General features: G+C 70.3%; 51 protein-coding genes (2 of these 51 running past the window's edge). 28 read left to right on the forward strand and 23 right to left on the reverse strand.

What is annotated here, in order from left to right; all coding sequences use genetic code 11:
* The 6 genes from ACFY10_RS20080 to ACFY10_RS20105 form a co-directional block, all read left to right on the forward strand.
* A protein-coding gene (locus ACFY10_RS20080; protein ID WP_390666489.1) for a helix-turn-helix domain-containing protein crosses the window boundary here: on the forward strand, positions 1 to 295 show its 3' end. Its footprint begins 587 nt before the window's first position; 295 of the gene's 882 nt are visible here — the last part of the coding sequence; its start codon lies beyond the left edge, outside the window; the stop codon is at positions 293 to 295.
* Between the two features lie 3 nt (positions 296 to 298).
* Positions 299 to 478 carry a DUF397 domain-containing protein gene (locus tag ACFY10_RS20085; RefSeq protein ID WP_390666490.1) on the forward strand — a complete coding sequence of 60 codons (180 nt, stop codon included), beginning with the start codon at positions 299 to 301 and terminating at the stop codon, positions 476 to 478.
* A 145-nt stretch (positions 479 to 623) separates the two neighbouring features.
* On the forward strand, positions 624 to 3,548 hold the full coding sequence (locus ACFY10_RS20090) for a M36 family metallopeptidase (RefSeq protein WP_390666491.1): 2,925 nt from the start codon (positions 624 to 626) through the stop codon (positions 3,546 to 3,548).
* Between the two features lie 291 nt (positions 3,549 to 3,839).
* Positions 3,840 to 4,031 (forward strand): putative ATP-grasp-modified RiPP, encoded by a 192-nt coding sequence (gene tgmA / locus ACFY10_RS20095; RefSeq protein ID WP_390666492.1) that lies wholly within the window; start codon positions 3,840 to 3,842, stop codon positions 4,029 to 4,031.
* Between the two features lie 15 nt (positions 4,032 to 4,046).
* Positions 4,047 to 5,027: an ATP-grasp ribosomal peptide maturase gene (gene tgmB / locus ACFY10_RS20100; protein WP_390666493.1), complete on the forward strand. Its 981-nt coding sequence runs from the start codon at positions 4,047 to 4,049 to the stop codon at positions 5,025 to 5,027.
* A 91-nt stretch (positions 5,028 to 5,118) separates the two neighbouring features.
* Positions 5,119 to 8,028, forward strand: coding sequence for a BTAD domain-containing putative transcriptional regulator (locus ACFY10_RS20105; protein ID WP_390666494.1), 2,910 nt, complete (start codon positions 5,119 to 5,121; stop codon positions 8,026 to 8,028).
* Here ACFY10_RS20105 and ACFY10_RS20110 read toward each other — a convergent pair.
* Positions 8,001 to 8,366 carry a hypothetical protein gene (locus ACFY10_RS20110; protein WP_390666495.1) on the reverse strand — a complete coding sequence of 122 codons (366 nt, stop codon included), beginning with the start codon at positions 8,364 to 8,366 and terminating at the stop codon, positions 8,001 to 8,003. The genes ACFY10_RS20105 and ACFY10_RS20110 overlap by 28 nt on opposite strands.
* Positions 8,367 to 8,485: 119 nt before the next feature.
* Here ACFY10_RS20110 and ACFY10_RS20115 point away from each other — a divergent pair, with 119 nt between their 5' ends.
* A complete protein-coding gene (locus ACFY10_RS20115) occupies positions 8,486 to 9,541 on the forward strand; it encodes an aminoglycoside phosphotransferase family protein (RefSeq protein ID WP_390666496.1) in 1,056 nt (351 codons plus the stop codon).
* On the opposite strand, the gene ACFY10_RS20120 is transcribed toward ACFY10_RS20115, so the two are convergent.
* Positions 9,519 to 11,045: a flavin-containing monooxygenase gene (locus tag ACFY10_RS20120; protein WP_390666497.1), complete on the reverse strand. Its 1,527-nt coding sequence runs from the start codon at positions 11,043 to 11,045 to the stop codon at positions 9,519 to 9,521. The genes ACFY10_RS20115 and ACFY10_RS20120 overlap by 23 nt on opposite strands.
* Before the next feature lie 73 nt (positions 11,046 to 11,118).
* Here ACFY10_RS20120 and ACFY10_RS20125 point away from each other — a divergent pair, with 73 nt between their 5' ends.
* The 3 genes from ACFY10_RS20125 to ACFY10_RS20135 all read left to right on the forward strand — a co-directional run bounded on the left by ACFY10_RS20125 (position 11,119) and on the right by ACFY10_RS20135 (position 13,504).
* Complete coding sequence (locus ACFY10_RS20125; RefSeq protein ID WP_390666498.1) at positions 11,119 to 11,955, forward strand: slipin family protein; 837 nt, start codon at positions 11,119 to 11,121, stop codon at positions 11,953 to 11,955.
* A 77-nt stretch (positions 11,956 to 12,032) separates the two neighbouring features.
* Positions 12,033 to 12,542, forward strand: coding sequence for a glutathione peroxidase (locus tag ACFY10_RS20130; RefSeq protein ID WP_390666499.1), 510 nt, complete (start codon positions 12,033 to 12,035; stop codon positions 12,540 to 12,542).
* Positions 12,543 to 12,610: 68 nt separating this feature from the next.
* A complete protein-coding gene (locus ACFY10_RS20135; protein WP_390666500.1) occupies positions 12,611 to 13,504 on the forward strand; it encodes a MerR family transcriptional regulator in 894 nt (297 codons plus the stop codon).
* A gap of 57 nt (positions 13,505 to 13,561) precedes the next feature.
* Here ACFY10_RS20135 and ACFY10_RS20140 read toward each other — a convergent pair whose 3' ends face one another.
* Both ACFY10_RS20140 and ACFY10_RS20145 read right to left on the reverse strand, forming a co-directional pair.
* On the reverse strand, positions 13,562 to 15,457 hold the full coding sequence (locus tag ACFY10_RS20140; protein WP_390666501.1) for an MFS transporter: 1,896 nt from the start codon (positions 15,455 to 15,457) through the stop codon (positions 13,562 to 13,564).
* A 201-nt stretch (positions 15,458 to 15,658) separates the two neighbouring features.
* Positions 15,659 to 18,610, reverse strand: a complete 2,952-nt coding sequence (locus ACFY10_RS20145; RefSeq protein ID WP_390666502.1) for a D-alanyl-D-alanine carboxypeptidase — start codon at positions 18,608 to 18,610, stop codon at positions 15,659 to 15,661.
* 214 nt (positions 18,611 to 18,824) lie between these two features.
* Here ACFY10_RS20145 and ACFY10_RS20150 point away from each other — a divergent pair, with 214 nt between their 5' ends.
* The 3 genes from ACFY10_RS20150 (at position 18,825) to ACFY10_RS20160 (ending at position 21,241) form a co-directional block, all read left to right on the forward strand.
* Positions 18,825 to 19,583: a GPP34 family phosphoprotein gene (locus tag ACFY10_RS20150; RefSeq protein ID WP_361260096.1), complete on the forward strand. Its 759-nt coding sequence runs from the start codon at positions 18,825 to 18,827 to the stop codon at positions 19,581 to 19,583.
* A gap of 394 nt (positions 19,584 to 19,977) precedes the next feature.
* Positions 19,978 to 20,835: a helix-turn-helix transcriptional regulator gene (locus tag ACFY10_RS20155; protein ID WP_030940853.1), complete on the forward strand. Its 858-nt coding sequence runs from the start codon at positions 19,978 to 19,980 to the stop codon at positions 20,833 to 20,835.
* Positions 20,836 to 21,049: 214 nt separating this feature from the next.
* On the forward strand, positions 21,050 to 21,241 hold the full coding sequence (locus ACFY10_RS20160) for a DUF397 domain-containing protein (RefSeq protein ID WP_078912651.1): 192 nt from the start codon (positions 21,050 to 21,052) through the stop codon (positions 21,239 to 21,241).
* A 135-nt stretch (positions 21,242 to 21,376) separates the two neighbouring features.
* Here the strand turns inward: ACFY10_RS20160 and ACFY10_RS20165 are convergent, their stop codons facing one another.
* The gene (locus tag ACFY10_RS20165) at positions 21,377 to 22,216 is read right to left on the reverse strand and encodes a hypothetical protein (RefSeq protein ID WP_390666503.1); all 840 of its coding nucleotides are present in this window, start codon (positions 22,214 to 22,216) and stop codon (positions 21,377 to 21,379) included.
* Positions 22,217 to 22,296: 80 nt separating this feature from the next.
* On the opposite strand from ACFY10_RS20165, the gene ACFY10_RS20170 reads away from it, so the two are divergent.
* Complete coding sequence (locus tag ACFY10_RS20170) at positions 22,297 to 23,082, forward strand: SDR family oxidoreductase (protein WP_390666504.1); 786 nt, start codon at positions 22,297 to 22,299, stop codon at positions 23,080 to 23,082.
* Positions 23,083 to 23,207: 125 nt separating this feature from the next.
* Entirely contained in the window at positions 23,208 to 24,782 is a 1,575-nt protein-coding gene (locus tag ACFY10_RS20175) for a sodium:solute symporter family protein (RefSeq protein WP_390666505.1), read from the forward strand.
* A gap of 42 nt (positions 24,783 to 24,824) precedes the next feature.
* Here the strand turns inward: ACFY10_RS20175 and ACFY10_RS20180 are convergent, their stop codons facing one another.
* Positions 24,825 to 25,940 carry an ADP-ribosylglycohydrolase family protein gene (locus ACFY10_RS20180; protein ID WP_390666506.1) on the reverse strand — a complete coding sequence of 372 codons (1,116 nt, stop codon included), beginning with the start codon at positions 25,938 to 25,940 and terminating at the stop codon, positions 24,825 to 24,827.
* Between the two features lie 178 nt (positions 25,941 to 26,118).
* On the opposite strand from ACFY10_RS20180, the gene ACFY10_RS20185 reads away from it, so the two are divergent.
* Entirely contained in the window at positions 26,119 to 26,550 is a 432-nt protein-coding gene (locus tag ACFY10_RS20185; RefSeq protein WP_390666507.1) for an SAM-dependent methyltransferase, read from the forward strand.
* Positions 26,551 to 26,577: 27 nt separating this feature from the next.
* Here the strand turns inward: ACFY10_RS20185 and ACFY10_RS20190 are convergent, their stop codons facing one another.
* Positions 26,578 to 26,727 (reverse strand): hypothetical protein, encoded by a 150-nt coding sequence (locus ACFY10_RS20190; RefSeq protein ID WP_390666508.1) that lies wholly within the window; start codon positions 26,725 to 26,727, stop codon positions 26,578 to 26,580.
* A gap of 419 nt (positions 26,728 to 27,146) precedes the next feature.
* On the opposite strand from ACFY10_RS20190, the gene ACFY10_RS20195 reads away from it, so the two are divergent.
* Both ACFY10_RS20195 and ACFY10_RS20200 read left to right on the forward strand, forming a co-directional pair.
* Entirely contained in the window at positions 27,147 to 27,857 is a 711-nt protein-coding gene (locus ACFY10_RS20195; protein WP_390666509.1) for a phytanoyl-CoA dioxygenase family protein, read from the forward strand.
* 48 nt (positions 27,858 to 27,905) lie between these two features.
* Positions 27,906 to 28,358, forward strand: a complete 453-nt coding sequence (locus ACFY10_RS20200; RefSeq protein WP_390666510.1) for a hypothetical protein — start codon at positions 27,906 to 27,908, stop codon at positions 28,356 to 28,358.
* A 93-nt stretch (positions 28,359 to 28,451) separates the two neighbouring features.
* Here the strand turns inward: ACFY10_RS20200 and ACFY10_RS20205 are convergent, their stop codons facing one another.
* From ACFY10_RS20205 to ACFY10_RS20215, 3 genes are all read right to left on the reverse strand, one after another.
* The gene (locus ACFY10_RS20205; protein ID WP_390666511.1) at positions 28,452 to 29,066 is read right to left on the reverse strand and encodes a hypothetical protein; all 615 of its coding nucleotides are present in this window, start codon (positions 29,064 to 29,066) and stop codon (positions 28,452 to 28,454) included.
* 191 nt (positions 29,067 to 29,257) lie between these two features.
* Entirely contained in the window at positions 29,258 to 30,550 is a 1,293-nt protein-coding gene (locus ACFY10_RS20210) for an MFS transporter (protein WP_390666512.1), read from the reverse strand.
* Between the two features lie 77 nt (positions 30,551 to 30,627).
* Positions 30,628 to 31,445, reverse strand: a protein-coding gene (locus ACFY10_RS20215) for an IS5 family transposase (protein WP_390666513.1) whose coding sequence is annotated in 2 segments (ribosomal slippage) — positions 30,628 to 31,103 and positions 31,103 to 31,445 — 819 coding nt in all. Because the reading frame shifts where the segments join, the coding sequence is not laid out codon by codon here.
* Positions 31,446 to 32,238: 793 nt separating this feature from the next.
* Between ACFY10_RS20215 and ACFY10_RS20220 the strand changes: the two genes are divergently transcribed.
* Positions 32,239 to 32,775 carry a DUF2165 domain-containing protein gene (locus ACFY10_RS20220; protein ID WP_390666514.1) on the forward strand — a complete coding sequence of 179 codons (537 nt, stop codon included), beginning with the start codon at positions 32,239 to 32,241 and terminating at the stop codon, positions 32,773 to 32,775.
* 33 nt (positions 32,776 to 32,808) lie between these two features.
* On the opposite strand, the gene ACFY10_RS20225 is transcribed toward ACFY10_RS20220, so the two are convergent.
* The 5 genes from ACFY10_RS20225 to ACFY10_RS20245 form a co-directional block, all read right to left on the reverse strand.
* A complete protein-coding gene (locus tag ACFY10_RS20225; RefSeq protein ID WP_390666515.1) occupies positions 32,809 to 33,327 on the reverse strand; it encodes a hypothetical protein in 519 nt (172 codons plus the stop codon).
* The gene (locus ACFY10_RS20230; RefSeq protein WP_390666516.1) at positions 33,324 to 33,938 is read right to left on the reverse strand and encodes a hypothetical protein; all 615 of its coding nucleotides are present in this window, start codon (positions 33,936 to 33,938) and stop codon (positions 33,324 to 33,326) included. Before ACFY10_RS20230 ends, ACFY10_RS20225 begins: the two co-directional genes overlap by 4 nt.
* A 298-nt stretch (positions 33,939 to 34,236) precedes the next feature.
* Positions 34,237 to 34,803 carry a hypothetical protein gene (locus ACFY10_RS20235; protein ID WP_390666517.1) on the reverse strand — a complete coding sequence of 189 codons (567 nt, stop codon included), beginning with the start codon at positions 34,801 to 34,803 and terminating at the stop codon, positions 34,237 to 34,239.
* Positions 34,804 to 34,849: 46 nt separating this feature from the next.
* Positions 34,850 to 37,435, reverse strand: coding sequence for a bifunctional FO biosynthesis protein CofGH (locus ACFY10_RS20240; protein ID WP_390666518.1), 2,586 nt, complete (start codon positions 37,433 to 37,435; stop codon positions 34,850 to 34,852).
* A 69-nt stretch (positions 37,436 to 37,504) separates the two neighbouring features.
* On the reverse strand, positions 37,505 to 38,371 hold the full coding sequence (locus ACFY10_RS20245; protein ID WP_390666519.1) for an LLM class F420-dependent oxidoreductase: 867 nt from the start codon (positions 38,369 to 38,371) through the stop codon (positions 37,505 to 37,507).
* Positions 38,372 to 38,552: 181 nt separating this feature from the next.
* Here ACFY10_RS20245 and ACFY10_RS20250 point away from each other — a divergent pair, with 181 nt between their 5' ends.
* From ACFY10_RS20250 to ACFY10_RS20260, 3 genes are all read left to right on the forward strand, one after another.
* Complete coding sequence (locus ACFY10_RS20250) at positions 38,553 to 39,944, forward strand: CehA/McbA family metallohydrolase (protein WP_390666520.1); 1,392 nt, start codon at positions 38,553 to 38,555, stop codon at positions 39,942 to 39,944.
* A gap of 24 nt (positions 39,945 to 39,968) precedes the next feature.
* Complete coding sequence (locus ACFY10_RS20255) at positions 39,969 to 40,703, forward strand: DUF6348 family protein (RefSeq protein WP_390666521.1); 735 nt, start codon at positions 39,969 to 39,971, stop codon at positions 40,701 to 40,703.
* A gap of 164 nt (positions 40,704 to 40,867) precedes the next feature.
* The gene (locus tag ACFY10_RS20260; RefSeq protein ID WP_390666522.1) at positions 40,868 to 41,266 is read left to right on the forward strand and encodes a nitroreductase/quinone reductase family protein; all 399 of its coding nucleotides are present in this window, start codon (positions 40,868 to 40,870) and stop codon (positions 41,264 to 41,266) included.
* A 10-nt stretch (positions 41,267 to 41,276) separates the two neighbouring features.
* Here ACFY10_RS20260 and ACFY10_RS20265 read toward each other — a convergent pair whose 3' ends face one another.
* The gene (locus tag ACFY10_RS20265; protein ID WP_390666523.1) at positions 41,277 to 42,053 is read right to left on the reverse strand and encodes an alpha/beta fold hydrolase; all 777 of its coding nucleotides are present in this window, start codon (positions 42,051 to 42,053) and stop codon (positions 41,277 to 41,279) included.
* A 121-nt stretch (positions 42,054 to 42,174) separates the two neighbouring features.
* On the opposite strand from ACFY10_RS20265, the gene ACFY10_RS20270 reads away from it, so the two are divergent.
* Positions 42,175 to 42,819, forward strand: a complete 645-nt coding sequence (locus tag ACFY10_RS20270; protein WP_390666741.1) for an SDR family NAD(P)-dependent oxidoreductase — start codon at positions 42,175 to 42,177, stop codon at positions 42,817 to 42,819.
* A 7-nt stretch (positions 42,820 to 42,826) separates the two neighbouring features.
* On the opposite strand, the gene ACFY10_RS20275 is transcribed toward ACFY10_RS20270, so the two are convergent.
* The 6 genes from ACFY10_RS20275 to ACFY10_RS20300 form a co-directional block, all read right to left on the reverse strand.
* Positions 42,827 to 44,287 carry an aldehyde dehydrogenase family protein gene (locus ACFY10_RS20275; protein WP_390666524.1) on the reverse strand — a complete coding sequence of 487 codons (1,461 nt, stop codon included), beginning with the start codon at positions 44,285 to 44,287 and terminating at the stop codon, positions 42,827 to 42,829.
* Positions 44,284 to 46,032: an amidohydrolase family protein gene (locus ACFY10_RS20280; RefSeq protein WP_390666525.1), complete on the reverse strand. Its 1,749-nt coding sequence runs from the start codon at positions 46,030 to 46,032 to the stop codon at positions 44,284 to 44,286. Before ACFY10_RS20280 ends, ACFY10_RS20275 begins: the two co-directional genes overlap by 4 nt.
* A 79-nt stretch (positions 46,033 to 46,111) precedes the next feature.
* Positions 46,112 to 47,230, reverse strand: a complete 1,119-nt coding sequence (locus tag ACFY10_RS20285) for an LLM class flavin-dependent oxidoreductase (RefSeq protein ID WP_390666526.1) — start codon at positions 47,228 to 47,230, stop codon at positions 46,112 to 46,114.
* A gap of 119 nt (positions 47,231 to 47,349) precedes the next feature.
* Complete coding sequence (locus tag ACFY10_RS20290; RefSeq protein ID WP_390666527.1) at positions 47,350 to 48,120, reverse strand: SDR family NAD(P)-dependent oxidoreductase; 771 nt, start codon at positions 48,118 to 48,120, stop codon at positions 47,350 to 47,352.
* An 11-nt stretch (positions 48,121 to 48,131) separates the two neighbouring features.
* Entirely contained in the window at positions 48,132 to 49,034 is a 903-nt protein-coding gene (locus tag ACFY10_RS20295; protein ID WP_390666742.1) for an LLM class F420-dependent oxidoreductase, read from the reverse strand.
* A gap of 17 nt (positions 49,035 to 49,051) precedes the next feature.
* Positions 49,052 to 50,275, reverse strand: a complete 1,224-nt coding sequence (locus tag ACFY10_RS20300) for an amidohydrolase family protein (RefSeq protein WP_390666528.1) — start codon at positions 50,273 to 50,275, stop codon at positions 49,052 to 49,054.
* 245 nt (positions 50,276 to 50,520) lie between these two features.
* Here ACFY10_RS20300 and ACFY10_RS20305 point away from each other — a divergent pair, with 245 nt between their 5' ends.
* Positions 50,521 to 53,472, forward strand: a complete 2,952-nt coding sequence (locus ACFY10_RS20305; RefSeq protein WP_390666529.1) for a BTAD domain-containing putative transcriptional regulator — start codon at positions 50,521 to 50,523, stop codon at positions 53,470 to 53,472.
* A 204-nt stretch (positions 53,473 to 53,676) separates the two neighbouring features.
* A complete protein-coding gene (locus tag ACFY10_RS20310; protein ID WP_390666530.1) occupies positions 53,677 to 53,838 on the forward strand; it encodes a hypothetical protein in 162 nt (53 codons plus the stop codon).
* Positions 53,839 to 53,936: 98 nt separating this feature from the next.
* Here ACFY10_RS20310 and ACFY10_RS20315 read toward each other — a convergent pair whose 3' ends face one another.
* Entirely contained in the window at positions 53,937 to 55,505 is a 1,569-nt protein-coding gene (locus ACFY10_RS20315; RefSeq protein WP_390666531.1) for a FadD3 family acyl-CoA ligase, read from the reverse strand.
* A 92-nt stretch (positions 55,506 to 55,597) separates the two neighbouring features.
* Here ACFY10_RS20315 and ACFY10_RS20320 point away from each other — a divergent pair, with 92 nt between their 5' ends.
* The 3 genes in view from ACFY10_RS20320 to ACFY10_RS20330 are tightly spaced (at most 2 nt apart) and all read left to right on the forward strand, a layout consistent with a single transcriptional unit that may run on beyond the window.
* Positions 55,598 to 56,746, forward strand: coding sequence for a lipid-transfer protein (locus tag ACFY10_RS20320; RefSeq protein ID WP_390666532.1), 1,149 nt, complete (start codon positions 55,598 to 55,600; stop codon positions 56,744 to 56,746).
* 2 nt (positions 56,747 to 56,748) lie between these two features.
* Entirely contained in the window at positions 56,749 to 57,165 is a 417-nt protein-coding gene (locus tag ACFY10_RS20325) for a Zn-ribbon domain-containing OB-fold protein (RefSeq protein ID WP_390666533.1), read from the forward strand.
* On the forward strand, positions 57,162 to 57,494 hold the beginning of the coding sequence (locus tag ACFY10_RS20330) for an enoyl-CoA hydratase/isomerase family protein (protein ID WP_390666534.1). 450 nt of this gene lie beyond the right edge of the window; 333 of the gene's 783 nt are visible here — the first part of the coding sequence; its start codon is at positions 57,162 to 57,164; its stop codon lies off the right edge, out of view. The genes ACFY10_RS20325 and ACFY10_RS20330 overlap by 4 nt, the downstream gene beginning before the upstream one ends.

Genomic DNA, 57,494 nt, shown 5'->3' on the forward strand with positions numbered 1-57,494 from the left:
GCGCGCACAACTGGAACGCCTGCTGGAGGTAGCCGAACTGCCGAACGTGCGCCTACAGGTGCTTCCGTTTCGGACGGGTGCGCATCCATGCATCAGCGGCCCGTTCAGCATCCTCTCCTTCGCGGAGGACGACGCTCTGGACGTGGTGCAGAGTGATGGCCTCACGGACATGGTGTGGGTGGAGAACGAGGCCGGGAGTAGCACGTACGGTGACTTGTTCGACCGCACATCCAGGCTCAGCCTGGCACCCCGGGACTCCGTGACTCTGATCGACAGCCTGCGTAAGGAAACGTAACCCATGCCCGAGTTCGCCTTCGTGAAGTCCAGCTACAGTCAACCCGGCCAGGAATGCGTCGAAGTCGCCCGCAACATCCCCGCCACCGTCGCCGTCCGCGACTCCAAGACCCCCGACGGCCCGATACTCCGCCTGCCCCCCAAGGCATGGACGGACTTCACCGCATCGTTGGCCACCAACTGATCCGGACAGCCCTCCCTGTGTGACGTCTGTGACACTTGATCTTTGAGGTCTTCTGTCGTGCAGGTCGCCTTGAAAGGGTGCGAGGCGTACAACTCGGCCGTAAAACACGGCCGTTGGACCCCTCACCCCCCACGAGGCGTTGAAAATGGCGAGAGCCTCCTCCTCGCGTGCGAGACGCGCGACCATACTCACCGCGGCGGCCGGCCTCACGCTGGCCGTCGCTTTTGTGCCCGGCGCCGCGCAGGCAACCCCGAGCGGCCCGGCGGCCGACGGTCCGTCGCCCACACCGTCCGCCACGCCGCCCGTACCGTCGCAGCAGACGCTGGTGCGCCGCGACGCCCGGCTCGCCAAGGCCGAAAAGCGGCCCGGCGTACGGCAGTTGCGCAAACAGCTCGGCGTTCAGGGCGTGCTCGAGCTGGACCCGGCCACCGGCACGGCGCGGCAGGTGGCCAAGCTCGACGGGTATCTGACACCCCGCAGCGACAAGGGCCCGGAGGACAGCGTCCGGCAGTATCTGCGGGACCATCCCGATGTCTTCGGTCTCTCCGCCGGTCAGGTCGGCGATCTGACCCTGCGCAAGGAGTACACCGACGTCGCCGGGGTGCGTCATCTGTCGTTCGTCCAGTCGGTCGACGGCGTCCCGGTGTTCGGCAACGGCGTCAGGGCGAACGTCTCCCGCGACGGGCGGCTGATCAGTGTGCTCGGCTCCCCGGTGCCGAAGCTGCCCTCGCAGCTGGCCGCCGGCCGCATCACCTCGACGGAGGCCGAACACACCGCCGTTCGTGACATCGCCGGTGCCAAGGCCGACGGCGTCGGCAAGGGAGACACCGCCAAGCAGGTCGTGTATACGGCGCCTGGAGGCACCGCCCGGCGTGCGTGGCAGACGGTCACCGTGCCGGACGGCCACGGCATGTGGCTGCACGTCGTCGACGCGGCAACGGGCCGGGTTCTGTATCGGCAGAACCTTTCCTCCGACCTGTCCGCAGCGACCGGGGAGGCGCCCTCCTCCGGGCAGCCCCTGTCCTCCTCGCCGGCCAAGTCCCTGCGCACCGGCAAGGTCCTCGTCTGGGACCGGTACCCCGGCGCCCCGTCGGGCGGCAAGCAGCACACCCGCCACCTCACGGCCCGGGGCTGGCTCCCCGTCGGCGCCAAGACGCTCGACGGCCGTATCGCGCACGTCTTCAGCGACGTCGACGACAACAACAAGGTGGACGCGGGCGAGGAGATCGCTCCGGCGGCCGACGGGACGTTCTCCTTCCCGTTCAAGCCCGTCACCGGTCCCGGCTGCGACGTCCCGCTGCCCTGTTCCTGGGACCAGAAGACGCCGTACTCCTGGAAGACCAACCGCGAGCAGAACGCCGCGCAGGTCTACTACTACCTGGGCACCTACCACGACCACCTGGAGGCCGGACCGATCGGCTTCACCCGGGCCGCGGGCAACTTCGACGGCCGGGACGGCGACGCCGTACAGGCGCAGACCGACGACGGCGCGGCGGTCGACCACGGGCTGCCCGACGAGAACCACCTCAACAACGCCAACATGGGGACGCCGCCGGACGGACAGGCGCCCACGATGCAGATGTACCTGACCGGGTCCGGGCCCGGCTACACGGTGCTGCAGGGCAACTGGGGCGACGACGCCGCCACCGTCTACCACGAGTACACGCACGGTCTGTCCAACCGGCTCGTCGTCGACGCCGACGGGGTCTCGGCCCTGACCGGCCAGCAGGGCGGGGCGATGGGCGAGGCGTGGAGCGACTGGTACGCGCTGGACTTCCTCAACAACCGGGGACTGCTCAAGGACAGCCGGCGTACGGACGGTGAGGTGGCCCTCGACCCGCCGCACTGGACCGACGAACTGCCGTCCCGCTCCCAGCCGTTGGACTGCCCCGTCGGCTCCGCATCCGCCAAGTGCCCCGGCACGTCGGCGGCGGGCAAGGGCGGGTACACCTACGGCGACTACGGGAAGATCTCGCGCCGCGGCCCCGAGGTGCACGCCGACGGCGAGATCTGGAGCGAGACGCTGTGGGACCTGCGGGACCGGCTCGGCAGCAGGCTCACCGAGTCGCTGCTGACCCGGGCGATGGAGCTGTCGCCCGCGAACCCCACCTTCCTCGACCAGCGCAACGCCATCCTCGAGGCCGACACCGCGGTCAACGACGGCCGGGCCCACAAGCGCATCTGGAAGGTGTTCGCGCACCGGGGCATGGGCTACTTCGCCGCCGCGCTCACCGCGGACGACACCAGGCCCGACGAGGACTTCTCGCTGCCGCCCGGCCCGGACACCCCGGTGGCCACCCTCGCCGGCAAGGTCACCGACGACGCGTCCGGCGCCCCCGTCGGCGGGGTCACCGTCAGCATCAGCGGCCATGCCTCCGGCTTCCCCGGCGCCGACTTCTCCGCCGTGACCGCGGCGGACGGCACGTACACGATCCGGAACGTCCCCGAGGGCACGTACCGGAAGGTGTACGCGAGCGGCAACGGCTACGAGCCGCAGATCCGCACGGTCTCCGTCACCTCCGCGAGCAGCGCCGACTGGGCACTGCGCCGCGACTGGGCCGCCGCTTCCGGCGGCGCCGCGGTCACGGAGTTCACCGGGCCCGACTTCAGCGACTCCGGCTGCGGACCGAACGGCCTGATCGACATGTCGGGCGCCGTCTGGGGCTCGGAGGCCAAGGGCGGAAGCAACGGCACCGGGGTGGACCCGGTGCACAACACGGTCAAGCTGCCCTCGGCCGTCGACGTCGCCGAACTGCGCATCGACCCGACAGCGGGCTGCGGGGACGACGTGACGGCGTCCCTCGGCGACTACCGGGTCGAGACCTCGACGGACGGCACCACCTGGGTCACCGCCGCCGAGGGCCACTTCAAGCCCGCCGACACCGGCCGGGAGAACGCCGTGTCCCTCAAGGCCGGCACCGGGCAGAACGTCCGGTACGTCCGCCTGACCATGCTCGGCAACCAGGCCGCCGACAACGGCGCCAACTGCGCGACGGACTCCAGCCCTTCGGGCTGCCGCTACCTGGACGTGACCGAGCTCGTGGTCCACGGCTCTCCGCACCGGAGCTGACGGACTGGCATCGACAACCGAGGGCGGCGTACCGGCGACGGGACGCCGCCCTCGGGCGTTTCCACAGATGGCGACCGGCGCTGCAGCTGACACTGTGACATCTGCGGCGCCGGATCCGATGGACGGGTGTGGTGAAGATGCAAACAGATGGTGCTTGTGGTGCCAGTGATGCACACGAGACGTTCGTCAATGTGATGACCTTCACCCCGATGTGTTGGAAAGTGATGAATTCCTTACGCATGGCATGCGTATGGGGATGTACGCAGGCAATGTGCGACCTGGAGGTTCCGAGTGCGACCGTTCACCCTCAACTACGCCTTCCCGAACAGGCTGCCGACCGTGGTGACGCCGTACCGCTTCGACGCGACCCGTCAGCTCAACGTGCTGCCCGACGGCCGTCCGGCCGTCACCGACCGGCAGCTTCTGCTCGCCGCCGGAACGACGACGTCCACGGCCGGTTCGGCGACGCATTTCGACGACTGACGGCCGGCACACCGCATGACCGTGCTGATCCTCACGTGCGAGGAAGACGTGACCGCCGACATGGTGGTGGCCAGGCTGCACGAGACGGGCACCCCCGTGATGCGGCTGGACCCCGCCGACCTGCCCGGCAAGGCCGTGCTGTCCGCCGAGTACGCGCACGGCGACTTCGACGGCCACCTCTCGGTCAACGGGCATGTGCTCAGCACGGGAGGCCTGCGTTCCGTCTGGGTGCGCAGGCCCGGCGAACCGGCGGCGCACGCGGCACACCCCTCGCCGTGGCTGACCGCCGAGACCCGTCAGGCGCTGTACGGCATGCTCCACTGTGTGCCCACCCGGTGGATGAACCACCCGCGCAGCGCCGAACAGGCCCGCCTGAAACCGACCCAGTTGAGAGTGGCCCACCTCAGCGGCTTCGCCGTTCCGCCGACCGTCTTCACCACCTCCCCGCGCCTGGCACAGCAGTTCGCCGAGGAGCACCGGGACGTGGTGGTGAAGTCCGCGTCGGGGCCGCCACCCGGTGAACCCGGGCTGGCCCTGCCCACCACGCTGATCGGCCCCGACGCGGACTTCTCCGCCGTCGCGGCCGGTCCGGCGCTGCTGCAGCGTTACGTCCCCAAGCGCGCCGACATCCGGCTGACCTGCGTCGGCACCCGGCTGTTCGCCGCCCGCAAGCGGGCCGAGCCGGGCCAGGTCGACGGGCGCTTCGGCGACACCGAGCACGCCTGGGAGGCGGCCGCGGTGCCCGAGCGCATCGGCAGGGCGGTGCACGAGTACCTGTCCCTGGCCCAACTGGCGTACGCAGCCCTCGACTTCGCAGAGGACGAGGACGGCGTCTGGTGGTTCCTGGAGTGCAACCAGGGCGGGCAGTTCGGCTTCGTCGAGCTGGAGACCGGGCAGCCGATCTCGGAGGCGGTCGCCCAATGGCTGGCGGCGCCCCGCATCCCCGCGCAGCGGTCCACCGGATCCGCTGCGCGGCGCGGCGCCGGCCCGTCGTAGGCCGCCCGCACTTGCAAACCCTCGCGAAAGCGGTTGCAATTCCCCTGACTTGCGACTGACTTGCGGCAGAGGCGAGAGCGAGGGCTGCGCAGTGGACGGGGGACACGGGGGACACCGGGAATCGTCGCCACGGCTCCGAATCGAGGTACTCGGCCCGACCCGGGCCTGGCGGGGCACAACTCCCCTTGATCTGGGCCCCATCAAGCGGCAGGCGGTCCTGGCCGCCCTGGCGCTGCGCCCGGGCGTCGAGCTGAGCCACGGCCGGCTCCTCGACGACGTATGGGGCGAGGAGCCCCCGCCCGGCGGCCACAAGGTGCTGCCGACGCACGTCAACTCCCTGCGCAGGGCGCTCGACCCGGACGGCACCCCGCACACGGAGTCGGTGATCCGCAGCGGCAAGGGCTGGTACCGCCTCGTCGCCGAGGCGGTCCGGCTGGACACCGCGGACCTGGCCGAGCGGGTCGAGGAAGCACGGCGCACCATGGCGGCCCGCGAACTCCCTGCCGCGACCGACCGGTTCACCGAAGCACTCGCCCTGTTCCGCGGCGAACCGCTGGCCGGTCTGCCCGGCCCCTTCGCCGAGCTCGAACGGCACCGGCTGCTGGAGCGCCGACGCTCGGCCCGGGTGGCCCGCCTGGAGTGCCTCCTCGCGCTGGGCCGCCACGCCGACGCCCTGGACGACCTCGCGGTTCTTTCGCCGTCCGACCCGTACGACGAGTCGCTGGCCGCCCTGCGCATGCGGGCCCTGTACGGCGGTGAACGGCAGGCGGAGGCGTTGAAGGTCTATCAGGACGTGTGCGAGCACCTGCGTGAGGAGCTCGGTGTCAGCCCCGGCGACGAACTGCGCCGCGTGCACCAGGCGGTGCTGCGCCGGGACGACGAGGCCCTCCTCGGCCGGCCTGTTCCTCTCCCCGTCCGGCCACGCCACCGCCGTACCGTCAATGAACTACCGGGAGACGCCGGTCAGTTGGTGGGCCGAGAAGCCGAACTGGCCCGGCTGACAGCGCCGCCCGCCGCACCCGGTTCCGTGTCCGTCATGACCGTGGACGGCCCGGCCGGGGTCGGCAAGACCGCACTGGTGGTCCGGGCCGCGCGGGCCCTGAGCGGCGACCATCCGGACGGCTGCCTCTTCGTGGACCTGCGCGCCTACAGCACCCAGCGCCGCCAGACGCCGGAGCAGGCGCTGCAACGGCTGCTGCGCTCGCTCGGCGCGGCCAAGGGCGAGCTGCCGAGCGACCTAGACGAACTCACCGCCGCCTGGCGCGCGGCGACCAGTCCGTTACGCCTGCTGCTGGTGCTGGACGACGCCCTGGACGCCGACCAGATACGGCCGCTGCTGCCCGCCGGGGCGGACAGCAGGGTGCTGGTGGCCGGCCGGCGGCGGCTGGCAGAACTGGACGCAGAACGGCGCGTCACCCTGGAGCCGCTGGAGAGCGGGGATGCGGTGTCGCTGCTGCGGCACATCGTCGGGGCGGAACGCGCGGACCGGGAGCCGTCGGCGACGCGCGAACTGGCGGACCTGTGCGACGGGTTGCCGCTGGCCCTGCGCATCGCCGGGTCGCGGCTGCAGAACCGGCGCGGCTGGACGGTGGAGTACCTGGTGGGCCGTATGGCGGGCGACGACCACCGGCTCGGCGAGCTCAGCGTCGGGGACCGCAGCGTGGAGGCGGCCTTCCGGCTGTCGTACGACCATCTCGCGCCCGAGCAGCAGCGCGCCTTCCGGGCCCTGGGAGTGGTGCCGACGGTCGAGTTCGACGTACTGACGCCGGCGACGATGCTGGGCCGGTCGGCGCGGGACACCGAGCGGGTGCTGGAGAGCCTCGTCGACACGAGTCTGCTGCAGGAGCCGCGGCCGGGGCGCTACCGGCTGCACGATCTGGTACGGGTGCATGCGCGGCGTCTCGCGGAGGCGGTCCCCGAAGAAGCCGCCGTCGCACGGACGGCCGCGCTGCGGCTGTTCCTGGACGCGGCGCGGGTCGCCAGCGACTGGGGCCCCGTCGGCTTCCCCAGCGGGCCACAGCCCGGCCGGACGCCCTTCCGGGACTGGCGGGACGCGGAGCACTGGCTGGACTCCGCGGGCAACGAGCTGGTCGACGTCGTGGGGCAAGCGGCAGCCAACGGCGAGGCGGACCACGCCTGTTGGATCGCCGAGGCACTGTGCGACTACTTCGTGCGGCAGGGCCGTTACCACGAGTCCCAGATGGCGACGGAGATCGCGCTCACGCACCTGGACCAGGCCACCGACCGGCGGATGGACAGCGCGCTGCGGGTCTGCCTGGGCTACACCGCGGTTCACCAGGCGCGGTACACGCAGTCGCGCGCCTGGTTCACCGAGGCGCTGCACCTCAGCCGGCGCCGCGGCGACCCGGCCGAGGAGGGCAACGCGCTCACCGGGCTGGCGTCCGTCGAGGCGAGTCTGCGCAACGGCGACCTGGCGATCTCCCACACCCTCGCAGCGCTGGAGCTGACCCAGAGGCCGCGCAGCGAGTGGATCGTCGCGATGACGCTCCTCATCCAAGGCCGCGTCCACCAGTTCGAGGGACGGGACGAGGAGGCGCTGGCATCCTTCACCGAGGCCCGCGTCCACGCCGAGACGGACGGCAGACCGCGCATGCTCGGCAGGATCCTGAGCTGCGCCGCCGACATCCACCTCCGCCTGGCCCGGTACGGCGAGGCCAGGAGCCTGCTCCAGCAGGCGGTCCCCCTGGCCGAGGAGGGCGGGGACATCTTCCACACCGCCCGCAGCCTGACCCGCCTGGGCACGGCGGAGCAGGGCGGGGGAGATCCGCACGCAGCCGTGGCCCTCCACCATCAGGCTCTCCAGCTGCTCCGGTTGCTGTCCCCGCTGACCGAACCCGGCTACGCCTGGCTGGAGATGGACATACGCAACCGCCTCGGCCAGGCCTGCCTGGCGCTGGGCCGCCTGCCCGAGGCACAGCAGCAGTTCCAGATCGTCATCGACGTGCGCGAAGCCTATGTGCGCCGCAAGCACGCCTCCTGATCCCCGCCGACCCGTACCCCTCGCGTGTCCAACGCGAGTCGGCAGGCCCGCCGTTCCGCCCCCAGCAGGATGCGCGCCGCGGCCTGGATCTCCGGGTCCCGCGCCACCCCGGAGCCGCTCAGCACCCCCACCAGTCGGCTCCCCCACACCTCCGGATCCGTCTCGTGCGCGTCCAGCACCCGCACCCCGAACCCGTGGTCCCCGGTCCTGTCCCCCGCCAGCCGCCACCGCACCGTCTCCCGCAGCGCGACATACACCTCACCCACGACGGCCCCCCGCGCACCGCCCAGCCGCGCCCCCGCGGCCAGCGCCGCGGCCACCAGCTCCGCTTCGGTCACCAGCACTCCCTGTCAGCAGGACGACCCTTGCCGGTCGTTTCCCGCAACCCTGTCGGGAGGCGTTGCAGGGGCGATGAAATTCCGATGATGGCCCGCGCCAGGGGTGATGGGATGGCGCGATGAACAGTGATCTGCCACAGGCCGCCGAGACCGTGGACCGCGGGCGCCATCCGCAGGCCGTGACGCCCTGGGAGGACGAGGCGTGGCGGGCCGCCGCCCTGGGATGGATCCACGAGGTACTGGCCGTGCACGGGCTGCGGCCGGCCGGGTCGCCGCAGGTGCGGCTGCGGCCCTGGTCGGTCCTGGTACGGCTGGACGTCGGCGGAACGGGCGACAGGGGCGGCGATCGCGTGTGGTTCAAGGCCAACCCGCCCGCAAGCGCCTTCGAGGCGGGGCTCGGTGCGGCGTTGGCCGGATGGGTTCCGGAGCATGTGCTGCGACCGCTCGCCGTGGATGCCGGACGGGGGTGGTCGCTGCTGCCCGACGGGGGCCGGCGGTTCGCCGACGTTCTCGATGCCGGTGAGGCCGGGGTCGAGGCGTGGGAGGAGATGCTGCGTCAGTACGCCGGGATGCAGCGCTCCCTGCTGCCGTACACCGGGAAGATCGAGTCCCTCGGGGTGCCCGGGGCCCGTACCGCCGCGCTGCCCGAGGTCTTCGATCGGCTCGTGGCGGAGAACGGAGCGCTGACGGACGCGGAGCGTGCGGTGCTGGACGGCCTGCGGCCCCGGGTGGCCGACTGGAGTGCGGAGCTCGCGGCGACCGGCATCGGGGACTGCCTGGACCACGCCGACCTGCACGAGGCACAGGTCTTCCACGCGCCCTCCACCAGCCGTTTCACCTTCTTCGACTGGGGGGATGCGGCCGTGACGCACCCCTTCTGCAGCTTCCTGGTCCCCGCCCGCCGGGCCGTCGAACGCTACGGCCCCGAAGTACTGCCCCGCCTCCGGGACGCGTATCTCGACCCCTGGACCGACGTCGGCCGCACACTGCCGGACCTGCGCCACGCCCTCTCCCTGGCCTGGCGGCTCGGCGCGCTGGGGCGGGCCTGGGCGTGGGGACGGCTCTTTCCGGGTGCGGCGAACGGCACGGAGCCGGCCGGCGGCGCGGAGGGCGCCCGCTCCCTGCTGCAACTCGCCGACGCACCGCCCCGGTTCATCGCACCCGGGACGGAATGAAACGGAACTCCGCGGACGTCAGCCGACGCGTCCGTGCCGCGTACTCCCCCATGTATCCGGGCCAGTTGGCGACATTCCGGCCGTCCGGCGTGCGGTACCACGATGAGCAGGACTGCCACGCCGTGCCCTCGAACCGTGCCCGCAGGGCCCGCAGCCCCGCCTCCTCGACCTCCGGCCGCACGTCCAGCGCCGCCGCTCCCGCGTCACGGACCAGCTCCAACGCCCGGCGGACATAGGCGGCCTGGGCCTCGAGGAAGAACAGGATGGAGCCGCCGGAGGTATTGGTGTTCGGCCCGTACATGAGGAACAGGGAAGGGAAGCCGGGGACCATGATGCCGAGGTGCGCCCGGGCTCCGTCCGCCCACACATCCCTGATCGAGCGGCCGCCGGCGCCCCGCACCTCCATCGGCAGCATGAAGGTGTTCGTACGGAACCCGGTCGCGTGGATCACGCAGTCGACCTCGTGGAGACGGCCGTCCTCGGTCAGAGGGCCCTTTGGGGTCATACGGGCGATCCGGTCCGTCACCAGCTCCACATTCGGGCGGCGCAGGGCGGGCAGGAAGTCGGAGCTGAGCAGGACCCGTTTGCAGCCGAAGGGATAGTCCGGCCAGGCCTTGCGGCGCAGTTCCGGGTCGGGCAGCTGACGGCGCATATGGGCGGCGGAAAGCAGGGCTCCGACCCGGCCGACGGTTCGGGGGTGACGGATGCAGAGGGTCAGCAGCTCGATGCCGTGGTGGAGGAGCCGGCGCCATGCCCGGCGCGCCCAGGGCCATCGCATCGCGCGGTTCAGGAATGCCGGCATGGGGCGGTCCCTGCGCGGCAGGAACCAGTTGCCGGTGCGCTGAAACACCGTCAATTGCCCGACGAACGGGGCGATTTCGGGCACCAGCTGGGTCGCGCTCGCTCCTGTCCCGATGACCGCCACCCGCTTGCCGCGCAGGTCGTAGCCGTCGTCCCAGCGGGCCGAGTGAAAGCTGCGCCCAGCGAAGTCGTCCAGGCCCTCCACGGCCGGGAGGGCGGGTTTGTCGAGCTGCCCGGTGGCAAGGACGACGGCATCGGCCACCCGCTCCTCCTCCGGCCCGTCCGATCCCGTACGACGGCTGCGCACCGTCCACGTACGCGTCCCGTCGTCCCATGTGCACGAGGTCACCGTCGTGTCCGTGACGATCCGCGGGGTGATCCCGAGCGCGTCCGCGGTCTCCCGGGCATACCGCAGGATCTCGTCCTGGTGGGAGAACACATGGGCCCAGGAGGCGCGTTGGGCGAAGGAGTACGAGTACAGGTGGCTCGGCACGTCGCAGGCGGCGCCCGGGTAGCGGTTGTGGTGCCAGGTGCCGCCCAGCCCGGAGGCCGCCTCCAGCAGGGTCACTTCGGCCGGCCCGTGCCGCAGGAGTTCGGCGGCGACGGCGATCCCGCCGAAGCCCGCGCCCACCACCACGACCCTCGGCGCGGGACCGGGTGCGGGGCCGATTTCTTGACGATCTCCTGACGTCTGCAACCGCATCCGGCCAACTCCGTCCGGTGTCTACTTCCTTGTCTCAATCCTTACGGGGAATCCTTCCGAGGAATGGAGTGTCATGGAAGGCACTGTGGTCGCGGTCGTGCTGGTGGCCGTGGCGGTCCTGCTCGTGCTGCGCAGCGGTATGCGGGTGGTCAACCAGGTCGAGCGCGGGGTCGTGTTCCGGATGGGCAAGGCGCTGCCGACGTACCGGCAGCCGGGTGTCACGTTCCTGATCCCGTTCGTCGACCGGATGCGGAAGGTGAACACGCAGGTGGTCACCATGCCGGTGCCCACCCAGGAGGGCATCACCAAGGACAACGTCTCGGTGAAGGTCGACGCGGTCGTCTACTTCCGGGTGACCGACCCGCTCCGGGCCGCCATCGAGGTGCAGGACTACGTCTTCGCCGTCGGCCAGGTCGCCCAGTCGTCCCTGCGCTCCATCATCGGCAAGAGCGACCTGGACGACCTGCTGTCCGACCGTGAGCGGCTGCACGAGGGGCTCGCCCTGATGATCGACAGCCCGGCCGCCGGCTGGGGCGTCCACATCGACCGCGTCGAGATCAAGGACGTACAGCTGCCGGAGTCGCTGAAGCGGTCCATGTCCCGGCAGGCCGAGGCCGAGCGCGAGCGGCGGGCCCGGGTCATCACCGCGGACGGCGAGTTCCAGGCCGCGCAGCAGCTCGCCAACGCGTCGCGCATCATGTCGGACACCCCCGAGGCCATGCAGCTCCGCCTCCTCCAGACGGTCGTGGAGGTCGCGGCCGAGAAGAACTCGACGCTCGTGATGCCGTTCCCGGTGGAGCTGCTGCGGTACTTCGACAAGGCGGCCCAGCACTTCGGGTCCGGGGCCGCTGCCACGGCTCCTGCGGCGCCGGTGCCGGCTCCGGCGCCGCCCGTCGAGCAGCAGCCGTAGCCGGCGTCCGCGCCTGCGACGGCGCCCTCGCCGACCGCGCCGCCCGGCCCGACACGTACCGGAGTTAGCATCCGCTTATGACGACTGCAGACAGCAACGGCGCCGCTCCCCTCGACGTGGAGATCGGCGCCCTCAAGGGTGGATCCGCCGACCTCTCCCAGTACGCGGGCAAGGCCGTCCTCATCGTGAACGTGGCCTCCAAGTGCGGGCTGACCCCGCAGTACACCGGGCTCGAGCGCCTCCACGAGCGCTACGCCGAGCAGGGCTTCACCGTCCTCGGCGTGCCCTGCAACCAGTTCCTCGGGCAGGAGCCCGGCAGCGCCGAGGAGATCGCCGAGTTCTGCTCGGCGACCTACGGCGTGACCTTCCCGCTGACCGAGAAGGTCGAGGTGAACGGCGAGGGCCGGCACCCCCTCTACGACCGCCTGACCGGCTTCGCCGACGCCGAGGGGCACACCGGCGACATCCGCTGGAACTTCGAGAAGTTCCTGATCGGCCGGGACGGCAAGGTCGTCGCCCGCTTCTCCCCGCAGACCGAGCCGGAGGCGGCCGAGGTCGTGGCGGCGGTGGAAGGCGCCCTCGCCTAGGCACCGGTTGACCTTGCCCCTGGGGCAAGGACGAGCGTTCCCGTCACCGGGCGGAAAGGACCCGCCCGGTGACGGAGGATGCTCAGGTGGACGACGAACTGCTCACCATCGGCGCGTTCGCTGCACGGGCGCGGCTGTCGGCCAAGGCACTACGGCTCTACGACCGCCTCGGCCTGCTCGCACCCGCGTACGTCGACGAGCTCAGCGGCTACCGCTACTACCGCGCGGACCAGGTGGAACGCGCCCGGCTGGTGGCCCTGCTGCGGCAGCTCGACATGCCGCTCGCCCGGATCGCCGAGCTGGTCGAGGCGGACGGGACGCACGCGGCCGAACTGCTCGCCGCGTACTGGACAGACGTCGAGACGCGCATCGCCGGGCAGCGGACGCTCGCCGAGTACCTCCGTGGACGACTGTCGGGGAGGAGCTCCGAGATGTACGGAAAGTTCGTGGTCGAGACGGTGGACGTACCGGCGCGGACGGTGATCACCGAGACGCGGCACACGCTGGCGGACGAGCTGCCGGCCTGGATCGGCGCGTCATTGGGACGCCTGGAGGCGGCGGCCCGGGAGTGCGGAGGCGTGACGGCGGCGCCGTACGTCGTCTACCACGCCGAGGTCTCCATGGAGAGCGACGGCCCGGCTCAGGCGTGCGTGCCGGTCGCGGACGAGGCGGCGGCACAGAAGTGGGCGGAGGCGAAGGGACGGGCCTGGGAGACGAAGGTCCGGGTGGAGCCGGCCCAGCGCCTCGCATACACGCGGATCACCAAGGCCCAGGTGGCCCATCCGCAGATCCTGGCGGCGTTCGAGGCGGTGGAGGAGTGGATGGCCCGAGAGGGTCTGGAGATGGCCGGTCCCTGCCGCGAGATCTACTTCGCGGACTGGGATGCGGCGGGGCCGGAGGATGCGGTGTGTGACGTCGCGTTTCCAGTGCAGGTGAGTAAGACCAGCCCGTCCGGCGTTTGAGGACGAGGCCGTTCAGGCCGACAGCGGGGGTCTGGGGGCGGCAGCCCCCAGCACCGGTCACTTCAGCTCGTCCGGGCACGGGGTACCCCGGGGCAACTGATACGGCGCCCCCAACCGGTAGGTTCCCGCCTTCGGCGCCAACAACAGCGTCCACTTGTCACCCTTGTCGTCCTCCTCCGTCTGCATCAGACAGCCGTTGACGTTGTAGAACGACTTGGGCGTGCCGTCGGCGCGGTGCTTGGAGGCGTACGTCTCCTGCGGGGGTTTGACGCCCTTGCCCTTGGCATCGACCAGGCCGAGCCACGGGGAGTAGGGGACGCGGATGAGGACGCGGCCGGCCCGCTTGACCTCGATGGTCAGCTCACCCTGGGCCGCACGGTCGACGGTGGCGGGCGGGTCGGCGAGCGGGGTGGGGTCGGTGACGCGGAACAGCTGCCAGTTGGCGTCGCCCCAGATCTGCTTCAGATACGGCATGCCCCGCTGCACGAGCTCCCGCTCGCGCTCGCCGCCGTCGCCGTCCGGCTCGCCCTTCGGCAGGACGACGAAGTGGACGGCCCAGCGCTGCAGCCACTCGTGGTAGTTCGCCGAGTTGAGGGTGTCGTCGTAGAAGAGGGGGTTGCGCTCCATGTCGGCCTGGCGGTTCCAGCCGCGGGCCAGGTTGACGTAGGGGGCGAGGGCGGAGGCCTCGCGGTGGGAGCGGGCGGGGACGACCTCCACGCGGCCCTTCTCGGCGCCGACGCCCTGGAGTTCGTTCACGAGGGGGGCGAGTTCGCGCGCCCAGGACGCGGCGGGCGACGTATGGATGATGTCGTCCACCGACTTGAAGCCGATCCAGCCGACGAACCCGACGAGCGCAAGCACGGTGACGTACCACTTGCGCGAGCGCGGGACCGTGAACGGGAGCGCCGCGACCAGCGTCACGCCGGCGAACAGCATCGCCAGCCGGGTGATGTTGGAGCCGATCTGCGAGCTGACCAGCCAGACCGCGAGGACCGAGAGGCCGTACACCGCGGAGGTCAGGCGGACCGTCGTCCACTCCTTGGGGACGAGCGCGAAGGCGAGGACCGCGTACAGGAACGGCAGGATCACCGACCAGATCGTCATCGGCTGGGTGCCGGAGAAGGGGAACAGCCAGGCCGACACGGCCACCACCGCGGCCGGGGTGAGCCCCAGGGCCCAGGCGCCGGGACGGCGTTTCTGCAGGAACAGGGCCACGGCGACCAGCCCCACGAACAGGCCGGCGACCGGTGACGACATCGTCGCCAGCGCGGCCAGCGGCGCCGCGCACAGGGCCTTCGCCCACCGTTTGTAGCGCCACTTGTAGGGCCAGCAGAAGACGACGGCGACCGCGCCCAGCGCGAACATCGTGCCCAGGCCGAAGGTCACCCGGCCCGAGACCGCGTTGCACAGGAACGCGAAAAGGCCTGCCAGCGACGCCCACAGCGGGTTCTTCACGCTCCGGCTGCGGATGAGGACCATCGTCAGCAGGCCGGCCGAGAACGTCCCCGCGATCATCATCGTCGTACGGACACCGAGCACCGACATCAGATACGGCGACACCACGCTGTACGACACCGGGTGCATACCGCCGTACCAGGCCAGGTTGTACGCCGAGTCCGGGTGCCGGCCGACGAACTCGGCCCACGCGTCCTGCGCCGCCAGATCGCCGCCACTGTTCGCGAAGGTGAAGAACCAGACGATGTGGAGTACGCCGGACAGGGCGGTGAGGGAGAGCACCGGGTGACGCAGCAGCCGCTCGCGCAGGGCGAGGAAGGCGACTGTCGCACGTGACGTCCCGTCGCTCTTCGCCCGCTCGCTCACCTGCTCACGGTCGGTGTCACTCCCGTGCATGCCGGGCATGCCGTCCGTGCGCGGTGCGGGCACGCGTATTCGCGGGCCGGTTCCCGGGCCCGGATCGGCGTCGTCGGCGTGTGTCGGCTCCGCAGTGGCCACCTGAAGGCACTCCCCGTGGTGTCCTGTCTTTTCTTCTAGGACGCGTCCCGTTGTCCGCTCGTTCGCGGCTGCGTCCTCGGGGTTTTCCCGGCCGCGTCCCGTGAGCGACGGCCTGCCCCGTTTCGTGACGCTAGCACGCACCCCGCCGGAGGGCTCCCTGGTGGGCCCGCCGACGGGGTGCGACGGCATCCGCGGCTGCTGTCAGCCGAGGCGCTTGAGCTTGGCCGTGAAGCCGGGCTCGGCGAGGTCCTTCTGCAGCGCGACCGGGACCTTGACCGCGCCGCTGGTGCCGTCGCCCACGGTGAGCGTGCCCACCTTGGTGCCGGCCTTCGCGGTGTGCGGTACGTCGTCGGCGTCGAAGGACAGCTTCACCTTGAGGCCGGCCCAGCCGACCGCCGCGACGTCCTTGGTGAGCACGATCGGGGTGTGCCCGCCGAGCTGGTCGTCCACGTACCCGACGACGTCGCCCTTCTTCAGTATCTTCGTCGAGGTCAGCGCATCCCGGGCGGCGAGCATCGCCGTCTTGCTGACGTTGTTGACGGTGTCGATGATCGGCGCCGTCTGCTGGTCGAGGATCGCGCCGACCACGGTGACCGTCTCGCCGCCGACCTCCTTGGTGGCGGCGAAGAGGAGATTGCCGCCGGCCTTGGACGTGGTGCCCGTCTTGATGCCGATGGCGCCGTTGTAGGGGACGAGGCGGTTGTAGTTGTCCCACTTCTTGCCGGACGGGTCGATCCAGCTGGGCAGCTTGGTGATGTCCATCAGGGCCGGGATCTTCACGAGTTCGTTGCCGAGCTTCACCTGGTCCTCGGCGCTGGAGACGGTGGTCTCCTTGAGACCGGAGGCATCGGTGTAGGTCGTGTTCTTCATGCCGAGTTCCTTGGCGGTGTCGTTCATCTTCTTGATGAACGCCGCCTCGGAGCCCGCGTCCCAACGGGCCAGCAGGCGCGCGATGTTGTTGGCCGACGGGATCATGATGGCCGACAGCGCCTGCTTCTCGGTGAGGACGTCGCCCTTCTTCACGGTGTTGAGGGTGGACTCGTTGTGCTTGTCGTAGCCGCCCTCCTTCTCCGCCAGCGCGTCGACCGTGATCTTCTCGCCCTCCTGGCCCGGCTTCAGCGCGTGGTCCTTGAGGACGATGTACGCGGTCATGGCCTTGGCGACGGAGCCGATCGGGACGGCGGTCTGCCGGCCGAAGTTCCCCATCGTGCCGATGCCGTTGACGTCCAGCCAGCCCTGGCCCTCGCTCGGCCACGGGAGGCCGGACTTGTTGCCGTCGAAGGTGTACGAGTCGTCGGCGGTCAGCGCGAGGGTGGGAGTGGGCAGCGGGCGCACGGCCTGCACGATCGCAAAGACGATCACGAGGAGCAGGACCAGCGGGGTCCAGATCTTGACCCTGCGGATGATCGTGCGGACCGGGGTCTGCGGCGGCGGAGGGGTGTTCGTCAGCTCGGCCAGCAGGTCCAGCGGCGGCTTCGGGGGCAGCGGCTGCTGGGCGGTGCGCTCGGGGCCGACCTGGGGGACGGGAGCGGTCGCGTCCGCGGGCTTGCGCGGCGTGCGCGGTTCGTCGAGCGGCTTGAGGGCTACGAATTTGCTGGTGCGCTCGGCTTCGGACGGCTCGGGGGTCTTGGGGCCCTTGACGTCGCCCAGCTTGAGCATGGTGGTGGGCTGGTCGACCTGGGGCTTGGGGCGCGGGCGCTTGAAGACGGCGGTGGGCTGATCGACGGCCTTGCCCTCGGCTCCGCCTCCGGCGTCGCCGCTGCTCCCACCCGCACCACCCGTACCACTCTCGTCATCGCCTGCGGGTGGCCCCTGAGGGGCGTCCTCACCGTCGGCGGCTGCGGGTTCGCTGTCGGAGGCGGTGTCCGCGGCAGCAGCTGCCGGGGGTTCGCCGTCCGCGGCCGCCGGTTCCTTGTCCGCGGGAGCTGCGTCGGCAGCTGCGTGAGCATCATCAGCGGCTACGGCTTCGCCGTCCCCGGCGGCTGAGGCAGCACCGTCGGCAGATGCACGTTCACCGTCCGCGGCGGAGGCATTGGTGCTGTCGGCGGCCACGGCTTCACCGTCCGTAACGGCCGCATCCGTGCCGTCGGCCGGGGCTTCGGGCGCCCCGTCCGCGTCGGAATCGTCGACGGCAACGGTGCCCGCCTCCGGCTCGGCGTCCGTCCGGTCCTCGGCCTTCACCGGGTCGTCGGCCGGCGCCGCGGGCTCGGCAGCCTTGTCGTCGGCGTCGGCAGGCTCGTCCGCCGCGGCAGCCTCGGACTCGTCCGCGTCACCCCGCTCTGAGCCGTCGGCCTCCGCCTCGGCGCTCTGCTCACCGCCGGCATCGGAATCGCCCGCCGATTCGCTGTCGGCACCCTCCGCGTCTACGGCGTCCTCGGCACCGGCGGCCTCAGCGGCCGTTTCCTCGTCGGCCACAGCACCGGAGCCCTCGGAGTTCGCGGCATCCGCCGCACCGTCGGCATCCCCGGGCTCCTCGGCACCGGCGGCCTCAGCGGCCGTCTCGTCGTCGGCCGCGTCCTCGGCGTCCCCGGAATCCGCGGCATCCCCGCCACCGACGGCCCCAGCGCCCGTCTCCTCGTCCGCCGCACCCTCGGCATCCCCGGTGTCGCCGGAATCCCCGGCACCGGCAGCCTCGGCGGCCGTCTCCTCGTCCGCCGCGTCCCCGGGCACCTTGGAGTCGCCCGACCGGACCCAGGCCGCCACAGCGGCGCGCAGCCGTGCGTCACCCGACGTGGTGCCCCCGGTTCCGCCCGTTACGGCCTCACCGTCGGCCGCCGCGGCGTCAGCGGAAACGTCACCGCCGCTCGCCGAGCCCTTCTCGGAGCCCTCGACGCCGCGCTCCGAAGGTTCCCCGGCGTCCCCGGGGCCCTCCGCACCCGCGACAAGCCCCCGCACCGAAAACACCCGCGTCGCCGTGTCCACGCCACCGCGCGCCCCGGTCTCGCCGGACGACGAGTCGCCGGAGGATCCGCCGGAGGCCCCGGTATCCCGTGCGTCCCGGGCCACCGCCAGGCGAGGATCGCGTTCGCCGCGTTCCTCCGAGCGGGACTCGGGAACCGAGCCCGCATTCCCCGACGTCGGTTCTGCCGACGACTCGCGCTGCTTCGACCTGTCGGGGGACTCGCCCGCCACCGATGCCTCCTCCGTGCGCACGGCCTCCGTGCGCCTACCGAACCGTGAACCCGCCGCCCGAAACACCGCCCAAACCCGGTGTCCGAACCATGTACCAGTGTCCTGTGTGCGGGCTTAACCCCTGCGGTAGACGAGAACGACATACCTACCGGTTCCCTCACAAACAGGTCACGCACCCTCGACAGACCAATGTGAGAGGGGTCACCCTGTCTTTCATCCACGCGGGGAGGCATGGATGGGCAGGAGCCGCAGAACACTTCCGGAGGAGCTTCTGCTGCTGGCGTTGGACCCGGCCACGGGTACCACCGCACAGCCGCAGTCGCTCGACCTCGGTCTGGCCGGAGCACAGCTAGTGGAGCTGGCGCTGGCCGGACGGATAGCCCCAGACGGGGATCGTATCGCCGTGGTAGCCCCACGGCCGACTGGAGATCCAACATTGGACTGTGCGTTGGAGTTGCTGCGAAGGCGTGGCGCTCCCGTACGGGCAGTGAACTGGATTGGCGGGCCCCGGCTGGGGCTGCGCCAGACCTACCTCTCGCATCTGGAGCGGTGCGGCATGGTGCATGCCGTGGCGGGCCAGATGTGCGGAGTGCTGCCGACGACTCGCTACCAGGCGACGGACACCGAGATCAGCCGGGAGATCAGGGCCCGGCTGGACTCCGCGATCCGCACCGGCGTACCGCCGGACCCGCGGACCGCTGCGCTCGCCGCACTGGCACACGCGGTCGGCCTCGGCAAGCACCTGTATCCGGGGAACGAGGGGCGTTCGTCCCGTTCCCGGCTGCGGGATCTGATCAGGCACGACCCCATGGGCGGTCTCGTCGCACACGCGGTGATGGACGTCCAGAACGGCGTGGCGGCCCAGCCGCGCCGCAGCCCGGCCCCGGCCGGCCGCCAGGCCGCCGCCGGACCGGCCAGGTCCGCACCGGAACCCGCTCGTGGCGTTCCGATGCAGCCGCGCCGCGGTTCCATGGCACGCGTCGTGGCCCACTGAGCCGCAGTTCCACGACGAGCGGCACGAACCGCAGCACCACGCACCGCATTGCACCGCATTGCACCGCATTGCACCGCATTGCACTGCATTGCACCGCAGCACCACGCACCGCCGAGCGCCGCACCGAGCCTGCAGAGGCAGTCCCGAGACCCGGTACGGGAGCCGCTGGCCGCGCGGGGCGGCGGGGCCGTACGCCATCCGTCCATACGGATGCCGTAACGGTTCCGCCGCCCCGCGCGGCCGCTTTTCATGAACTCATGAACTGGCGTATATGCAGCGCATATACGCCGTTTCCCAGCGGTACAAAGCCCCTTGGTGGCAGTCTGCTCAACAGCAGATACGCAAAGTGGCAAAGTACAGCTAGCGCAGGCACGCAGCCGGAGGTGCACGTCTCGTGGCGTCCAATGTCAATCCCACCGTCAGGCGACGCCGGCTGGGCCAGGAGCTGCGTCGGCTCCGCGAGCTCAAGGGCATGACAGCCGAGGAAGTGGCGGAGCGGCTGCTGGTCTCGCAGTCGAAGATCAGCCGGCTGGAGAACGGCCGGCGCAGCATCAGCCAGCGCGACGTCCGCGACCTGTGCGGGGTGTACGAGGTGGAGGACCACCGGATCGTCGACTCGCTGATGCAGATGGCCAAGGACAGCCGCCAGCAAGGCTGGTGGCACTCCTTCGGGGACATCCCGTACAGCGTCTATATCGGGCTGGAGACGGACGCGGCGAGTCTGCGGGTGTACGACCCCCAGGTCGTCCCGGGCCTGTTGCAGACCCGGCAGTACGCGGAGGCGCTGATCGCGGGGGCATTGCCGGAGACGGCGGCCACCGACGTCGAGAAGCGCGTCCAGGTACGCCTGCGCCGGCAGGAACGAATCACCGCCCCGGAGAACCCGCTCCGGCTGTGGACGGTGATGGACGAGGCGGCCGTGCGCCGGGTCGTGGGCAATCGTTCCCTCATGCGCGATCAGCTGGAGTACCTCGTCGAGCAGTCCCAACTGCCGCATGTCACCGTGCAGGTGATCCCCTTCGACATGGGAGCCCACCCGGGGCTGAACGGCCAGTACGCGATCCTCGAGTTTCCGGACGCGGCGGACTCCAGCGTCGTCTACATCGAGGGCGTCACCAGCGACCTGTATCTCGAGAAGGCCAACGACGTGCAGAAATACAGCGTGATGTACGAGCACCTGCGCGCCCAGGCCCTGAATCCCGACCAGTCACGGCAGTTCATCGCGGACATCGCGAAGGAGTACGCCCGCTGAAGCGCCGCACGGTACACCTTCCCCGGGTCGTACTGGAAGACCCATCTGGAATATGCCACCCGGTCGAGTGAATGGTCACTTCGTACGTCGAGGTTGGCGAGTAGCGTCGATCACGCCACCACACACCAAGGGTTGGCGCAAACCGCGCTGTGGGTTCGGAGTCGAATCCGTCGTGCGGTGACAGCAACTCCACAACTGGCATTCCGGAGCAAAAATGGCAATTCGTCAGGGCGCCACGGACACCTGGACCAAGTCCTCGTACTCCACGGGCAACGGCGCGTGCGTCGAGATCAAGTCACCGGTCCGCGCGGCTATGGCCGTTCGGGACTCCAAGGTCCCCGAGGGTCCCGTACTGGCCTTCCCGGCCGACGCGTGGAACACCTTCGTCGGCTCGATCAAGGCGTAGAGGGGAGGATCTGCTGATCCTCGACCGCGTTCGCCTTCCACAATTTCACAAGCAGCACTTGAAGAGCCCTCTCGTCCAGTCCGCCGTCCTTGCCGAGGGGGCTCGGCTTGTGTCCGACGACCTCAACCACCTCAACTACCTCAACCTGTCGACGTACTTGTCCGTCCCCGGCACCGTCGGGACGAACGGGGCCACCAGCTCCACCCTCCCCAGCCCCGCCTCCTGGACCGGCGCATCCAGATCCGCGAAGTAAGACTCCCAGCACTCCCTCGGATCCGCCTCGAGGAACCACAGCAGGGTCAGCCTCGTGTCGACGCCCTCGACCTGCTTGACGTAGGTCATGCGGTCGCCGGGCAGGGGTGTCGGGCGGAAGACGGTCACCATCGCGGCCGGTGAGCCCGCCACCCGCTTCGGCAGATGGCGCGATCGCAGCCACTCCAGCAACTCGGAGCGCTGCTCGGCCGATTCGGCGTCGATCACTTCGACGACGAGACCCGCGTACGGATGGTCGAGGGCGTGGAAGTCGCGGGGCCCGGCGGCCCCGTCCCGATAGACCGTCGCCTCGTGGTCCTGGAAGGCCGTGAAGACGTGCGTACGGTCCTGGTACACCCGGGCATCGCGGTTGAGGCGCTTGTTGATCGCGACGGTCCACCGCATGTGGTCGTCGTAGCGGCCGTCCGTGATCCAGTACGTCGAGATGTAGCAGCCCGCGGTGACCGGCTGGGCGATCGCCGACTTCTCGGGATAGCGCAGGAGTTGGAGCTCGCGGGTCGCCACCCAGCGGCGCCCGGCGTACATCCAGGGCATGGCCATCGCGCCGGCGTAGTAGTGGTCGTCCTCGTACCAGCGGTTGTACGCGTACTCGTGGCCCGGGTGCGGCTCGACCATGGTGATCAGCGCGTGGCCGGGGCGGACTCCGTACGGCCCCACGGCAGCCAGCTCGGCGTACACGTCGCTACGGGTTTCCTCGCTCACGTCGCTCCCCTTCCGTCCTCCGCCGGTCGCCCATACTCTGACGCCCCGTCAGATAAACCGCCATACCCGGGAGGCTCCCGATGTCACTGCTCACGGGCAAGACCGTCGTCGTGTCGGGGGTCGGCGCCGGGCTCGGTCATCAGGTCGCGGCAGCGGTCGTGCGCGACGGGGGCAATGCGGTGCTCGGGGCGCGCACGGAGGCCAACCTCGCCAAGAGCGCCGCCGAGATCGATCCGGACGGGGCGCACACGGCGTACCGGGCGACCGACATCACGGACGAGGCACAGTGCGAGGCGCTGGCGGCGCTCGCGCGGGAGCGGTTCGGGCGGATCGACGCGGTCGTCCATGTGGCCGCCCTGGACGGCTACTTCGGCGGCCTGGAGGACGCGGACTTCATGACCTGGCAGTCGGTGATCGACGTGAATCTGCTGGGGTCGCTGCGGATGACGCGGGCGTGCCTGCCGGCGCTGAAGGCGTGCGGGGGCTCGGTGGTGTTCATCGGGACCCAGTCGTCGGTGGCGGCCCCCACCCAGGTGAAGCAGGCGGCGTACGCGGCCTCGAAGGGGGCGCTGACGAGCGCGATGTACTCGCTGGCACGGGAGTTGGGCCCGCACCGGATCCGGGTGAACACGGTACTGCCGGGCTGGATGTGGGGGCCGCCGGTGCAGGCGTACGTCCAGTTCACGGCGCAGGTGGAGAAGGTGCCGGAAGCCGACGTACTGCAGCGGCTGACCTCCCGCATGGCGCTGCCCGATCTCGCCACGGACGGGGATGTGGCGGACGCGGCGGTGTTCTTGGCGTCGGATCGGGCACGGTCGATCACTGGACAGTCCTTGCTGGTCAACGCCGGGGAGCTGATGCGATGAGTTCATATAGGTGAACAAGGACCATCATCGCGAATACTTTTACCTCCCCTTGACCTTACGCTCACTTGTCGTGTTCACGTGGCAACGCACACGATGAGCGCCGGGCTGACCCTTGGGAGGCGTACATGAACGGTCTCGACTGGGCCGTGCTCATCGGCTACTTCGGCGTGATGGTGGCGATCGGCGTCTGGTCGCACAAGCGCGTGGACGACGTGAGCGACTTCTTCACGGCCGGCGGGAAGATGCCGTGGTGGCTGTCCGGCATCTCGCACCACATGTCGGGCTACAGCGCGGTGATGTTCACGGGCTATGCGGGCATCGCCTACACCTACGGCGTGACCTCCTTCGTCACCTGGTCCTTCCCGATCGCGCTCGGCATCGCCATCGGCTCGAAGCTGTTCGCGCCGCGCATCAACCGGTTGCGCTCCCGGCTCCATGTGGCCTCCCCGCTGGAGTATCTGAAGAACCGTTACGACCTGAAGACCCAGCAGGCCCTCGTCTGGTCCGGCATGCTGCTGAAGATCGTGGACGTGGGCGCCAAGTGGGCGGCGATCGCGACCCTGTTGTCGGTGTTCACCGGTCTGACGCTCAATCAGGGCATCCTCATCACCGGCGCGATCACCGCGGTCTACTGCACCATCGGCGGCCTGTGGGCGGACGCGCTGACCGAACTCGGCCAGTTCGTCATCCAGTTGCTGGCCGGCGTCACGATGTTCGTCGCCGTCGTCCTGAAGCTCAACGACAAGGGCATCGGCTTCCTCGGCGCCTGGGACGAGCCGGCCCTGCACGGCCACGGAAAGCCTCTGGTCGGCCCGTACGGCACGGTCTTCCTGCTGGCGTTCCTCTTCATCAAGCTCTTCGAGTACAACGGCGGCATGCTCAACCAGGCCCAGCGCTACATGGCGACGGGCAGCCCCCGCGAGGCCGAGCGCTCGGCCCGCCTCTCCGCGGTCCTGTGGCTGGTCTGGCCCGTGGTCCTGTTCTTCCCCATGTGGATGTCCCCGCTCCTGGTCCACGCCCAGAAGCCGGACGGCTCCGACTCCTACGGCCTGATGACCGAACAGCTCATCCCGCACGGCCTGTTGGGCCTGGTCATCGTCGGCTTCTTCTCGCACACGATGGCCATGTGCTCCTCCGACGCCAACGCGATCGCTGCCGTCTTCACCCGGGACGTGGCACCGGTGGTCTCACAGCGGGCCCGTGACTGGAACCAGCGCTCCGGCCTGATCGCCGCCCGCGTCACCACCGTGATCTTCCTGGGCCTGTCGATGTCGGTGGCGACACAGGTCAACTCGCCCACCTTCAAGGACATCATCACCGTGGTCATCAAGTGGGTCGCGGGTCTGATGGGCCCGATCGCGATCCCGATGATGCTGGGCCTGCTCCGCCCGTTCCGCCGCTCCGGCCCGACGGCCGCCCTGACCAGCTGGTCGATGGGTCTGCTGGCCTTCTGGCTGGTCAACTACCCGATCAACTGGAAGGTCAAGGGCGGCGTCCCGCTGGAGTACCAGGTCTCGGTCCCCCTGGCCGTCTCTCTCGTCCTCTACATCCTCATCGGCTACCTGAAGCCCGAGGACACCCCGGACCGCCTCGCGATCATCGACCGCGTCAACACGGACGACGACGGCGCGGCCGCGGCGGCGCTCCCGACTCCGGCGGGGCCTGCGGAGGACGCCGTGGGCACGGCGGTGAAGGAGTAGCGAGGAGTAACAAGGAGTAGCGCCAACGGGAGCAGTGCGGGCCTAGGCCCTCGGGTAGCGGGCGAGCCAGCCCGGGGACGACCCAGCCGGGCCGTGCAGCGCGGGGCCCTGGGTCATCTCCATGGCGAAGTCGTCGGCGAGTTCCAGCAGCGTGGGGCGGCCCTCCAGTTCGGCCAGCCAGGCCGGGGGGAGGGCCGTTTCGCCGTGCAGGGCGCCGAGGAGGCCGCCGGTCAGGGCGGCCGTCGCGCCCGAGGGGCCGTCCTGGTTCACCGCTAGGCACAGCCCGTGCCGGAAGTCCTCCCCCACCAGTGCGCAGTACACGGCGGCGGCCAGCACGCCCTCCGCCGACCCGTCCCCGGCCAGCTCCTCGACCCTCAGGGGCGTGGGCATGCCCTGCCGTACGGCGCCCAGCGCATGCTGCAGCGCGTCCGACACCGGCTGATGCCCCGGCCGCGCGGCGAGCAGCGCGAGCGCCCGCTGCACGGCCCCGTCGAGGGTCTCGCCGCGGGCCAGACCGTGCACGATCACGGCGTACGCCCCCGCCGACAGATAGGCCGTCGGATGCCCGTGGGTCTGCGCCGCGCACTCCACCGCCAACTGGACCACCAGCTGCGGCTCCCAGCCGACCAGCAGCCCGAAGGGTGCGGAACGCGCGGTCGCCTCGGGCCCGATCTCACCGGGGTTCTTGGGCGCGTCCAGGGTCCCCATGTGCTCGTCCCCGAACCCGAGGAGCAGAGAGCGGGCGGGGTCCCGCCGGGCGTACAGCCACTCCTCCCGCGCCAGCCACCCGTCGTCCTTACGACGCTCGTCGGGCCCCCAGTCGCGCTGGGTGGCCGCCCACCGCAGATACGCCCGGTGCAGATCGGTCGGTGGATGCCACGCGCCGGTGTCGCGCCGCACCTGCGCACGTATCAGCCCGTCAACCGTGAACAGGGTCAGCTGCGTGATGTGGGTGACGGCACCGCGCCTGCCGTACGCAAAGGCGAAGTCCGCGACGCCCTCGGCCCCGTACCCCTCCCGAATGCCGTCGAGGTCCAGCCCGTCGACAGGCGCTCCCAGCGCATCTCCTACGGAGGCCCCGAGCAGCGTCCCCCGCACCCGGCTCCGAAAATCCTGCTGCTCGACACGGCCCCATATGGCCCCGGCTGGCGCACTCACCAAGACCTCCCCACTGGCACCGCCCGACGCATGACAGCTCAGCACTGTAATCGAACGGGAACGGTCGGTTCAGAGGGCGGAGTGGTATGCGAAATATGACAGGGCTGGTCGCGAGTGGTCAGTTATCGGCTGATGCGGTGCTCGCCTCCCGCACCCGACGGCTCCGTACCCTGAGGGAATGACGCGGTTTCTGTCCGAGCGGCTCCGCGCCGTCGTCGACGCTCTGCCGCTGCGTGAAGGGATGCGGGTCCTGGAGATCGGCTGCGGGCCCGGTGCCGCAGCCCGGGAGGTCGCCCGCAGGGTCGGCCCCGGCCACGTCCACGCCATCGACCGCTCGCCCCGCGCGATCGCCCAGGCCGTTGCAGGTTCCGAGGCGGAAATCTCGTCCGGCCGCCTGACCTTCCAACAGGTGGCCGCGGAGGACTTCACCCTCCCGGAGGGCGAGCCGCCCTACGACCTCGCCTTCGCCGTCCGGGTGGGAGCCCTGGACGGACGCCATCCGGAAGCGGGGCGCCGTGCTCTGGCCAGGATCGCGGCCGCGTTGACGCCGACGGGGCGGCTGTTGATCGACGACGGGACGTCCATGGCCGAGGTCCGGCTGTCTCGCTGACGTGCGGCGATCGGCGCGCCCGCCCCGTCACAGCCCCACCTCCGCTTCGGCCGCCTCTCGGATCGCACGGATCTCGGCGACGGCCTCCGCCGGGTCCTGCTCCCCCGCGTCGACGACGCGCGCCAACTCACGCAGCCGGGCGGCGCGTTCCGGATGCCGCTCGATCGCCACGAACACGGCCGAGGCGTGGACGAAGGCTCGCAGGGGGGCGAGGCTCTGCGTCTGCTGGCGTTGGTCGTCGCCTCGAAGAGGTGCTGGGTGAGGGCCGGGATCCGACTCAGGGCGATCTGAAGGACGGCCACCCGCAGCGCGTCAGGCGTCAGTTCGGGCATCGGGGTCGCTACGCGGCCGCGCCGTGCAGATGGGACGGGCAGCGAACAGGCGTACTTCCTCACCCCGCCCGGCACCGCGCAGGACTGGGAGCAGGAAGGAACGCGGGCGCTCGGCTCGGGCTCATGGGTCGTCCTTGCCCCGCCCGGGTGGGATGGCCTGCTGCGGTGGGTCAGCGACCCGACGAACGGCCCCGCCCACACCCCGGCCGGTGACCTCGCCGCCGCCCTGGTCGCCGCCGTCGCCACGGCAGAGGAGGCGAGGCGGTGAACCACGCCGAACAGGTCCGTCACGCCGGGCCGAGCCCGCTCGGGGAGAGCGGCTACCGCACGGGACTGCACTGGAATACCAACAGCCGTGCCCGCGCCCGTGCCGCCGAGGTCATCGCCGAGCACCGGGCCGAGCAGACCGAGGTCGTACGCGACGCACACCTGCGCTTCGACTGGGCGGCGCACGCCGTGCGCTCCCCGGACCTGCTCAGGACCGTGCAGGACACGATCGGCGGTTCGGTCGCCGTCGAGAACACGTTCCTGATGATCAAGTGGCCCGGTCGCGACTTTCCCGTGCCGTGGCACCAGGACGGGACCAACCCACGGATGCAACTCGACCCCGAACTCTCCGTCGCCGCCTGGCTCGCTGTGACCGACGCCACCACTGTCAACGGTTGCTTGCAGGTGATCCCCGGCTCGCACGCCGCCGGTTACCTCGACCACACCCGCGAGGACAGCGACGCCCAGCGCGGCAAGGCACTTGGCGTGCAGGGCATGCCCGACGGCCCGCACGAGCGGGGCGTATGGCTGCCGCTCGACGCCGGGCAAGCCTGCCTGATGGATGTCCGACTGATCCACCGTTCGGACAACAACACGACCGCCGGCGCCCGCGTCGGTCTGAACATCCGCTACGTCGCTCCCGGCGCCGTCCGGTCGAGCAGCCCCCACAGCCCCAGCCTGTACCCACTCACCGGGTCGGGCTGGTGACCCGAAAGCACCACAAGGCACCACCGGAGATCGAGAGGAGCACCATCCGTGACCACCCTCGAAGCCAGCGCCCCACCCATCACCCGCGTACGCGTCCTCACCGGAGAGGACGCCGACCCCGCACGGCGAGGCAGTAAGAAGGTCATCGCCTTCAGCGACTGCCGGTACTACTGCCCCGACGCCGCAACCGTCGAGCGCTGCATCGAGCACCTGCGCGCGAGCGACGACCGGCTGCGCTCCCGCCCCGAAGAGCAGATGCTCTGGGACTGGGAATGCACCTACTTCGAGGCCGACCTCGACAACCAGAACGGCGGCGGGACGATCATCCTCGGCGTCGCCTGGTACGACCGCGCGTTCTTCGACGACCGCCGCGGCGCGTGGTTCGGCGCCATGCACACCAGCATCTACAGGGACATCGGCGTTCCCTTCGAGAACGTAACCGTGGAGCACTGGCTTGCCCTCGAAGTGGCGCAGTGGAGGACGGAGCCGCAGCCGGCGTAGCCAGTCGGTTCCGGCAGCCCCTGCGGTTGGCCCCTTCATGAGCTCCTCAGCCCCCCGTCGCACCTGCACCATGCGGCGGGGGCCTGAGCCCGCCTACATATCGCCCCTAGCCCTTCGGAGCTGCCGCGCGGCTTCCTTGAGCTGGACGATGAGGCCTTCCGAACTTCGCAGGGTGTCAACCGCGTCGTTCAGCGTATTTGCGCTGTCCTCCAGCCCTCGAAGATCGCGTGCAGCCGAACGCAGCACGTTGGCGTTGTCTTCCAGCCCTCGGAGATCATGAGCTGCCGAGTGCAGCATCCATGCCGCGTCAGGATCAACGCCGAATCCGTGAACGCGAGGGTCGGATAGCTCATCCACCAACACGCGCAGTGTGTTCGCTGCCTCCGGTGCGATCCGGGCCAGTTCTGCGAGTGCGTCGTTCGTCTCGTCCAGGAACGACTCGAACGACTCGCTTACAAGCTCCCTGAACCGCTCCTCTGTCATCCCTCGGAGCCCCTGTAGTGCCGCTTGCCCCTCGGTCTCGCGCTCGCTCTTCCAGGTCTCCAGCATCTCGACCGTGTATTGGTCACTGTCTCGCCCGTCTACGCGGACGTGATGCGCCTTGCAGAGCAAGAGAAGGTTCGCGAAGTCGTTCTTTTCATCGAGGGTCAGGTTCGGATCGAACCGCTTTCCGCCTGAGCTCACGGCCCGAATGTGAGCGATCTCCAAGTTGAGAACGTGCACAAGGACATCAGGGCCGCGTGAGTGCCTGGCGTGTACTTGCGAATCTCGCCCACTGGATTCCCCCTCCAGCTCTGCCGAGCGCGCAGCCTAGCTGCGGCGGCGGGGCGGCACAGCACGCTGCCTCTTGCCAAGTGGGCGTATCCCGCCACGAGAACCGCGCGGCGCTGGCAAGGCGCTCATTCTGCGGCCATGACATGTCCTCGGGCCGTCGTCGACTCTGGCAGCACGGCATCGGGGCGCAACAGCCGAGAGGAGAGGAGCAAGGCGGCGAGAGCCGAGCCGGCCACCATGACCCCGCCGGCCACGAACGCACCGCGCGGCGAGGCGTCGACCACGAATGGCAGCAGCAACATTCCTGCCGTGCCGCCAGTACGAATCACGGTCTGATCCACGGACATCAGCCGCAACCGCTCAGCGGGCGCGAACGCGCCGAGGTGTGCCCGCAAGGTGACGCTCGTAGCCGGGGTGACCAGCCCCGTCACCAAGGCGAGCAGCAGCAGCGCGGGCAGGTTCAGCACCAGCCCCATGCACGCCGTCGCGACGCCCTGAACAGCCCACGCCCCGCAGTAGACGCCCAGCCAGCCCCCCGAACGCCGGTTGCTGGCAAGCGGGTTGCCCAGCAGAGCCCCGACGCCCACAGCCGCCGCCACAAGCCCGTAGACGGCCGCCCCTGCGCCGTACCGGGTGGCGAGCAGCGCGGGCATGCCGACCGCTGTCACGGCCGAGCAGAACAGGGCGACGCCGTGCAGCCCAATCGCCAGCCCGACGCGCGGATGCGCGCGGACCACCGGCCATGCCCGCCCCGCGGCCCGCGTCCGGCCGGACCGGTCGACCGCCGCGCCCCTGGCCTCCCTCACTGCCTTAAGGGCGTGGGAGGTGCCCCCATCGGCGTACCGGCGTGTCAACCACCCGAGCGCCACGGCCGATACCGCAAACGTCACCCCGTTCAGCGCGAAGAGCTGCACCTCGGAGACGACGAGCAGCAGCAGACCGATACTTGCCGGCCCCGCGATCCTGGCGATACGGCCCGTGAGGTCGAACAGGCCCGTGACCTGTTGCACCCGGGCAGGTTCGACAAGATCCGGCACCAGGGCGCCGAGGGTCGGATCGAAGAGCGCCGCGAGCGTGCCGAGCAGCAGCACCCCGACGAGCAGCAGCGCCATGCCCCAGGCGTCCGGCGACCACACGAGCGGCAGGACGACTGCGACCAGCGCCCGCCCCGCGTCGACCCACGCCAGCCGCCCGAACGATGAGAACCGCGCGACGACATGGCGCCCCGCCGTCCCGAGCACGACGTACGGCAGCGACTCGACAACCGCGACCAGCCCCATGAGCGAGGCCGAGCCGGTCGAGGCGTACACGACCCACATCACCGCGAGCGCGTACAGCCGATCCCCGAGGACGGAAAGACTCTGCGCGAGCCACAGCACCAGCACGGACCGCTGCCGCAGTAGCCGCAGGTAACTCATATGCACTCCGGGGCGAGGCGTACGGGACCCGAAGCGTGGTCGCCCCGGCCGAACAGGCGCCCACCTTAGACCGTGTCCTACGTGGTGAGGCGGACGAGTCGCTTGTAGCAACAGAGGGCGGCGGCAAGCCCGAGGAAGGCCAGGTAGTTGCGGGGATGGCGCTCGTAGCGGGGGCTGAGTCTGCGGTAGCCGGACAGCCACGACATCGTGCGCTCGATCACCCACCTTCGACGCCCTAAGCGTTCGCTGGATTCGATGCCTTTGCGGGCGATGCGCACGCCGATCCGCTTTCCGCGCAGCCATTTTCGCAGGTCGGCCCGGTCGTAGGCTTTGTCGGCGTGTAGACGCTGGGGTTTGAAGTGCCGGCCTCGGTGAGGGTCGTGTCTCGTTTGGTGACCCTCGACCATGGGCTTCAGCCCTTCACTGTCGTGGGTGTTGCCGGCCGAGATGCCGACGAGGAGGGGCAGTCCGTTCGCGTCCGACAGGATGTGCATCTTGGAACCCGGCTTGCCCCGGTCCACGGGGCTTGGACCTGTGTGTTCGCCCCCTTTTTAGCCCGGACATGGGCAGTGTCGAGGACCACGCGGGTGACGTCGATGAGGCCGGCGTCGTCGAGGCAGTGCAGCACGGCTTCGTGCAGGCGGCCCCAGACGCCGGCTCTCGACCAGATCAGGAACCGGCGGTGGGCGGTCGACTTGGATATGCCGAAGCAGGGTGGCAGTTGGCGCCAGGCGCAGCCGCTGACCAGTACATAGATGATGGCCGCGAACAGCGTCTCATCAGGCGTGTCCTGCGTTCCGCCGCCCTGTGGCCGCACCTTTGGCGGCGGGATCAACGGCTTCGCGATCTCCCACAGCCCGTCCGGAACGATCCAACTCCACGTACCCCGCCCCATGTTGAGTCAACGTCCGCCTCACCACGTAGGACACGGTCTTAGACCCACGGGACGCATCGGGCGCGCCGTTCCCGGCCACCTCGAACGAACGCGGCACCACATGCCCCGCAACAGGATGGCCCCGCCCTACAGCCACTCCGGAGGGGTGGAAACCCTGGGGCCGTGCCCTTGTGGCCCGAGGGCACACTCAGGGCACAAGAGCGGGGAAGAGCCCGGAAAACGGCAGCAACTACTGAAGGTAGTTTTCGCAGCTCACGGGTCCTTTCCATGCAAGATTGCAGGCCAGGGGACCGGGCGGGCGGTTGCACAAGATCCGGTGGCTTCAGGACCGCGGCGTACGGGTCTGCTACTCGTGAGTGCCACTGGCGTCGGGCGGTGAGGCCAAGTGACCGCGCTGGGGTTGGGGCACCGGTCGCATCCGTGGATCGGACTCGGGGTCACCGACACCCGAACCCGCCGAACGGGCATCCTGCGCGCCATCGCCCCGGACGTCGACCGGCCGCGCCTAGTGGCGTGGCTCGCGCCCTACAGCGGCGGCGTGGAGTGGACGAACCGGTCCGGCTGTGTGAGGGTCCTGCCCGACCACCGGTCCCCAACTCCGTCCCGCCCCATGGGCCCTGTCCCACGCCCGCCACCGGGGCGGGACAGCCCCGACAACCCCGATCCGAGGAGTCGCGGTGAGGCTGCGTCTGATGTCCGCCGACTCGGGACATCCTCTCGTTCCAACCCCGCGTCTCTGCTTTGCGGCTCAATGTGCGTAGGCAGACCGGCTGTTGCAGGGAAGATGGCTGTCATGTCCACCAACACAGCTACCGACACGACTGCCCCCACAACCCCCCACACCCGCGCCCTCACTCTGACGGCCGCCCTCCTCACCGCGAGCGTCGCCCTCTACATCGCCCTCGTGGCCTTCGGCAACATCACCGACTTCGGCACCAACCAGGCGTTCGTGCAACACGTTCTGGCCATGGACACCACGTTCAAGGACGACGACCTGATGTGGAGAGCCATCACCAACAAGGGTCTGCAGAACGCCGCTTACATCGCCATCATCGTCTGGGAGACCCTCGCCGCGCTCGTACTCGTCTACGGCACCTGGCTCTGGGCCCGGCGGAACTACGCCCGCGCGCGCAGCATCTCCACCTACGGCCTGCTGATGCTCCTGCTCCTCTTCGGCGCAGGATTCATCGCGATCGGCGGTGAGTGGTTCTCCATGTGGCAGTCGAAGACCTGGAACGGGCTGGAAGCGGCGACCCGCGTGATCGTGTTCACCGGGGTCGCGCTGCTCGTCGTACAACTGACGGACCGGCAGACCGACTCGACTGCCTGACCGTCGCCGCCTCCTCGTGAAATACAGCTACAGCTACGGCTGTTGCCTCTTCTCCACGTAATAGGCGTAGGCGAAACTTCCGTTGTCCGGACCGGTCGCATCGGCGTTGAAGCTGATGGGACCGGGACCGGAGTCGGAAGCGGACACCTCCACACTCTGTTGGAAGATCGACCCGTCACATGTGCTGGTATGCGTAGCCGAGGAAACATACCTACCGTTGACGGTGAACTTGACGACGACCTTGCCCTTCCCCGTACAGGTAAAGGCGAATGTCACGCTCCGCACTTTGTGCGGTATCGCGGGCAGGGTGTTTCCGAGTTGCGCCTGCAGGCGGCCATACCCGCTGCCGAGAGCCTCTCTGCCAACGAACGCCTGGTCCAGAATCGCCTTTGCAGCCTTGCCGTCCGGAGCAGGGACGGTGGAAGCCGGGCTCGTACGGGGCTTGGTTGTGGACGAGTCTGTCGGCTCACCGGAATCGCAGGCGGCGGCCAGTGCCGCCACGGCCACGAGGCACAGCAGCGCCGCTTTACGCCGCGTTCCGTTTCGCGTCACGATTTCTGCCGACCGATCGACATGTCGCCCTCACGCGGGGCCTTCACGACAATGGTCTTCGTCTTGACGTTGCAGGGCGCCACGACCCACGTCTTCACCGAAGTGAGCTTCCAGCCCACCTGCCCGAGGACGGCGCGGTATCCCTTGCTGGTGTTGTTCGTATCGGTCACCGTCTGCGAGCCCGTCCAGGTCCACGAGTTGCCGATCTTCACATCGATCTTCACCTTGGCCTTGGCTACGATAATTTTGCCCTCCGCCTCGTATCCACCGGTGACGTCGAACGTGAAGGTGTGAGATCCCGATATCGCCCAGGACACCGATTGGCGAGGCAGGAGCCAAGTCGACTGAGGCTTGCTCTTGTCCGGCAGGAAGTAGGGGGTTCCCTTCACCTTGTACGTCGGAGGGTCACTCACCTCCGGGCAAGCATCCGCGACCTGGGGCGTCTTCGTGTCGTTCTTTTCGCCTGTGAAAGTGAAGTTGATTTCACCATTGGCGTCCAAGACGGTTCCGTCATTCAGAACAACTTTTGTCCCGTCTCCCGGTACAGGCTCGTCATCCGACGCGACAGCGCCCGCATTGGCTGCCGTCAGCAGTACGGCTGCGGAGGTCATGAAGGGAAGTGCAGTGCGCATCACGGCGCGTTTCATTTGGCCCCGATTCGGTGGATCTGGTCGTGAGGCCCGAAGGCCGGGGAACTGAACACACGTCACCACAACGCCTCTGAGACGTTTCCCCGGGTGTCGCGTACGCAACATTTCTATACAACGTCGAACTGTTTGCACAAGGGATCCGAGAAAGCTCAAGAAGGCCTCAGTTTTTGCGCGAGGGAGGCCGTCGAGCAAATCCCTTTGAGTACTTGGGAGTTGACGAATTACCGTCGGCCGGTGCCGGAGTCGGGACCCGGACCGGCTACTTGACCACCGCTACCTTCGTCCCCGCCGAAGCGAACGTCCACAGCGCAGTTCCGTCCGCCACGCGCATGCGGATACCGCCGGTCTGGGTGCCGGACGCGGCCGGCGGGGGCGAAGCACCGTCCACCGCGTTGGAGAAGGCGACATTGACGCCGGACTTGGCGGAGAAGTACACGATGTGTTCGATCTTCACGCCGTCGGAGCCGGTGATGGCGCCCCGGGTGCGGGCGCCGACCGTGTACGTGCCCGGGTCCGGGCTCACCGTCCCCGGCCACACCGCGAACGTACGGCGGGCCGCATCGCTCGCGTCGACCAGCCACACCGTCTTCCGCCCGAGGGAGTAGACGACGCGCCGCCCGGTCCCGGAGCCGTCCGGTATCGCGGCCGGCGCCGTGGACTTCGTGGGCGTGGGATGCGCGCCCGCCGACGCCGACGCGCTCGGCCGGGAGGCGACCGCGTGGGGCTTTTGCCCCTTGTCGGCCTGTACGGCCAGTACGACGACAGCGGCGATGGCTCCCGCCGTCAGACCGGTCACCCAGACCTTCGGGGCTGGCACGGCACGCATCTCCTCAGCTCCACATCCCCATGGAACAGGGGTCGGATCATCGTACTCAGTCCAGCACCGGCAAAAGCTCCGGCAAGTGCCCGTCCGACACCGCCGCCGCCGTCTGCCGTTCCTCCGGCACCTCCCCGTACAGCGTCGTCCGCGGCTTCGCCGGGCGGCCGGCCGCGTCCGCGACCGCGATCAGGTCCTTGACCGACTTGTACGAGCCGTAGGAGGAGCCCGCCATGCGGGAGATCGTCTCCTCCATCAGCGTGCCGCCCAGGTCGTTCGCGCCGGAGCGGAGCATTTCCGCCGCGCCCTCCGTGCCCAGCTTCACCCAGCTGGTCTGGATGTTCGGGATCCAGGGGTGGAGGAGGAGACGGGCCATCGCCGTCACCGCACGGTTGTCGCGGGTCGTCGGGCCCGGGCGGGAGATGCCCGCCAGGTACACGGGCGCGTTCGTGTGGATGAAGGGAAGCGTCACGAACTCCGTGAATCCGCCCGTCTGTTGCTGGATGCGGGCCAGCGTGCGGAGGTGGCCGAGCCAGTGGCGCGGCTGGTCCACATGCCCGTACATCATGGTCGAGCTCGACCGGATGCCCAGCTCGTGCGCCGTCGTGACGACCTCGATCCAGGTCGCCGCCGGCAGCTTGCCCTTGGTCAGGACCCAGCGGACCTCGTCGTCGAGGATTTCGGCGGCCGTGCCCGGGATGGTGTCCAGGCCCGCTTCCTTGGCGGCCGCCAGCCACTCGCGGATGGACATCCCCGTCCGCGTCGCGCCGTTGACGACCTCCATGGGCGAGAAGGCGTGGACGTGCATTCCGGGGACGCGCTCCTTCACCGCCTTCGCGATGTCGAAGTACGCCGTGCCCGGCAGGTCGGGGTGGATGCCGCCCTGCATGCAGACCTCCACCGCACCCACGTCCCAGGCCTGCTGGGCCCGGTCGGCGACCTGCTCCAGGGAGAGCGTGTAGGCGTCGGCGTCGGTGCGGCGCTGCGCGAAGGCGCAGAAGCGGCAGCCGGTGTAGCAGACGTTGGTGAAGTTGATGTTCCGGGTGACGATGTACGTGACGTCGTCGCCGACGGCCGCCCTGCGCACGTCGTCCGCGATCCGGGTCAGGGCGTCCAGCGCCGGGCCGTCCGCGTGCAGCAGGGCCAGCGCCTCGTCGTCGGTCAGCTTGGTCGGGTCGTCGGCCGCCGTGGCCAGCGCCGCCCGTACGTCCGTGTCGATGCGCTGGGGCACCATCCCGGGCGCGGCCGCCTCGCGCAGGGCGGCCCAGTCGCCGTACACCTCGTCGAAGTCGTCGCGGCGGTCGGACGTACGGCCCTCGGTGTCGATGGAGGAGTGGAGATCCGTACGGCCGGAGGCGACGAACGCCTCCTCGGGTTCCTGCCACGGGTGGCCCTCGACGGTCGCGTCCGGTCGTGCAAGCCCGGTCTCCGGGTCGGCCAGCGCGCGTACGTGCGGACGCAGCCGCGGGTCCAGCCAGGGCTCGCCCCGCTGCACGAACTCCGGGTACACGCAAAGCCGTTCGCGCAGCTCGAAGCCGGCCGCGCGCGAGCGCTCGGTGAGCTCCTCGATCTGCGGCCAGGGGCGCTCGGGGTTCACGTGGTCGATGGTGAGGGGGGAGACGCCGCCCCAGTCGTCGATGCCGGCGCCGATCAGCCGCTCGTACTCGGAGTCGACGAGGTTGGGCGGGGCCTGCAGACAGGCGGCCGGGCCCATGATGTGGCGGGCCACGGCGACCGTGGCCACCAGTTCGTCCAGCTCCGCGTCCGGCATGCCGCGCATCGCGGTGTCCGGCTTGGCGCGGAAGTTCTGGATGATCAGTTCCTGGATGGAGTGATAGGCGCGGGAGATCTTGCGGAGCGCGAACAGGGACTCGGCTCGCTCCTCGCAGGTCTCACCGATGCCGATCAAGATGCCCGACGTGAAGGGGACGGACGAGCGGCCCGCGTCCTCCAGTACGCGCAGGCGGACGGCCGGTTCCTTGTCGGGGGAGCCGTAATGCGGGCCGCCGGGCTCGGACCAGAGGCGGGTGGCGGTCGTCTCGAGCATCATGCCCATCGACGGGGCGACGGGCTTGAGCCGCTGGAAGTCCGTCCAGGACATCACGCCGGGGTTGAGGTGGGGCAGCAGGCCCGTCTCCTCCAGGATGCGGATGGAGATGGCGCGGACGTAGGCGATGGTGTCGTCGTAGCCGTGCGCGTCGAGCCACTCGCGCGCCTCCGGCCAGCGGTCCTCGGGCTTGTCGCCCAGGGTGATCAGGGCTTCCTTGCAGCCGAGGGCCGCGCCCTTGCGGGCGATGTCGAGGACCTCGTCCGGGGACATGAACATCCCGTGGCCCGCGCGGCGCAGCTTGCCGGGGACGGTGACGAAGGTGCAGTAGTGGCACTTGTCCCGGCACAGCCGGGTGAGGGGGATGAAGACGCTCTTCGAGTACGTGATGACGCCGGGGCGGCCGGCCGCCTCCAGGCCCGCGTCCCGTACCCGGGCGGCGGACGCGGCGAGGTCAGTGAGAGCCTCGCCGCGAGCCTGGAGGAGGACGGCCGCCTCGGTGACGTCGAGGGCGACGCCGTCACGGGCGCGTTTGAGGGCGCGACGCATGGAGTTCTCGGTCGGGCCGGTTCCGGAGGTCGCGGAAGTCGTCATCCTTCGAGCATACGAGCGAGGTGATCAGAGCAGGCAGGCACCGCCCGATTCGTCCCCGCCTGCCGCTCGTTACACGGTGTCACGGCCGCCGGGGAGATAACGGGCGTACTCGTCGAGCACCTTCAGCACCTCCGCCTCCCCCGCCGGTGGCAGCTGGACCACGACCTCCTCGATACCGAGGTCCGCGTAGTGGGCGAGCTTGCCGGGGGTCGGGTAGACGGCGTACGGGACGACCTGCAGGGTCGCCGGGTCGCGGCCCGCGTCCGCCCAGGCCGCCCGCAGCACCGGCAGCGACTCCGACAGCCCGCGCCCGCCGATCGGCAGCCAGCCGTCGGCGTACTCGCAGATGTGGGAGAAGAGCTTGGGACCGGCGGCTCCCCCGACGAGGGTCCGCGGCCCGACGACCGGTCCGCGCGCCTTCTGGGCCGGTTTCGGGTAGGCGTACGAGGCCCGCACACCCCCGAAGTCCCCCTCGTACGCGCCGGGTTCATCACTCCACAGCGCACGCATCAACCCCATCCGGTCCCGGACCAGCTCCCGCCGCGTACGCCATTCGACCCCGTGGTCGGCGGCCTCCTCGACGTTCCAGCCGAAGCCGAGGCCGAGGGTGAAGCGGCCGCCGGAGAGGTGGTCGAGGGTCGCGATCTGCTTGGCGAGATCGATCGGGTCGTGCTGGGCGACCAGGGTGATGCCGGTACCGAGGGCGAGCCGCTCGGCCACCGCGGCCGCCTGGCCGAGCGCGACGAAGGGGTCGAGAGTACGGCCGTACTCGGGCGGCAGCTCGCCGCCCGGCGGGTACGGGGTGGTCCGCTCGACCGGGATGTGTGTGTGCTCGGGGAGGTACAGGCCGGCGAAGCCCCGCGACTGCAGCTCGCGGGCGAGTCGGGTCGGAGAGATGGTCTCGTCCGTGAGGAAGATCGTTACGGCGATTCGCATGGGTTATCTGTACCGGTGTGCGTGCGGGATGTCCATACCGACTGGTCGGTTGTTTCGCGGTTCGGTGGGGGGTGGTCGGTCGGCGTTGGCGAGTGGGGGTTCGTGGGGGCTTGTCGCGCCCACGCGGCGGAGCCGCATATTGATACTGTCCCGCGCCCCTTAGGGGGTTTACGTTGAGGGGGTGACGACGTTGCGCGGCACTCTGCTTCCCGGCTCTCCGGACTTCGTCTACGTCCCCTTCGAAGTCCCGCCGGGCGTAAGCGAGTTGAGGGTCTCCTACACCTACGACAAGCCGTCCGTCCCGTCCGGTACCACCGGCAACGCGCTCGACATCGGCCTCTTCGACGAGCGCGGCACCGAGCTGGGTGGGGAGGGGTTCCGGGGGTGGTCGGGCGGGGCGCGTACGGAGTTCTTCGTACGGGCGGACGACGCGACGCCCGGGTACATCCCCGGGCCTGTCCGCCCCGGAACCTGGTACATCGCGCTGGGCCCGTACACGGTGGCTCCGCAGGGGCTGTCGTACGAGATCACGGTCGCGTTCGGGTACGGGGAGCCCGGCGAGACACCGGAGCCCGTGTATCCGCCGTCCCGCGCCCGGGGGCGGGGCCGTGCCTGGTACCGCGGCGACTGCCACCTCCACACCTGGTACTCGGACGGCCGCCGTACCCCGGCGGAGGTCGCGGCGCTCGCGCGGGCGGCCGGGCTGGACTTCATCAACTCCTCGGACCACAACACCCACTCCTCGCACCCGCACTGGGCCGCCGAGGCGGGCGACGACCTGCTGATCATGCTCGGCGAGGAGGTGACGACGAGGAACGGGCACGTGCTGGCGCTGGGCACGGAACCCGGCACGTTCGTCGACTGGCGCTACCGGGCCCGTGACAACCGCTTCGGCCGCTTCGCCCGGCTGATCCGCGAGGCGGGCGGCCTGGTCGTACCCGCCCACCCGCACGGCACCTGCGTCGGCTGCGGCTGGAAGTTCGGGTTCGGGGAGGCGGACGCGGTCGAGGTGTGGAACGGGCCGTGGACGCCGGACGACGAGGTGACGCTCGCGGAGTGGGACAACCAGCTGGTCGCGTCCGTGCGGGAGGGCCGGGGGTGGATTCCGGCCATGGGCGACAGCGACGCACACCGCGATCCGGACACGGTGGGAATGCCGCAGACGGTCGTCCTCGCCGACGATCTGACGCGGGAGGCGATCCAGGACGGCATCCGGGCCGGCCGCTCCTACATCGCCGAGTCGAAGACGGTGTCTCTGTCCTTCACGGCGACCGGAGACAAGGGGCGTCACGCGGGGATCGGCGAGCGGCTGGAGGTCGACGGCGACACCCCGGTCACCGTCCGGGTGGAGGTCTCGGGCGCCCCGCGCTGCACTGTCCGCATCGTGACCGACCAGGGTGTGCTGTTCACCAGCGACCCGCTGCCGGTGGCGGGTTCCGGCACGGTGGAGTGGCGTACGACCGCCTCGTACGCGGCCTACGTACGGGCGGAGTTGCGGCACGAGACGGCGGTGGGGCCGTTGCCGGGGGTGATGGCGGCGTTCACGAACCCGATCTTCCTGGGCCGTAGGTGAGCACGGCTCACTAGGATCCACCGCATGCCTTGGATACGACGCCGTGCGCGCGGCGCAGAGCCGCCGGCGGAACGCCTGCCCGACCTCGAGTTCCTCGCCCTGGTGAAGGCGAGCCTCGAGGAGTACGCGCCCGGCGTGACGCAGGACGCCGAGCTCAAGGGCAGTTCGCTGCTCAGTCCGCGCGGCTGGGCGGTGGCCGTGGCGCCGCCCCACCACGGGGGCGGCCGCCACTACGACCTCGTCGCGCTGCCGGACGTGAGTGTCCAGCCTGACGTGCCGTGCTTCATGGACTGTGTCGTGGCGATGTCCGGGGACCCCCGGAAGGCGGCCGATGCATGGGTACAGACGGCCGGCGCGTGCATGCTGGAACTCCTCGACCCGACCCAGCGCTTCGCCGACCACGTGGAACCCGACGCCGAACGCGGCGTTCCCGGCTGGCACTCGATCGTCTCCGGAGCAGTCGGCCTCGGACTCGACGCCGCCGAGAACCGGCGCCTGCAGGCCGCTCTGCTGGATGCGAACGTGCTGCACCGCATCGCGCACACCTTCACCGCGGACCTGGAATCGCCCTTCTTCAACGGGGTCAAGGTCTTCTACGGCGGGAAACCCGGCGCGATGCAGGCCGAGATCCGGGTCAACGGGGAGCGCCACGAAGCCGCCTCGGCCGCGATGCAGGCTCTGAACCTGCCCGAACCGACGGCCTTCACGGCCGTTCGCCACTACGCGCTGCTGCTTCCGGTCACCTCCGAGCACCGGTGATTCCGCACGATCCTCACCGTCGGCCCCGTCGCCTTCACCGCCCTGATCGACCTGTTGAAGTCGTCCGCCGGACGGTGAGCCCACGGCCGGGCCGCGCCGCCGAAAAGACGGGTGCGAGACATTGAATGGCACCGTCACTGCCGGAGAACAGGAGCAACGTCACCATGCCCCGCCCTCGCCACTCGGAGACCAAGTACCGCTTCGCCACGGCGTTCCAGCGCCGCCTCAACCCCGTCCTGCGCCGGCTTCCGCTCCAGACCGTCCTGGAGACCACGGGCCGCACCTCGGGCCTGCCCCGTCGGACCCCGGTCGGCGGGCGGCGGGTCGGCGACTCCTTCTGGCTGGTCTCCGAGTTCGGGGAGCGGTCCCAGTACGTCCGCAACATCAAGGTCGACCCGCGGGTTCGGGTCCGCATCCGGGGCCGCTGGCACACCGGCACGGCCCACCTCCTGCCGGACGACGACCCCATCGCCCGCCTGCGGGCCCTGCGCTCGCTGAACAGCGTGGCGGTGCGGGCGATCGGGGCGGGGCTGCTTACGGTGCGGGTGGACCTGGAGGACTGACTCCGCTCCCTCAAACGGCCTTCGCGTACAGCTCTTTGATGATCTCGGCGACCGCATCCGGTGCGCGCAGCGTCGGAAAGTGGTCGCAGTCCGGATGCCGTACGAGGTGACAGCCGGGGATCCGGGCCGCCATCTCCTCGTTGCAGCGGACGACTTGGGGCTGGTCCCGTTCGCCGAGCAGAAGCGTGCAGGGCAGGTTGAGCTCGCCTAGGCGGTCGAAGACCGGGGTGTCCTCGGTCTCCTTGCCGTAGGTGGTGAACCAGGCCGGGATCGCCGCCCGCAGCACGTCCGCGGCGGCCCGGTCCGGGGGTGTGCCCGCAGCTCCCCACAGCCGCAGGCCGAGCGCCACGACACCGTCCATGTCGCCCGCGGTGGCCAGTTTGCCGATCTGCTCGGTCACCTCCGGCACCTCCAGGCCGGGGTAGCCGGAGACGCCGGGGGCGAAGAGACCGAGGCCCGCCACCCGGCCGGGGTCGGCGAGCGCCAGCCCGAGGGCCGTCTGCCCGCCCATGCTGGATCCGGCCAGCACCGCCCGCCTCACGCCGAAGTGATCGAGGACCGCTTCCAGGTCACCGACCTGCGAGTACGACACGGTGGGCGCCGGAGACCGGCCGTATCCCCGGGCGTCGTACCGGATCACCCGAGGCACCCCGCCCAGCCCCGGCAGCACCGGATCCCAGACCCGCGTGTCCCCGACCCCGGGGTGCAGCAGCACCACCGGCACCGCGTCCCCGCCCGTGTCGTCCGCCCAGACCTCGCCGCCGTCCACCCGCACCGTGGTTTCCATGGAGCCGACCCTGCCGGACCGCCACGCCGCACGCCAGCAGAAAGCAGGCCGATGCGGAAGAGGACACCGCACCCTGGAGTTGCCCTACACGGAAGAACATGCGACGGACGGGGAGCAGCTGATGGCGGGTGCAGTGATCATCGGGGCCGGGCCGGGGATCGGCCTGGCGGTGGCGCGGCGGTTCGCGCGCGAGGGGCTGCCCGTCGCGCTGGTCGCCCGGAGCAAGGAGACCGTCGAGTCGGCGGCCGAGACCGTACGGAGCCTCGGCGTCCCCGCGCTCCCCCTCACCGCCGACAGCGGCGACGAGGCCGCCCTGCGCGCCGCCCTCGACACCGCGGCGGAGGAGTTCGGCGTGCCGGACGTCCTCGTCTACAACGCCGCCGTCATCCGCCCCGACAGCGTCGGCGAGCTCTCCCTCCGCGACCACCTGGACACCTACGCCGTCAACGTCCTCGGCGCCCTCACCGCCGCCGCCCACACCGCGCCCGCGATGGCCGCGCGCGGCAGCGGCACGTTCCTCGTCACGGGCGGGATGCCCGAGCCGAAGCCGGCGTACGTGAGCCTGTCACTGGGCAAGGCCGGCCTGCGGTCGCTGGTCTCCCTGCTCGATCTGGAATACGGCCCGTCGGGAGTCCACGTGGCCACGATCACCGTGACCGGCCCGGTGTCCCCGGGCACGGACTGGGACCCCGAGGACATCGCCGACCACTACTGGCGCCTGCACACCCAGCCTCGCGCGCGGTGGGAGCGCGAAGTGCTGCACTGACGGCCGGTCACCCCGGCCACACGATCGCCTGCACCTCCCCGTACGCATGCAGCGCGTACGAGCCGACGTCCCGTCCCACCCCGCTCCTCTTGAACCCCCCGAACGGCGCCTCCATGTTGCGGCCCACGGTGTTGACCCCCACCCCGCCCGCCCGCAGCTGCCGCGCCACGCGGAACCCACGGGCCACGTCCCCCGACCAGACGTAGTCGATGAGCCCGTAGTCGCTGTCGTTGGCGAGGGCGATCCCTTCTTCCTCCTCCTCGAAGGGGATCACGGACACAACCGGGCCGAAGATCTCCTCCCGGGCCACGCGCATGTCGTTGGTGCAGTCGGCGAGGAGGGCGGGGGCAATGTAGAAGCCGTGGTCGTACGACGGCCGTTCGCCACCGGCGACCACCACCGCGCCCTCCTTGCGGCCCAGTTCGACGTACGACTCCACGCGCTCCCGGTGGGCGGCTGAAATCACCGGCCCGACCACCGTGTCCGGCTCCCTGGGGTCACCGACCTTCAACCGGCCTGCGTACGCGGCCAGTTGCTCGACCAGCCGGTCATACACGCCCCGCTGCGCCAGCACCCGCGTAGGCGCCGTGCAGATCTGCCCGCTGTAGAAGGAGAAGGTGGTGCCGATCCCCGCCACCGCCGAGCCGACGTCCGCGTCGTCGAAGACGACCGCGGCGCCCTTCCCGCCCAGCTCCATCAGCTGACGCTTCATACCGCGGCCGCACACCTCACCGATCCGCTGCCCGACCGCCGTCGACCCGGTGAAGCTCACCATGTCGACGTCGGGGGACGCGACCGCAGCCTCCCCCACCTCCACCGACTCGCCCGAGACCACATTGACGACCCCCGCCGGAGCACCCGCCGCCTCCAGCGCCTCCGCCATCCGGTAGACGGACAGCGGATCCTGCGGGGCCGGCTTCACGACCACCGTGTTGCCCATCGCAAGCGCGGGGGCGATCTTGCCCGCCGGATTCGCCCACGGGTTGTTGTACGAGGTGATGCAGGTGACGACGCCGACGGGCTGCCGCACGGCCAGCGCGCCCATCACCCCCGCCTTCCCCATCGGACCCGCCTCGTTGATCTGCGGCGGAATCGCCCACTCGGCGGGCTCCACGCGCGCGTACCGCCGGAAACGGGCCACGCCCACCCCGACCTGCATCGCCCGCGCCGTCCCCGTGGTCGCACCGGTCTCCGCCTGCGCCAGTTCGGCGTACGGCACGAACCGGCTCGTGATGATGTCCGCCGCGCGGCCGAGCACCGCCGCCCGCTCCTCCGGTGAGGTCCTCGACCACGGCCCGAAGGCCTCGCGGGCCGCGGCACACGCCGCGTGCACCTGATCCCGCGAGGCCTCCGGAGCCCACCCGATGGTCTCCTCGGTCGCCGGGTCGACGACCTCGTAGTGGCCGCCGTCCGGCTCGACCCACCGGCCGCCGACGAACAGCCGCTGTCCGTCCGCCACTTGAGTCACCTGGTGCTCACCGTCCGGGTGTCCCGCCCCGACCGCAGCACCTTCCCGGGTACGGCGCCGCTCACCACGTCGTCCCGGATCGCCTCGACCCCGTTGACCCACACGGCCCGCACCCCGATCGCCTTGGCGTCCAGCCGCGGACTGTCACCCGGCAGGTCGTGCACCAGGGTGGCCGCCGCCGCGTCGATCCGCTCCGGGTCGAAGAGGACCAGATCCGCATGGAAGCCCTCCTCCACCCGGCCCCGTTCCCGCAGCCCGAACAACCGGGCGGGATCATCGGTCAGCATCTTCACCGCCTGCTCCAGACCGACCAGCTTCCGCCGGCGCAGACAGTCGCCGAGGAAGCGCGTGGTGTACGGGGCTCCGCACATGCGGTCCAGGTGCGCACCGGCGTCCGACCCGCCCAGCAGCACGTCCTCGTGCTGCCAGGTCTCGGCCCGCAGCGCCCAGGACGCGGGGTCGTTGTCGGTGGGCATGGGCCACAGGACCGTACGCAGTTCGTCGGCCGCGCAGATCTCGACCAGGCACTGGAACGGGTCCTGCCCCCGCTCCTGCGCGATGTCCTCGACGACCCTCCCCGTCAGCCCCTGGTTCGCCTCGCTGTACGTGTCCCCGATGACGTACCGCCCGAAGTTCGCCAGCCTCCGGAAGACGCCCGCCTCCTTGGACGTGGCCCGCTCCAACATCTCCTCGCGTACGTCCGGGTCGCGCAGCCGGGCGATCCTCTCCGGCACCGGCAGCCCGAGGATCGGACCCCACCCCGGTATCAGGTTCAGCGCGCAGAAGGTGCCCAGCGACATGTTCATCGGGGTGAGGATCGGCATGGTCAGGGCGACGACCCTGCCACCCGCCTTCCGCGCCTGCTCACTCGCGAACAGCTGCCGGGGGACGCGTTCGGGGACGGAGGCGTCGATGGTCAGGACGTTCCAGTTCAGAGGCCGTCCGGCCGCGGCGCTCATCTCCGCGAACAGTTCGATCTCGGCATCGCTGAACTGGTCGAGACACCCGGCGACGATCGCCTCGATCTGCGTCCCCTCGTGCTCTCCGACGGCACGGGAGAGGGCGAGGAGTTCGTCGGGCTTCGCATGCCGGGAGGCAACGGGCTGTCCGTCACCGTCGGAGTGGGAGCGCGACTGGGTGGTGGAGAAGCCCCAGGCACCGGCGTCCATGGCCTCGTGCAACAGCCGTACGATCGCCGCCAGTTGCTCCTCGCTCGGCTGCCCGCCCACCGCATCGGGCCCCATCACATACCGCCGAAGGGCACAGTGCCCGACCATGAATCCCGCATTGACCGCGATCCGCCCCTCCAGGGCGTCCAGATACTCCCCGAAGGAGTTCCAGCTCCAGGGCGCCCCTTCCTCCAGCGCGACCAGCGACATCCCCTCGACCTTGGACATCATGCGGCGCGTGTAGTCGGCGTCGCCGGGACGAGATGGATTCAAGGGGGCAAGCGTGAAACCACAGTTGCCGGCCGCGACGGTCGTCACCCCGTGGTTCAGCGAGGGCGTCGCATACGGATCCCAGAACAACTGGGCGTCGTAGTGCGTGTGCGGGTCGACGAAGCCCGGGGCGAGGACAAGCCCGGAGGCATCCTCACTGCTCCGGGCCTCCTCGGTGATGATCCCGATGGCGGCGATACGCCCGTCCCGGATGCCGACGTCGGCCGTGTAGGCGGGAGCGCCCGTCCCATCGACAACGGTGGCGCCTTTGATGACGTGATCGAGCACAGGGGGCCTCCTTTTCAACTCCGATGCGGTGAACGCCGTTCAGGGGCGCGGGGAACTGCGCGACCAGCCACAACGAACCCGCACCCCGCAACGGCGCTCAAGAGGCCGCCCGGAACCGGGACGTCCGATGCACAGGATCCGTATCGATCTTCGGAATCACGTGCTCCCCGATCAACCGAATCGTCTGCAACGTCTCCTCCTTCGGCACCCCCACCGGCAACCCGAAGCTCAACTGATCCGCCCCGGCCTGCTCCCACCGCTTGCACTGCGTGAGCACCTCGTCCGGATCCCCGCAGATCAACAGCTCCTCCTCGATGAGGAGTTCGACGAACTCGGGCGTGTACTCCGGCAGCGTCTCGGGCCACACCGGGAAGCCCTCGGGCCGCGGGAAGGTGTCGTGGTACCGGAACACCAGCGACGGCAGGTAGTGCAGCCCGCCGTTGGTGGCGATCCGTATCGCCTCGGCGTGCGTGGGCGCACAGATCGCCGTCGTCGTCACCATCACGTTGTCGTTGACGAAGTCCCCGACCGGCTCGGCGTTCACGATCGCCGTCTTGTACTGCTCCAGCACCCACTCCATGTCGGAGACCTTCTGGATGCTGAAACCCAGCACCCCGAGCCCCTTCCTCGCGGCCATGGCATACGAGGGCGGCGACCCGGCGGCGTACCACATCGCGGGGTGCGACTTCCCGTACGGCTTCGGCAGGACCTTGCGCGGGGGCAGCTGCCAGTGCTTGCCCTGGAAGCCGACGTACTCGTCCTGCAGCCACATCTTCGGGAACTCGGCGATGGTCTCTTCCCAGATCTCCTTGGTGTAGTTCATGTCGGTCACACCCGGTATGAACCCGAGGATCTCGTGCGACCCGGCTCCCCGCCCGCTGCCGAACTCGAACCGATTACCCGTCAGGTGGTCGAGCATCGCGACCTTCTCGGCCACCTTCACCGGGTGGTTGACCTGGGCGAGCGGGTTGAAGATCCCGGATCCCAGATGAATCCGGTCCGTCGCGTGCGCCAGGTATCCCAGGAACACATCGTTGGCGGAGAGGTGCGAGTACTCCTCCAGGAAGTGGTGCTCGGACGCCCAGGCGTACTTGAAGCCCGACTTGTCCGCCTGGATGACGTACTCGGTCTCCTCCATCAGTGCCTTGTGCTCGGCGAGCGGGTCGGTCTCGGCGCGCTTGCCCACGTATCCCTGTACAAAGAGCCCGAATTCCAAGGCGGGTCACCATCCCTACGTTCCTGACGCATCGTCAGATTCTCTGCCGCCCGACTGTTGCACTGCCCGCATGCACCGTCAATAGCTGACGGCCAGTCAGATGACTGTCGGGCGACCGGTCAGAAGACCGACACCCCTGCCAGCCAGCCGCCGTCGATCACGAACGGCTGCCCGGTGATGTAGGAGGAGTCGTCGGAGGTCAGGAACAGCGCGAGCCGCGCCACCTCCTCCGGCTTCCCGATCCGGCCGAGCGGCACGAGCTTGCGGTACAGCTCGTCCAGGGCCCGGCCGGTCTCCTCCGCGTCCGCCGCCGGGTCCAGCTGGGCCGGGTTGGACATGGCGGTGTCGATGGCGCCGGGGCACATCGCGTTGACGCGGATGCGCCGGTCCGCGAGTTCCAGGGCGGCGACCCGGGTGAGGCCCAAAATCGCATGCTTGGTGGCGGCGTACGTACCGACGGCCGCCATGCCGGTCACGGCCGTGTAGGACGCGGTGTTGACGATCGTGCCGCCGTCCTCCATCACGGGGGCCACGGTCCTGATCCCCAGAAAGCAGCCGACCTGGTTGACCCGTACGACCTGCATGAACTCGTCGAGGGGCGTGTCGACCAGGGAGTTGAAGCGCAGGATTCCAGCGTTGTTGACGAGGCCGTCGACGCGGCCGTACGCGTTCTTGACGGTGCTCACCGCCGACCGCCACTCTTCCTCCTCGCCGACGTCGAGGTGGACGTACCGCCCGCCGATCTCCTTCGCGAGGGCCTCTCCCTGCTCGTCGAGGACGTCCGCCACGACGACCTCGGCCCCCTCCGCTCTGAACAGGCGGGCCTCCTGCTCCCCCTGTCCCCGCGCCGCTCCGGTGACGATCACGACGCGTCCGTCCAGCTTGCCCATGCGATGACTCCCTAGAGGTGGGGGGCGATGTCCGCCCCGAACGCCGCCATCTGGTCGGTGAGTTCGCTGCGGCTCCGGCACCGGAACCGCACCTGGATCTGGTGCACACCCATCGCGCGGTACGCCCGCAGGGACTCGGCGAGCGCGTCCGGAGGGCCCGTGAGGGTGCGGCGGCCGACGTCCCAGGCGGGAGCGCCGACGTACAGGGGCTCGGTGATCGCGCCGATCACGAACGCCCCCTCGATGCGTGCCTCTTCGCGCAGCCGCCGTATCCGCTCGATCTGCGCCGGCAGCCGGTCCCGCGGGTCTCCCTGCGGCAGCCAGCCGTCACCCTTGAGGGCGGCCCGGCGTACGGCGGCGGGCGAGGAGCCGCCGACCCAGAGGGGGATGCTTTCCTGGGCCGGCCTCGGCCGCTGCCCCAGCCCCTCGAAGTCGTAGAGCTTGCCGTGGTGTTCGGGGAACTCGTCCGGGCCCAGGGCGGCGCGCAGGGCGTCGATCGACTCGTCGAGCACGGCCCCGCGCCGGTCGAAGTCGACGCCGAGCACCTCGAACTCCTCGCGTACATGCCCGGCGCCGACGCCCAGGATCAGGCGGCCGCCGGCCAGATGGTCGAGGGTGGCGTACTGCTTGGCGGTGAGGAGAGGATGCCGTAGTCCCACGACGGCGACGTGGCTGAGCAGCCGCACCCGTTCGGTCACCCCCGCCAGGAAGGCGAGGGTGGCGACGGGGTCGTACCACACGGTGCTCATGGCGGAGGCCAGCCGGCGCGGTATGGCGACGTGGTCGCAGCTCGCGAGATAGCCGAAGCCGGCGCGGTCGGCGGTACGGGCGATCTCCACCAGGTCCCCGGGGCCGGCGCCGGCCTCCCAGCCCTCCGCGTAGATCGTGCTCTGGGACTGGACGGGGAGCTGCATCCCGTACGTCAGGGAAGTCACCGCCAGAGCCCCTCAGGGGTGAGCCCCAGCAGCTCGATGGCGTTCCCGCGCACGATCCGCTCCACCACCTCCGGGTCCAGGTGGCCCATCTGCGCCTCGCCGACCTCCCTCGACTTCGGCCAAGTGGAGTCGGAGTGCGGGTAGTCGGTCTCGTAGAGGACGTTGCCCAGGCCGATCGCGTCGAGGTTCCTCAGCCCGAAGGCGTCGTCGAAGAAGCAGCCGTAGACGTGCTCGGCGAAGAGTTCGGACGGCGGGCGGTGGACCTTGTCGGCGACGCCGCCCCAGCCGCGGTTCTCTTCCCAGACCACGTCCGCGCGCTCGAGGATGTAGGGGATCCAGCCGATCTGGCCTTCCGCGTACATGATCCTGAGGTTCGGGAAGCGTTCGAACTTGCCGCTCATCAGCCAGTCCACCATCGAGAAACAGCAGTTGGCGAAGGTGATGGTGGAACCGACGGCCGGTGGTGCGTCCTTCGACGTCGACGGCATACGGCTGCTGGAGCCGATGTGCATGGCGATGACCGTGCCGGTCTCGTCGCACGCGGCGAGGAAGGGGTCCCAGTCGTCCGAGTGGACGGAGGGGAGCCCGAGGTGCGGGGGTATCTCGGAGAAGGCGACGGCACGGACGCCGCGGGCGGCGTTGCGCCGTACTTCCGCCGCCGCGAGTTCGGCGTCCCAGAGCGGGATGAGGGTGAGGGGTATGAGGCGCCCCTGGGCCGCCGGGCCGCACCACTCGTCCACCATCCAGTCGTTGTAGGCCTGGACGCAGAGCAGGCCCAGCTCGTGGTCCTTGGCCTCGGTGAACGTCTGGCCGCAGAAGCGGGGGAAGGTCGGGAAGCAGACCGCGGACTGGACGTGGTTGACGTCCATGTCGGCGAGGCGCTGCGGGACGTCGTACGAGCCGGGGCGCATCTGCTCGTAGGTGATGACCTCGAGCTTGATGTCGTCCCTGCTGTAGCCGACCGCCGTGTCGAGGCGGGTGAGGGGCCGCTGGAGCTCCTCGTACAACCACCAGTCGCCGAGCGGTCCTTCGTCGCCGGGGGCGCCCATCACGGGACGGAAGCGGCCGCCGAGGAAGCTGATCTCCTTCAGCGGGGCGCGGACTATGCGCGGGCCGGTGTCGAGGTACTTCTTCGGCAGGCGGCTCTGCCACACCTGCGCGGGCTCCACGGTGTGGTCGTCGACGGAGATGATCAGCGGGAAGTCCTTTGTGGTCTCCATGGCGGCCACGGTAGCGCCGATCTGACGGACCGTCAGCTGTGTGGTGGGAGGCTTCTTGTTGCTCGGGTCTGTTCGGATCTGTTCCCAGCTGCAGCCATCAGGGGCTCCGCCGCGGGGTGCGAAGACCAAGTGAGGGCCTTGTGATATCCCGCGCGTCTGCCTGTGTGAGCGCTCTCCACAGCTGACGCATCCGCCATGAACAAGGCAAACTGACGGAGTTGCCCACTGTGTCTAGGGAGACGGCGATGGACGGTGTACCGCGAGTGCCGGAACAGAGGCGGGCCGGCTCCTCTGCGGAGCCTGCCGCGCTGAGCTTCGGCGTGCTCGGTCCGGTACGGGCGCGACGCGGAGCGGAGCAGATCGGCACCGGCTCCCCGCAGCAACGTGCCCTGCTCGCCGCCCTGCTGCTGCGCGAGGGCCGCACGGCCACCGCGGGCGAGCTGATCGACGCCGTGTGGGGCGAGGAGCCGCCGTCGCAGGCGCTGGCGGCGCTGCGGACGTACGCCTCCCGGCTGCGCAAGGTGCTGGACCCCGGGGTCCTGGTGAGCGAGTCCGGCGGATACGCGGTGCGCGGGCTCGGCGACGGCGCGCTGGACCTGGCGGTGGCGCAGGAGCTGGCGGCCGAGGCGGAGAAGGCGCGCGGCGCCGGGGACCTGTGCCATGCACGCGAGGTGCTGGGCCGGGCGCTGGCGCTGTGGGACGGCGAGGCGCTGGCCGGCGTACCGGGGCCGTATGCGGAGGCGCAGCGGGTCCGGCTGGAGGAGTGGCGGCTGACGCTGCTGGAGTCCCGCCTCGACATGGACCTGGAGCAGGGATGCCATGCGGAGGCGGTGTCGGAACTGACCGCCCTGACGGCGGAGCACCCCCTGCGGGAGCGGCTGCGCGAACTGCTGATGCTGGCGCTGTACCGCAGCGGGCGCCAGGCGGAGGCGCTGGCGGTGTACGCGGACACCCGGCGCCTGCTGGCGGACGAACTGGGTGTGGACCCGCGGCCGGGGCTGCGGGAACTGCAGCAGCGGATTCTGCAGGCGGACCCGACCCTGGCGGAATCGTCCGCCCCGCAGGCCGAGCCGGCCGCCACCCCGGTCCGCCCGGCCCAACTGCCCGCCACCGTCCCCGACTTCACGGGCCGCGCGGCCTTCGTCCACGAACTCAGCGAGGTGCTGTCCTCGGCCGAGGGCCGGGTGATGGCGGTGTCGGCGCTGGCGGGCATCGGCGGCGTCGGCAAGACGACGCTGGCCGTGCACGTCGCCCATCAGGCCCGGACGGCCTTCCCCGACGGCCAGTTGTACGTCGACCTGCAGGGCGCGGGGTCACGGGCGGCGGAACCGGAGACGGTACTGGGCTCGTTCCTGCGGGCCCTGGGAACGGCCGACTCGGCGATCCCGGATTCGCTGGAGGAACGGTCGGCCCTGTACCGGTCCGTCCTGGACGGCCGCCGGGTGCTGGTCCTGCTCGACAACGCACGGGACGCGGCGCAGGTACGACCGCTGCTGCCGGGCACGGAGGGCTGCGCGGCGCTGGTGACGTCGCGGGTGCGGATGGTCGATCTCGCCGGGGCCCATCTGGTGGACCTGGACGTGATGTCCCCCGACGAGGCGCTGCAGCTCTTCACGAAGATCGTGGGCGAGGAGCGGGTGGCGAGCGAGCGCGAGGCCGCCCTGGACGTGGTGGCGGCGTGCGGTTTCCTGCCGCTGGCGATCCGGATCGCCGCATCCCGGCTGGCGGCGCGCCGCACCTGGACGGTTTCCGTACTGTCCGCGAAGCTCGCGGACGAGCGCAGACGCCTGGACGAACTGCAGGCCGGCGACCTGGCGGTCAAGGCCACCTTCGAACTGGGCTACGGCGCGCTGGAGCCGGCCCAGGCACGGGCGTTCCGGCTGCTGGGCCTGGCGGACGGGCCGGACATCTCACTGGCAGCGGCGGCCGCGGTCCTCGGCCTCCCGGTGGAGGAGACGGAGAACCTGCTGGAGTCCCTCGTCGACACGTCGCTGCTGGAGTCGGCGGCTCCCGGCCGCTACCGCTACCACGACCTGGTCCGGCTCTACGCGCGTGCGTGCGCGGAGCGGGACGAGTGGCCGCCGAACGAGCGGGATGCGGCGATGTCGCGGTTGCTGGACTTCTATCTGGCCACCGCCGCGGCGGTCTACCTGATCGAACGGCCGGGAGACCGGCTGGTGGACCACCTCGCGACCCCGGAGTATCCCGGGCTGACGTTCGACGACCGGCACGCGGCGCAGGACTGGCTCTACTCCGAGGCGGTCTCACTGCTGGCGTGCGTGCGGCAGTCCGCTCATCCCGGGATGCTCCGGCGCGCCGTCGACGTCCTGTGGGCGGCGATCGACCTGGCGGAGTCCGGGGCCAACTCCCGGGAGTACGAGACGGTCGCGGTGGCGCTGTGCGCGGCAGCACGGGTTGCCGAGGATGCGTACGCGGAGGTCCGGGCACTGATCACGCTGGCCTACGCGCACAGCCTCATCGGCCGCTTCGACCTCGCCGACAAGGAGGCCGGCCGGGCCCGCGAGCTGACCGACTCCTCCCACGACGCGCTGGCCGGCTGCTGGTCGTCCAACGTCGGCGGCGCGATCGCCGCGTACCAGAACCGGCACGAGGACGCGGAGGCGCACTTCACCCGCGCCATCGAGCACTTCCGCGTCCTCGGCGACCGCCCGGGAGAGGCGAGCGCCCTGTGCAACCTGTCGCGCGTGCATCTGGCCACCGGCCGGGCGGAGAGCGCGGTGACCCTGGCCCGGCAGGGCACGGCCATGTACGACGACATGGGGCATGACCTGAAGGGCGCCAACGGGCGGTACGCACTGGGTCTCGCTCTGGCGCAGAGCGGGAAGCTGGCCCAGGCGACCGAATGCCTCCAGCAGGCTCTCGGGGTGTTCCGGGACAGCCGGCAGCGGCTGTGGGAAGGCATGACGGTCTTCCGCCTCGCCGAACTCGACCTCAAGGACCGGCGCCCCGCGCAGGCGGCGTCGAACGCGGAGACAGCCCTGACCCTGCTGCGGGGCATCGGCGGAGAGTGGCGGCGCGGCAACGTCCTCACCGTCCTCGGCCGCGCCCTCAACGGCATCGGCCAGCTGGACCGGGCTCAGGTGTGCTGGCGCGAGGCCCTCGACATCTTCGAGTCGCTCGGCGCGCCGGAGGCGGCCGAGGCCCGGAGCCTGCTGACGCCGACACAGGTGGCCTGAGCGGGCGCGACAGAGGCGTTCATCGTTCGTTTATCGCGGTCAGGCAGTCTCGCCTGTGTCGGGCCGTCGCGTCGGGGGGCAGACGGAACGGCGTCGAGCCGGGCCTTTATGGTGAACCGGCTTCAGGATCCGTCCGGCAGCCCTCGGGGGAGTTGCCGGGCGGATCTTGTCCATCCAACGTCCAACACCTCAGGGGAGCATGCGATGAGCGCCGAGAACACCACGGACAACATCCACATCACGGACGAGCCGGCCGGCGACTCGACGGACAACATCCACATCACCGACGAGCCGCTCACCGTGACCGCGGCGGACACCGCCAAGGTCACCACGGACAACATCCACATCACGGACGAGAAGGCCTGACGACCCGGCATTCTCCACACGGGGGAACGGCCGCGGCGGCTCGGAGGGGGAGCCGCCGCGGCCGAGGTGTGTCGCCGATCCGATCCGACCCGGCGCCGTTACCCCCGCCGCCCCCGCAACTCCCCCTTGACCACCTTCCCGCTCGCGTTCCGAGGCAGTTCCGCCACGAACTCGACCCACCTCGGCACCTTGTAGTTGGCCATCTCCCGCCGGGCCCAGGCGATCAGGTCGTCCGAAGTCGTCGAGGAATCCGGACGGCGCACCACGTACGCCTTTCCGACCTCGCCCAGCCGCGGATCGGGTACGCCGACGACCGCGACGTCGGCCACGTCCGGGTGCAGGCCGAGCAGTTGCTCTATCTCCGCCGGGTAGGCGTTGAAGCCGCCGACGATGAACATGTCCTTGATCCGGTCGGTGATCCGGAGGTTCCCGGCGGCGTCCAGGACACCCACGTCCCCGGTCCGCAGCCAGCCGTCCTCCGTCAGGACCTCCGCCGTGGCCGCCTCGTCCTCGTAGTAGCCGCGCATGACGTTGAAGCCGCGGACCAGGACCTCGCCGGGCTCGCCCGGCGGTGCCTCGACGCGTACGTCGGTGCCGGGGATCGCCCGTCCGGACGTCGAGGCGATCACCGTGGGGTCGTCGCCGCGCCGGCACATCGTCACGATGCCGCCCGCCTCCGAGAGTCCGTACGCCGTCAGGACCGTCTCCACGCCCAGTTCCCCGCGCAGCCGCTCCACCAGCTGCAGCGGCACGACCGCCGCGCCCGTCACGACCAGGCGCAGCGCCGAGAGGTCGTGTGTGTCGCGGGCGGGGTGGTCCAGCAGGGACTGGTGCAGCGTCGGCGGCCCGGGCAGTACCGAGATCCGTTCCGCCGCGATGTTCGCCAGGGCCGTGTCGATGTTGAACACCGGCTGGGGGACCATCGTCGCGCCGCGCATCAGACAGGCCAGCACCCCGGCCTTGTAACCGAAGGTGTGGAAGAACGGGTTCACGATCAGATAGCGGTCGCCCTGCCTCAACCCGGCGAGATCACACCAGATCTCGTACGCCCGCAGCGTCTGCGCATGCGTGATCACCGCACCCTTGGGGCGGCCCGTCGTACCGGAGGTGAAGACGATGTCCGACGGCCGGGATCCGTCCACCGCCGCCGAGCGCACCCGTACTTCGGCCGGCCCCACCGCGTCCCCGCCCGCGAGGAAGTCCTTCCACGTACGGAAGTCCTCGGGCGCGTCGTCCGACAGCACCACCACCTGATCGAGACCCGGCAGCCCCGGCCCCCGGGCGCCCGCCCGCCGCAGCGACGCCACATACGACGTCCCCAGGAACGTCCCCGTCACGAACAGCAGCCGCGCCCCGCTCCTGCGCAGCACATCCGCCGCCTCCGCGCCCTTGAAGCGCGTGTTGACCGGCACGAGCACCGCCCCGGCCGACACCGCACCCAGCGCCGCCACGATCCAGTCCAGTGAGTTCGGCGCCCAGATCGCGACCCGGTCGCCCGGCGAGACGCCCGCCGCGATGCAGGCCGCCGCCGACCGTTCGACGCGGGCGCCCAGTTCGGCGTACGAGATCCGGGTGCGGCCCTCCACCACCGCCTCGGCGTCCGCGTACCGCTCGGCCGCGGACCGGACGAGTCCCGGAATGCTGCCCCACTCCAGATCACCGCGCACAACAGCCCCCTACGACTAGCTGACTGACCGTCAGATTAGCTGTAGCCTGACGCCCTGTCAGCTGACGGGACAGCATGCGGAGGTGCACCAGCATGGCCGGAATCAAGGACGCCACCGCGATCGTCGGCATCGGGCAGACTCCCTTCGCCAGACGCCTCGACGAGGACGAGCGGACCCTCGCCTGCCGTGCCGTCCTCGCCGCCCTGGACGACGCCGGTATCGCGCCCGGCGAGGTCGACGCGCTCGCCTCGTACACCATGGAGGAGACCGACGAGGTCGAGCTGGCCAAGGCCGTCGGCCTCGGCGACCTCACCTTCTTCAGCAAGGTCGGTTACGGGGGCGGCGGTTCGTGCGCCACCGTCGCCCACCTCGCGGCGGCGATAGCCTCCGGCCAGGCGACCGTGGGCGTCGCCTGGCGCTCACGCAAACGGGGTTCCGGCCCCCGCCCCTGGAAGAACACCACCGTCCAGCTCCCCACCCCCGCCCAGTGGACCCGCCCCTTCGGCCTGCTCCGCCCCGCGGACGAGATCGCCATGCTGACGCGCCGCTACATGCACGAGTACGGCGTAACCCGCGACCACCTCTTCAACGTCGCCCTCGCCTGCCGCAACCGGGCCAACCAGAACCCGGCGGCCGTGATGTACGACCGTCCCCTGACCCGCGAGATGTACATGACCTCCCGCTGGATCAGCGAGCCCCTCTGCCTCTTCGACAACTGCCTGGAGACGGACGGCGCGTTGGCCTGCGTGGTCGTGTCGGCGGAGCGGGCGCGCGACTGCCGCCGCCCGCCCGTCTACGTCCACTCCGCCGCCCAGGGCCTGCCCGCCCAGCACCACGGCATGGTCAACTACTGGAACGACGACCCGCTCACCGGCCCCGCCTGGACGGCCGCCCGGCACCTGTGGAAGCACGCCGACTTCACGCCCCAGGACCTGGACGTCGCCCAGATCTACGACGCGTTCACGGCGCTCATACCGCTCTCCCTGGAGGGCTACGGCTTCTGCGGCCGCGGCGAGGGCGGCGCGTTCACCGAGCAGGGGGCCCTGGAAATGCGCGGACGGCTGCCCCTCAACACCAGCGGCGGCGGGCTCAGCGAGGCCTACGTCCACGGGTTCAACCTCATCACCGAAGGTGTACGGCAGCTCCGCGGCACCAGCACCGCCCAGGTCCCGGACGCCGCCACCTGCCTCGTCACCGCCGGCGAGGGAGTACCGACCTCCGCCCTTCTGCTGAAGAGTTGACCATGCTCGACCCCGTCATCGACTCCGACGGCGCCCCCTTCTGGGGCTACGCCCGCCAGGGCGAACTCCGTGTCCAGGCCTGCGCCGACTGCGGCGAACTCCGCTTCCCGCCCCGGCCCTGCTGCCCGCACTGCCAGTCCTTCGGGAGCGAGTGGCGGGAGGTCGCCGGTCACGGACGTATCTGGTCGTACGTCGTGCCCCACCCGCCGCTCCTGCCCGACTACGCCGCCCAGGCCCCGTACAACGTCGTCGTCGTCGAGCTCACCGACGCCCCGCGCATCCGCCTCGTCGGCAACCTCGTCGCCGAGGCCGGTGCCCGCCTCGACTCGGTGCCGCACGAGCGCATCCGGATCGGCGCAAAGGTGCAGGTGGTGTTCGGCGGCGAGGGTCTTCCGCAGTGGGTCTTGGAGCGCTCATGACTGCGCCCGTCCGCGTGCGTACGGCCATCGACAAGGACACCGGCGTCGCGGTCGTCACCCTCGACCGGCCCGAGCGGCTCAACGCCATCGACCTGGCCATGCGGGATGAACTGCGCGAGACCTGGCGGGGGTTGCGGTTCGACGACTCCGTACGCGCCGTCGTCCTCACCGGCGCCGGCGAGCGCGCCTTCTGCACGGGCCTCGACCGCAGCGCCGTCGTCCCGCAGCCCAACTCCCCCTACATGGCCGACGATCCGCTCCTGGACGTCGGCCCCAAGGCGAACGACCTGTGGAAGCCGGTCGTGGCCGCCGTGCACGGCATGGCCTGC

Source organism: Streptomyces sp. NPDC001401 (assembly GCF_042895385.1).
Lineage (GTDB): Bacteria > Actinomycetota > Actinomycetes > Streptomycetales > Streptomycetaceae > Streptomyces.

Coding starts and splice junctions, on each gene's coding strand:
- ACFY10_RS20085 (WP_390666490.1), top strand. CDS start 299: ATGCCCGAGTTCGCCTTCGTGAAGTCCAGCTACAGTCAACCCGGCCAG.
- ACFY10_RS20090 (WP_390666491.1), top strand. CDS start 624: ATGGCGAGAGCCTCCTCCTCGCGTGCGAGACGCGCGACCATACTCACC.
- tgmB (WP_390666493.1), top strand. CDS start 4,047: ATGACCGTGCTGATCCTCACGTGCGAGGAAGACGTGACCGCCGACATG.
- ACFY10_RS20115 (WP_390666496.1), top strand. CDS start 8,486: ATGAACAGTGATCTGCCACAGGCCGCCGAGACCGTGGACCGCGGGCGC.
- ACFY10_RS20120 (WP_390666497.1), bottom strand. CDS start 11,045: ATGCGGTTGCAGACGTCAGGAGATCGTCAAGAAATCGGCCCCGCACCC.
- ACFY10_RS20125 (WP_390666498.1), top strand. CDS start 11,119: ATGGAAGGCACTGTGGTCGCGGTCGTGCTGGTGGCCGTGGCGGTCCTG.
- ACFY10_RS20130 (WP_390666499.1), top strand. CDS start 12,033: ATGACGACTGCAGACAGCAACGGCGCCGCTCCCCTCGACGTGGAGATC.
- ACFY10_RS20150 (WP_361260096.1), top strand. CDS start 18,825: ATGGGCAGGAGCCGCAGAACACTTCCGGAGGAGCTTCTGCTGCTGGCG.
- ACFY10_RS20160 (WP_078912651.1), top strand. CDS start 21,050: ATGGCAATTCGTCAGGGCGCCACGGACACCTGGACCAAGTCCTCGTAC.
- ACFY10_RS20170 (WP_390666504.1), top strand. CDS start 22,297: ATGTCACTGCTCACGGGCAAGACCGTCGTCGTGTCGGGGGTCGGCGCC.
- ACFY10_RS20175 (WP_390666505.1), top strand. CDS start 23,208: ATGAACGGTCTCGACTGGGCCGTGCTCATCGGCTACTTCGGCGTGATG.
- ACFY10_RS20185 (WP_390666507.1), top strand. CDS start 26,119: ATGACGCGGTTTCTGTCCGAGCGGCTCCGCGCCGTCGTCGACGCTCTG.
- ACFY10_RS20210 (WP_390666512.1), bottom strand. CDS start 30,550: ATGAGTTACCTGCGGCTACTGCGGCAGCGGTCCGTGCTGGTGCTGTGG.
- ACFY10_RS20220 (WP_390666514.1), top strand. CDS start 32,239: ATGTCCACCAACACAGCTACCGACACGACTGCCCCCACAACCCCCCAC.
- ACFY10_RS20230 (WP_390666516.1), bottom strand. CDS start 33,938: ATGACCTCCGCAGCCGTACTGCTGACGGCAGCCAATGCGGGCGCTGTC.
- ACFY10_RS20235 (WP_390666517.1), bottom strand. CDS start 34,803: ATGCGTGCCGTGCCAGCCCCGAAGGTCTGGGTGACCGGTCTGACGGCG.
- ACFY10_RS20240 (WP_390666518.1), bottom strand. CDS start 37,435: ATGACGACTTCCGCGACCTCCGGAACCGGCCCGACCGAGAACTCCATG.
- ACFY10_RS20245 (WP_390666519.1), bottom strand. CDS start 38,371: ATGCGAATCGCCGTAACGATCTTCCTCACGGACGAGACCATCTCTCCG.
- ACFY10_RS20255 (WP_390666521.1), top strand. CDS start 39,969: ATGCCTTGGATACGACGCCGTGCGCGCGGCGCAGAGCCGCCGGCGGAA.
- ACFY10_RS20260 (WP_390666522.1), top strand. CDS start 40,868: ATGCCCCGCCCTCGCCACTCGGAGACCAAGTACCGCTTCGCCACGGCG.
- ACFY10_RS20265 (WP_390666523.1), bottom strand. CDS start 42,053: ATGGAAACCACGGTGCGGGTGGACGGCGGCGAGGTCTGGGCGGACGAC.
- ACFY10_RS20270 (WP_390666741.1), top strand. CDS start 42,175: ATGGCGGGTGCAGTGATCATCGGGGCCGGGCCGGGGATCGGCCTGGCG.
- ACFY10_RS20290 (WP_390666527.1), bottom strand. CDS start 48,120: ATGGGCAAGCTGGACGGACGCGTCGTGATCGTCACCGGAGCGGCGCGG.
- ACFY10_RS20295 (WP_390666742.1), bottom strand. CDS start 49,034: ATGCAGCTCCCCGTCCAGTCCCAGAGCACGATCTACGCGGAGGGCTGG.
- ACFY10_RS20300 (WP_390666528.1), bottom strand. CDS start 50,275: ATGGAGACCACAAAGGACTTCCCGCTGATCATCTCCGTCGACGACCAC.
- ACFY10_RS20305 (WP_390666529.1), top strand. CDS start 50,521: ATGGACGGTGTACCGCGAGTGCCGGAACAGAGGCGGGCCGGCTCCTCT.
- ACFY10_RS20310 (WP_390666530.1), top strand. CDS start 53,677: ATGAGCGCCGAGAACACCACGGACAACATCCACATCACGGACGAGCCG.
- ACFY10_RS20320 (WP_390666532.1), top strand. CDS start 55,598: ATGGCCGGAATCAAGGACGCCACCGCGATCGTCGGCATCGGGCAGACT.
- ACFY10_RS20325 (WP_390666533.1), top strand. CDS start 56,749: ATGCTCGACCCCGTCATCGACTCCGACGGCGCCCCCTTCTGGGGCTAC.